Consider the following 57,671-nt stretch of genomic DNA (forward strand, 5'->3'; position numbering starts at 1 on the left):
CACCTCACTGACACCCGGATCCGACGGCATCGCCCGGCTCCTGGCCACCTTCCTCACCACACTCACCGACAACCGAACCCCCTACACCCCACCCGACGCCCTCCGCCTGGAGACCGTCGTCGTCGACCTGACCACCGCCGTCCTCGCCCACCACCTCGACCACCGCAACCCCCCACTCCGCTCCACCACCCACACCCTCTACCTGCGCATCATCGCCTTCATCGACGACAACCTGCACGACCCCCACCTACGACCCACCACCATCGCCGCCGCCCACCAGATCTCCCTGCGCTACCTCCACCGCATCTTCCAACGACACCACCCCGACACCGTCGCCACTCACATCCGCACCCGCCGCCTCGACAAGGCCCGCCACCACCTCACCGACCCCCACCTCACCCACCTCACCATCGCCACCATCGCCCGCCGCTGCGGCTACACCCGCCCCGCCGACTTCACCCGCGCCTTCCACCACCACACCGGCACCCCACCCCGCGACTACCGCAACAACACCTGACCTCAAGGCAGCCGATCCCTGCGCCCCGCTCCTGGAAGATCCTGAAACAAACTGCGCTGCTGCCCACATCGATCGAGCATGATCGGTGCAGCAGACCCTCACGGTCGGGTTGACGCGGGCGCGAGAGCTGATCGGGTACGCCCGATTCCGGCCGGAGCAACCTCCGGTCCCGGCAAGTTCGCTTCCGAGGCCGGCACTCCTACAACCAGAATAAACGGAGACAATGCCTTCGAAAGCGTTCATCCGCGCGGTGGCCTTCCGGCCGGACTACCAGCTGTTCACGCTACGAGACATCGACAGTGACGCAGGAGTCGGGGCCGGCGAGGCGATCGGGACCGCCATTCGCGACGTTGCCGCGTGTACCGGCTACGAGCTGTACGTCAAGGTCGCCCAAGACCTGCTACCGGTGGCGGTCACCATCGAGATCTGGGACGCGAGACCAGGCCTGCCGGACCGAGACGCCACGTGGTCACCGACGTCGGTGTTTCGGCTGCAGAGCCCCACGGGACAGCTCGTACTCAGCGCTCCCGCCGGCGATGCTTTCGACGGCATCGACCCACCATCAGGGCCCGGCACCTACGCCATCGAAGTTCATCACCACGGCCGGCAGGAAGCCCACAACGCTCGTCAGAAGCTCCTCCAGGACACGAAACGACTCGATGAACCAGGTGAACGCCCTTGCCTCGAGCGCTACCTGCTCCGACTGTGGCCCACTCGATAGCCCGCGAGTCGGCCTACTGGAGCCCCTCCTTCACTGACAGAAGATGCCGGACCAGTCACGATCCTCCAGGGGCGATGAGCGATACAGATCCTTGTCGGCTTCGCCTGAAATTGGTGGGTTAAGGGCGGGCACCGGCGGTGCGGTAGGGATGGCCAGCCGGGGTCAACCCCGCCAGATGGGGACCGGAGACGCTCCTGTGCTGCTGGGCCAGATGCTTTGCGAGAGGCCCGGTATCTACGTCGGTTCTTGTCTAGGCTTCAGGCGCCCGTGCTCGATGTTGCTCTTGCTCGGCGGTGCCGACGGGATGGTCGTCGTTCTCGGGCGTACCAAGGGTTACCTGGATTCGGTACTCTGACCTGCACTGATGCACGACCGGCGGTCCGCTGCAGAATCTGCCCGAATCCGGGTGGAGAAAGCCGCTCCGACCTGCGACTTAAGACTCGGGTCGCTCATCACCCCTGGAGGAATCGCAACACTGCACTCACGGGGCCGACTGCACCACCCACCCCGTCGCTCATCACCCCTGGAGGAATCGCAACTGGCCGTGCTCGCGCCGCTGGCCGTGGCCCTGGCCGGGTCGCTCATCACCCCTGGAGGAATCGCAACGCACTGACCTCACCTGCCCCGGCGAGCCCGGTACCCGTCGCTCATCACCCCTGGAGGAATCGCAACCGGGGGGTGACGTGGGACAACGGCGGGTCGGCGATGACGTCGCTCATCACCCCTGGAGGAATCGCAACGCCGTACCCGACTCATCGTCGAGCGGGGCGACCTGGTGTCGCTCATCACCCCTGGAGGGATCGCAACGCGTACACCAGCCACTCGTACTCCGGCAGCAGCCGTTGTCGCTCATCGCTCCTGGAGGGATCGCAACGGATCGGTCAGTTCAAGAGCCAAGGTCGCCATGCTCAGGTCGCTCATCACTCCCGGAGGGATCGCAACACGACCCGGCGAATCGCCGCGGGTCGCTCATCACCCTGGAGGGGACGGCTGACCTCACCAGCAGACCGCCGAGTGGATCATCCGGCGGTCCGGATCTCGTCGTTGTTCGTGGCCAGCAAGGGGTGCTGTTCGCCGGTCAGGGCGCTGAGGGCCCGGGCGACCTCGTACACGTCGGCCCGGACGTACGTGCTGGTGGTGCCGGCGTCCGCTCTGCCGCCGTGGCCGGCGTACTCCCGGGCCACGGCGTAGCCGAAGTGGCGCTCCACCCAGGTCAGGGTCGTGTGTCGGAGCCAGTGGGTGCTGATCTGCTGGGCGGCGACCCAGGGTAGGTGTTTGCCCAAGCGTTGCCACAGGTGGTCGTAGCGTCGGCTGGTGATCGGCTCGCCGGTCCGGTAGCTCAGGAGCGGCTCCTGCGGGTCACCTCGGCCCCGCTGGCTGGCATGCTGCGCCAGCCACCGTGCCAGGGTGACGGACACGGGTTGCCACCGGACGGTACCGCCTTTCTCGCTCAGTTTGACCAGGGCATGGTCGGCGTCGAGATCGACCGGGCGCAGGTGCAGCGCTCCCCCACGTCGGCACGCGGTCTCGATGTGCAGTCTCAACAGGAGGGTGTCGAGGTCCGGATCGTTGCCGGTGGTGCCGGCCACCTCCATGATCAGTTCCAGCTGACGCTCGGTGAGGGCGCGTCGGGTGGTGGCCAGTCGGCGGGGCTTGGCGACGCGTCGCGCGGGGTTCCTGTCCTCGGCTATGAGGCCGTCGGCTGCGGCGTGACTGTAGAGGCAGCGCAGGGCCGAGATGAGATGCTCGGTGGCGGTGCGGCCTCCGCGGGCGTTGCGGCGCGTCACCACCTGGCCTTTCATGGTCTCGACCAGTTGTTTGATCTCCAGCGGGGTCGGCTCGTCGAGGCGGCGGTCTCCCCAGGCGTGGCACACCCGGTTCCAGTACGTGCCGTAGGCGCGTCGGGTCGGGGCGGACACGGCCATGGACACGCGTGGCACGTACTCGTTGAAGGTCGGCATGTCGCCCGGCGGCGGGTTCGGGTCGAGGAGCTGTTCGGGGGTCACCCCCAGGCGGGCGATCAGTGACCGGACGGCGGCCAGCTCGGCGCTGTTGGGGCCCTGACTGCTCGATCCGCTCACGGTGCACCACCCAGTTTCCCTACGTGGGCGGTGAGGAGCGCGTCGAGCAGGTCGAGCGGGTGTACCAGGAGAATGCCGTCGGTTCGGTGTGCTGCCACGAGTACGCGGCCACCGGGGCGGAGACGCAGGTGGTGGCGCAGCCCTTGGGGTAGGCGTAGGTGCCCCTGCGAGGTGACTGTCCATCGGCCGGAGGGGCGCGCGACGGCGGCGACGATGCCTTGTCTTGCGGTGAGGTCGAGTCGTTGTCCGGGTGGCCAGTCCATCTGCCGCACCGGGGATCGGCCGGCGAGGCGTCCTCGGTTGTCGACGGTGGTGATGGTGAAGAACGTCTCGGTGTCACCGGTGAACGGCATCGGCGGGGGCAACGGTAGTCGGCGTGGCGCGGTGGGGGTGCTCCCCGGTGCGTGGTGCAACAGCCACTGGGCCGTGAGCCGTCCGGTGTCGTACGTCTGTTCTGGGGTTTCGGTCATGCCGTTCACCTGGATCCGATGGTCTCGGATGGTCGGTGGTGGTTTCCGGTTCGGGACGGATGGCGGCAGGTGGGGTGTCACGACTCGGGGCCGTTCGGTGGGCCCGCGTCGGGGCAGCGGCGGAATACCGGGTGGTGGCGGGTGTCGGCGAGGTAGGGGGTGCCGTGGGTGTGCCCGGTGCCGGGTTGGTCGGTGCCGAGCATCCGTACGGCGAGTCGGTAGTGGGTGTGGCGCCATTGGCGGAGGGCGGTGGCGAAGGTGGCCATAGCGGGTGCCAGGGTGCGGGCGTCGTCGGCGGTTGTGGTGTGGGTGAGGTGGTCGAGGATGTCGTCCAGGCCGGGTTGTCCGTCGAGGATGCGGGTGCGGACGTGGGGTACGGATCGGTAGGCGGCGGAGTCGCGTCGGTCGGGGTGTGGTCGGCGGCAGAGTGATTCGACGAGTTTGTAGTGGTGTGACTGGATGGCGCTGGCGCCGTCGGTGTGGGGTCGGAACTGGTGGAAGGCCTGTGGTTGCAGGGTTGCCATCACCGACCACAGTGGGGTGCTTTCACGGAGCAGGTTCGCGGCCGTGGTCAGCCGGAGGGCTGCGGTGCGGGTTCGGCCGGTCCGGGTGGCGGTGATGATGTCGCGCAGGTCGACGGCCAGCAGCGCGAAGGTGGTCTCGAAGGTCTGCAGGATGCGGATGAACATCCATTCGTCGTGGACGGTGGAGACGGGGAGCATGCTGGCCCCCAGTAGCAGGTGTTCCTCGGGGGTGCGGTCGATGGTGACGGCGGCGGCGATCTGCGTCGCCACGGTGTGGGGGTCGTCGGCGGTGCGGGGGTCGATGAGTCGCAGCCGGTGCAGGGCGGGTAGGGCGGCTCGGGTGGCGTGTCGGAGTCGTTTGGTGGTGAGGGTGCGGTCGGGTCGCAGGTCGGGCAGGGGTGTGGACGGGTCGTGGGTGGCGGCGAGTTCGAAGGCGATCAGGTCGGCCAGGAGGTGGGCGTGTAGGCGGTCGCGGCGGGCGAGGAGTCGGGCGGCGGGTGCGGGTGGGTCGTCGGGGTCGGGCATGGGTAGGAGGTTCAGTGCGAGGTACGTCGGGTAGGCGTAGCGGCCGTCGGTCTTGTCGAGGGTGTTGGCCAGGAACGCGCGTAGGTGCCGGCCTTGCGTGCCGGGCACGTTCGGGTACTGGTCGCGGGCGGTGCGCAGGAGTCGGGTCCACCGGTCGGGTACGTGGTGTTTGCCGTGGTGGTGGTAGGCGGCGATGACTGCGGTGTAGGGGAAGTGTCGGGCGGTGAGGGGGCGGCGGGTCAGCCAGCGTCGTAGTGGTTCGGTGTCGGTCATCGGTGTGCTCCGGTGGGCTGCCGGCTGTTGGTGCCGGTGCGGCTGGTGGCGAGGGCGTCGCAGAGGGCGGTGATGTCGTCGTGGGTGGTGTAGGCGTGGACGGCCACGCGTACGACGCCGCCTCGGGGTGCCACGGTGATGTGCTGACGGGCCAGGTGCGTGGCGGTCGCTTCGGCGTTCGGGACCACCAGGGCCAGGTGGGCGCCCTGCCGGTCGGGGTCGTGGTGGAGGCGTACCGTCTCGCCTTGTGCGGTGAGCCGGTGGGCCGCGTCGGTGATCAGCTGCTGGGTGTGGCGGCGTACCTGGGTGAGGTCGAGGGTTTCGATCAGGGTGAGGCCGGCGGCGGCGGTGTAGGCCGCGGCGGCCGAGGGGGTGCCGGCGGTGAACCGGAATGCCGGGGTCGGCACGTCGGTGTCGAAGGCGGCGTGCCGGTCGTGGTCGGTGGCGGGTTCGAAGCCGATGCGGTGGGGGTCGCGGGCGTAGAGGAACGCCAGGCCGGGTAGGCCGAGCAGGTACTTGCCGGTGCCGGCGACGAGGTAGTCGCAGCGCAGGGTGTCGACGGACAGGGGCATGACGCCGGCGGCCTGGTAGGCGTCGACGAAGACCGCGGCGCCGGCGGCGTGCGCGGCGTTGGCGATGCGGGCGACGTCCAGACCGATCGCGTCGCGGTAGGTGACCGCCGGTACGGACACCAGCGCGGTACGGGTGGTGATGGCGGACAGGTAGGCGTCCTCGGTGGTGTCGCACCAGCGGACCTGTGCTCCGCCGGACTGTTGGGCCAGCCAGGCGTGGGCGATGCCGGGGAACTCGGCGTAGCTGCCGAGCAGGTCGGGACGGCTGCGCCACCGGCGGCCGGCCACGGCTTGGAGTGCGGCGATCCGGGCGTTGGGCACGATCATGACCTGGTCTGTGTGGGCGTCGATCAGGTGGGCGAAACGTTGCCGGGCGTGGCGCAGCTGCTCCTCGCAGGCCGCCCAGAAACCGCAGCCGGCGAGGTCGTCGGCCATGGCGGTCAGGGCGTGGTCCAGGTCGGTGCTGCGGGCGGTGATGCTGCAGGTGGCCAGGTGCACGGTGTGGGCCAGGCTGGGGAACCGGGCCCGGATCGCGGTCACCGGCGTGCTCGTCGGCGTGGTCATCGGCGGTCCTGGTGGCCGTGGCGTCCCCGGGGGCTGTGGTCGGTCAGTTCCGTGCGGGCCTGCCACAGGCTGGGGAACCGGCGGTGGCTGATCAGCGTGGCCAGGGCGTTCACCGGCATGTCGCGGGTGCCCAGGACGTCGGCGCCGATGATGCGGGTGGCCAACTGGTAGTGCTCGGTGCGCCACGACGCGATGCGTTCGTCGAGGTCCACCAGTGCCTCGGCGAGCCGGTACAGCGGATCGGACGGCTGCTCCCGGTAGATCCCGGCGGGCGTGACATCCAACGAGGTCAGCAGGCTGGTGAACGCGATGTCGAGGTCAATGGTGGCGGATCTGAGCTGCTGCCAGCCCGGCGACTCGAATCCTGAGCCGTTGCCGAGGACGGTGCGGATGAGCGCGAACTGTGCCGGTTGCAGCTGGCGCAGCATCTGCAACTGGTCGGTGATCAGGCGCAGGCCCAGGCAGGCGCGTCGTAGCAACAGTTCGGCCTCCCCCACCCGTCCGGTGGTGAGGTGGGTGAGGGTCCCGGCCAGGTGGGTGCGGGCGAGCTTCAGCCACAGCTCGGCGCTCTGGTGCACGATCTGGAACATCAACTCGTCCGGATGCACCCACTCGGCGGGGCCCCGTTGCAGAGCGAGCAGGTCGTCGGTGCGCAGGTAACGGGCGTAGTCGGTGGTGCCGCCTCCGGGCAGGACGGCGGGCAGGGTCTTCGAGGGCACAGTCGGGGCTCCACTTCGAGGGATCCGGACAGGAACAGCCCGCGGGTCGGCGTGGACCCGGCACGTCAGCTGCGCAGACGGTCCAGCGCGCCGGCGGCGGTGCGGGCAAGCCGGTCGACCACACCGTCGGGCAGGGCGGTCTCCAGGCGCAGCGGGGCCGCGACGATGCTCAGGTACAGGTTGTTGTCGTAGGTCACGACATGGGTGCCGGTCAGCTCGTCGGTGTACGTGTAGGCGGCGGCACCGACCCCGGTGACGTCGGTGACCGGGCCGGTTTCCTGCTGCACGGCCCGCAGGCCCTCGTACATCCGCTGCCCGGACCGCGGGCCGTCGACGGTCACCAGCACGTTGACCACGGCCCCGTCGGGCAGTCGCCCGAGGGTCACCGCGCACATCATGGTCGTACCGGTGCCGGCCCGCCGGAACTGACTCCGCCGGTCGCTGACGGTCCCGTACTCCTGCCGGAGCGCGGTGAGGTCCAGGACGTCGCACAGCTTACCGACCCGGCGGTAGGTGACAGACGGCAGCGGTACGGCCGACGCGGTGGGTGAGCTGGCAGCCGACGTGCCGGCGGCGGCCGGCGGTGTCGTCGGTGCCGTCGGCGCGCACGCGGTGAGACCGGCGGCGAGCAGCACCGCGCCGACTCCCCCGCCGGGACGCGGCAGCCGGAGGCGCCGGCCATGGGTCTTGCGGATCGAGGTCACGTATTTCTCCATCGTGGTGAGGCCGCCTCAACGACTGCGTGAGAATCAGCTGGGCGGGGTGAGCCATTACCCGTCGCCGCCTCCGGTTCGAGGGTGTGTCGGGTTCCCGGAGAATTCATCACAGGCGGGTTGGGTGCGTCCATCGATACGGCTATCCGTAGTCGCTTTCGATCGCCACTTGAGCGGCACCGAGCAGCGGAAATGCGTCATAGCGTCACATGCGCCCTTTGATGATCATGCGGTCGGTGGCTAATGTGGAATCGACCGACCGGATTCCGCTCGACAGGCCCGGCATAGGCACCGTCCCGCAATTCCACCGCGAACCCAAGGTAGGCACGTGACCCTCCACCTGCTCCTCGACGCCGAACGCGGCCTGCACACCGACGCCGACCCGGACGGGCTGGCCGCACAGACGGCACTGCTCGTCGCGTACTCGTCGGCCATGTCAGCCGCCGCCCTCGACAACGACACCGCGGACAACTGGACATTCGCCGCCCTGAGCATCCGGGAAGGCCTCGGCCGGCTCACCGAGCAACTGCACGACGTCCCGACACCTATCGCCGACCCACCACAGCTCGACCCGCAGAACATCACCGAGGCCCGCCCGAGGATCCGCGCTCTGGTCGCCGCACTGGCCGCGTTCTACACCGCCGCGGCACAGCGCGAATCCGGACTGCCCTGGCGCAGACTCGCGTGGGCATCCGTCGCCCAGCACCTGGACCGGGCCGCCCGCGAAACCCCATGACCTACGGGGAACACCTCGACCACGCCGCAGCCGCCCTCGCCGACGTCCAGACGCGCCTGCGGCACCCACGACCCGCCGGCATCACCGACCACGCCGCCGCCGCGATCGCCCGCACCCAGCTCTACCGAGGGCTCGAACGGCAGGTGGCCCGCATCATGGTCACCGGGCAGGAAAGCACCTTCGCCTGGGAACTCCACAAGGCCACCCGCGCCACCGCGTCGATGGTGCCGCTGCCACCCCACTCCGAGCATCCGGCGGCGACGTCCCTGCGCCGGGCAGCCGACCACATCCGTACCGCCGCCGAGATCCTCGGCCTGCAGTTCGACGCCACCACCGGCCGGCCGCGCACCACCGACGGCCTGGCCATCGCCCGAGGCATCAACCGGAGCGCCAACCTCACCGCCCTGGCCCGCCTGGCCCGCGCCGCCAGCGAAATCGACAGTCCCCTCGCCACCTGGCTCCGCGACGGTCACCTCGCCGGCAGCGGCCAACCCATCGTCGCCACCGCCGCCACCGACGCCGCACGCACCAGCATCTCACTGCACCACGCCGCGAACAGCGTCATCACCGGCCCAGCCGACCGCCACCCGCTCCACGCACTCGCACCACCACCCCTGACCGACGTCGCGGAACGCTGGACCTCCCTGCAGGAACCCCGCGACACCATCACCGCCGTCGACGCCGCCCGAACCTGGCTGATGCAACACCACCGCGACCTGACCGCCGTCGACATCACCACCCTCACCCGCACCGGCCTGGCCCTGACCTACGAAGCCGACTACCTCATCCGCCTCGGCGCCCCACGCGGCACCCCGCTGCACTCCACCCCGACCGCCGCCGCGGCCTGGCGACAGGCGGCGCAGGCCGCAGAACACCTACGCAGCCTCGACACACCCCAACCAGGAGTCGGCCCCACCGTCCTCGCCGCCACCGAACAATGGCTCCGCCAGCACCTGCGCCCCCACGGCACCTGGGCCGAACCCGCCGAACTCCACCGCCAACACACCACCGACTGGCGCACCATCGGCATCGCCCTCGCCGCCCGCCTGCCCGACCTCGCCGCCCTCGTCCACACCGGCAGCCGCGAAGCCATCGACCGGGGACGCCTCCTCGAAGCCGCCCCACGCGCGCTGGGCCGCCCCTCACCGACTCCCCGCTGGACCACAGCGACCATCGGCACCAGGCGAGGCGTCGATCTACTCCTCACCACCTCGCACCTGCGGGCCGAAACCCTCACCATGACCCGGGAGGCCGGAACCACACCCACCCCCGGCCTCACCGAAGCCGACCCCCGCCATCCGACCCACCGCGACCCGCCCCGCACCCGAGCCGCCGAACTGACCCCGGCCCACCACCCCGACGGGCAACAGCCCCACCACCAGAGCACCGACCCGGCCGGACCCGACCTTCAGGGCTGAGCGAGACCCTTCAGGAACACCCGCGGCCACAGCCGGTCCGGCTCGGCCGCCCGGACCCCGCCTGACGCCACAACCCCCGACGTCGGTGAGCACGGTCCAGGAGCCCGCACCGGGTACCGTCTACGTGCCCGTCCAGGTGGTGCCGTCCGTGTGCCGGGCGGTCACCTGCACCCCCTTTACCCGGCACCCCGCCGGTCATCGACGCTCCGGCCCGGTCGCCCGGTAAGCGCTCGCCGGACCGGAGAGGAGCGCCACCGTCCGGCTCTCCCCGTCGTAGCTGCGCGCCGCCACGAACTCACCGCCCGGCCGATCCACCCCGGCGACGGCTCGGGCCAGCCGCCGGTCAGCGTCGCGGAAGCGCAGCGCCAGGCTCAGGTGCGGCACCCAACGCCCCGGCCGGTGCCACGGATTGCCCCGCTCGTGGCCACCGAGCACGTCCCAGACCGCGGCGTGCAGCGCCACCAGCTCGGGGCCGGGACGGACCAGCCAGACCAGCGGCGCGCTGCCGTCGAGCACCTCGATCCGGTCCAGCCGGACCGGCAGCGGCAGCACGGCGGCGCAGAGGGCGGCGATCCGCTCCTCAGCGCCGGGCGGGAAGGCCTCCACGGCCGCCAGGGTCAGGTGCGGCCGGTTGGTGGGGTGGACGTTGCGGGCCAGACTGGGCAGCCCGGCGGCGGCCAGCCGGTCCCACGCCGCCCGCACCGCCTCCTCCAGCCCCGGCGAACAGAGCAGCTCGACCGTACGCACGCCCACAGGCTAACTAACAGCGATGATCTGACGCCCGCAGTTCGGGACGCAGGAAGAAGTGCGTCACCCTCCGCGCCGTGCAGCGCGGCGGCCCCGGGTACGCCACGGACGGCCCGGCTGCCGCCTTCCGGGGGACCCGCAGCTTGCTCAGTCGAACGCGCTGACCTCGACCGCGACGGACGAACCGGTTGCTGTCTTACGCACGTGAAGACGCGCCGGAATACGTCTGCGCAGTTCGGCGACGTGACTGACCAGACCGACGGTACGCCCGCCGGCTCGCAGGCCGTCGAGGGTGTCGAGCACCTCATCCAGGGCCTCAGGGTCGAGGGTGCCGAATCCCTCGTCGACGAAGAGGCTGCCGAGTTGGGTACCGCCGGCCTCGGCCAGGACGACGTCACTGAGGCCGAGGGCCAGGCACAACGAAACCAGGAAGGTCTCTCCCCCGGAAAGGGTAGCCGGACGGCGATCCTGACCGGTCCAGGCGTCGACAACGGACAAGCCGAGCCCGTTGCGCCCGGCACGCCGACCGGTGTCCGACTCGGTGACATGGCGCAGCAGGTAACGGTTCGCGGTGACCTGCGCGAGACGGGTGTTCGCGGCGGTCACGACATGCCGGAACCGGTGGGTCAGCACGTAGGTGGACAGGGTCATCCGGGTACCGCTGTCAGTGCTCTTGCCCTCGACGAGTTGAGCGAGACGGTTGGCGGTCTCGTAGTCGGCGCGCAGGGGTGACCAGCGGGTAAGGGCATCGGCCAGGGCCGGTTCCAGCTGCGTCAGCCGATCGCGTTGACCGAGGGCGAGTTCGTGCTGGGCATGCAGGTCGCTGGCGTGTCGCCGGGCACTCTGGTACGCCGTTTCGCTGCCGTCGACGTCTGGTGCGGGCTGCTGGGCGGCGGCGAGCAGTTCGGGATCCTGGAGTCGCCCGGTGGTCTTGTGGTACTCGCTGTCGAAGGTGTCGATCCGCTCCTGCAGCTCGACGATCTCGGCCTCGGCCAGGGCGGCTTTCCGGGCTGCCGCCGCGTCGGTGAACTCCGACATGGTCAGGTGGTGGTGTGCCTGCAGGCGGGCGTCGGTGAGTTCCTTCGCCGCCTGCTGCCACTGGCCCAGGTGATTAGCGGCGGCCTTGACCTCGGCGATCTCCTGGGTCAGCCGGGTCACCCGTACCCGCAGGCTCTTGTCCTCGCCGCGCACGGCATCGATGGTGGCGGTGAGTTCGGTGATCTGTCCGGTCAGGGCGTCCTGGTGGGCGGTCGCTGCCGACTCCTCGCGGCCGATGGTGGCTGATTCGTCGTGTTGTTCGTCGAGCAGCACGGTGATGGTCTTCAGTTGGGCACCGAGTTCGTCGGCCAGTTTCGCTGCCTCGGTCGCCGTTCGGACCGCCTTACGGGCCTCGGCGACGGCCGCCTTCGCCTGGACGGCGGTCAGCTCACCGATCTCCTCGCTGACCTCCTGGAGTTGGGTGGCGATCCGTTCGGCGGTCACCTCGGCGGCGCGGCGTTCGTCGAGCCGCATGCCCGCCTGCGCCTTGGCGTGGTCCTCGTCGGTGGCGGAGACGGCGTCGGCTGCGGCTCGAGCGGGATCAGGGTGCTCCGGAGAGCCGCAGACCCCGCAGGGCTGTCCGGGCTGCAGCTCGCCGGCGAGCTCTGCTGCCATGCCGGCCAGCCGACGACGGCGTACGTCGAGATGTCGGGCCTCCGCGGCCTGGTGGCGGTCGGTGGCGGCACGCCGTTCCTCCTCGGCGGCGGTGAGCTGTCCGACGAGGTCGTCCCGCCGTTTGCACGCCTTGGCGCGCTTCTGGGCGTCGGCCAGGAGCAGTTCGGCGGCGTTCTTGCCGGCGGCCACCGCGAGGGTCTGTTCGTGCCGGGCGGTGATCTCGGCGTGCTCGACGGGCAACTCGGCGAGCGACGTGTTGACCTTCTCGCTTCGGCGGGCCAGGTCTTCGAGTTTCTTGCGCAGCGTGGTCTGCTGACGCAGGAGTGCGGTCCGCCGGGTCTCACTGTCGATCGCGCCCTGGGTGGTGTGCAGCTGCGCGGCCCGGCTCTGCTCTGCGTGGGTCAGCGCGTCGAGGTCGAGATCGGCCACGTTGACCGTGCCGGCCGGCCCCGTGCGGTCCGGCAGCACCGCGATGTCGGCGGGCAGGGCGACGAGGTGGTCGATCGTCCTACGGCGGAACAACTCCAGGTTCTTCTGTCGGTGGTCGACCTGGTCGAGGTACGGCCTGAGCACCGCCGCGGCGTGGGCGAGGTCGAGCTGGCGTCTCCAACGGTCGCGCTCCGGCTTGCGGTCGTGCAGCTCGTCGCGCTGCTGCAACGCCGTACGATGCTCACGTTGCTGCCCGGCCAGCGTGGCGGCTGCCTGCCGGACCTGGTCAAGGCGCTTCTCCTCCGCCGCACCTGCAGTCGCGCTCCCGCTGAGCCTCTCGACCAGTTCACCGACCCGCTTGCGGTGGGCGGAAGCCCAGCCCGCCACCTCACCGAGGCTGTCGGGCTTGTCGAGATCGGTGGGCACCTCGGCCTTCACCACTTCGGCGAAACGCTGCGTGAGGTCACGGATCTCACCGACGGCGGCCCGTTCCCGCTGGCCGAGTCGCGTGCGGTGATCGGCCAGCCAGCCCTCCGCGCGGGTGAAGATCTCGATGTCGAACAGACGCCGCAGCACTCCCTGCCGGTCGTCGGGAGAAGCCTGCAGGAACGTGGCAAAGCCGCCCTGCGGCAGCAGCACCACCTGGCAGAACTGGTCCACGTCGAGCCCGATCTCCGACCTGATCAGATCCGCGGCTTCCCGATGGTCACGGGTGACGAACGACTGGGTACCGTCCGGCATCAGCTCGATGACCTCGACGTGCGCCGTCTCCCGGGTGGTGCCGGTGCCCCGTTTGCGGGGACGAACCCATTCCGGGGTACGGGTGATCAACAGTCTTTTGTTGGTAAGGGTGACATCGAGTTCGACCCGGGGACCATCGCCAGCGGCGGCGTGGTGGGAGTGCAACGACTTCGCGTCGTCCCGAAAGCCGGGCACGGCTCCGTACAGGGCGAAGCAGATCCCGTCCAGGATCGTGGTCTTTCCCGCACCGGTGTCACCGTGGATCAGGAACAAGCCGTCAGCCGTGAGTGCCTCGAAGTCGACGCCGACCGTATGCGGGAACGGTCCGAACGCGGTCATGGTCAGCCGGTGAAGTCGCATCAGCGGGTCACCTCCGCACGACGCAACTCGTCGAAGGCACGATGCAGCAGCGCGACTTCGTCACCGTCGGCGGACCGACCCCGGACCTCGGTGACGAAGTCGAGCGCCACCTCGACCGGCGCCAACCGGTCGAGCTCGGCGAGAGTACGGCTGCCCACCTCGACCGCCACGCTCGGCACGACGAGCTTCAGCAGATGCGGAAACCGGCGCTTGAGCCGCTCGTACGGCGACACCGGTCGCACCCGGTCGGTGAGCGTCGCCTCGACCCAACACTGCTCGTAGGCGCCGTAGATCGGGCTGTTCAGCAACTCCTCGACGGTGCCGGTGAGCCGGGCCATCCGCCTCGGCACCGGCGCGGGAACCTCCTCGACCCCACACAACCCGCCGCCGTCCAGATCGACAAGGTACGACGACTTGATGTGGGCGGCCTCGGAGAAACTGAAAGCCAACGGCGATCCGCTGTACCGAAGCCCCTCGGCCAACCGCTGACGTCCGTGCAGGTGCCCGAGCGCGACGTAGTCGACACCCTCGAACACGGCACCGGGCACATGCTGCACACCACCCACGCTGATGTCCCGCTCGGTGTCACACTGCTGCCCACCGGAAACGAACGCGTGCGCCATCACCACAGACCGGTAACCCGGGCGGACAGCCAGATCCGACCGAACCTTCCCCATCGCGACACGCAGCGCCGCCGCATGGCTGCGCTCCTCCACCGCCCAGTCCGTCACCGCCGAAGCGGGCTCAAGGAACGGCACCGGGTAACACGCGACCCTGGTCTCGTCGTCCTCCAACAGCACCGGCGTACCCACCGCCGCCGTGCCCACCCGCACGTGAACCCCGGCGCGTTCCAACAACCGGGAGCCGACCCCCAACCGCGCCGGCGAATCATGGTTCCCCGCGATGACCACCACCGAGGTCCCCGCTTCCACCACCAGCCGGGTCTGCGCCTGGTCCCACAGACCGACAGCGTCAGGCGGTGGCACCGCCCGGTCGTAGAGGTCACCGGCGATAAGCACCGCATCGACCCGTTCACTGCGGGCGACGTCCACCAGGTGATCGACGAACGCCTGATGGGCATCGTGCAGGCTGAGACCGTGCAGCTGACGACCCAGATGCCAGTCCGAGGTGTGAAGGAAACGCACGAGCGGTGACGCTAGGACACCCATCGACCGCCGCACATCAACCCAGCCGACCACAGTCCCGTCCGAAAATCGAGCGTGTCCGGGCAGTCCGAACACGACGGTTCTGGTATCCCGCGCCAGGAAAACGCAGCAAGCCCACCGATTCACCTCGCCAGCAGCGCGACGGGTTGTCGGTTAGTCGACAGAGGCTGCCACGGTGTTGATCCAGCCGGCATGATCCAGCTTCGTGAGGGGGCGATGCAGGTCGCCACCTACCGGCCGGCAGTTCACGAGCGCACGACGAGAGCCAACCCGAGCGCCCACGTTTCGACGCTCACCGAGAAGAGAAGATTGGGTACGGTCACTTCACCGGTGATCACCAATGTCGCATCGTCATCAGGAAGATCCGGGCCCCTGTGCAACCGTCCGGCCGGCGCCTGCAGGGTGGGATGCGTCGGCTCCGTCGCTGTTCTGCCACCCTCGGCGTCGGCAGTGAAGGTCCAATTGGGCGGAGGTTGGCCGGCGGCGCCCGGACGGCTTGGGGTTCCACCTGACCGGACCCACCTTGGTCAGCGCTCTGACCAGCACAGATGCACAACCGCCGGTCCGCTGCAAAAATGGCGTCAGCAGGCGCATCGGCACCTACCCTGACCTGCAACTTAAGGTTCGAGTCGCTCATCGTCCCTGGAGGGATCGCAACATCGGCACGACGATCGAGCTGTCGACGAGGGTGGTGTCGCTCATCGTCCCTGGAGGGATCGCAACCCCCACCGGTCAACCCCAACCGTGACCGTGACCAGCCGTCGCTCATCGTCCCTGGAGGGATCGCAACGACCGGGTCATGGTGAACTGGCGGACCACGTGGCGCATGTCGCTCATCGTCCCTGGAGGGACCGCAACGTTGGCGGGGTGGCCCCGTGATGACCACGACCGGAACCCGTCGCTCATCGTCCCTGGAGGGATCGCAACAACGGGGAGCGGGCCGCCATCAGCGCCACCGTGCCGTGTCGCTCATCGTCCCTGGAGGGATCGCAACACCGGATGCGCGCCCGGATGCGGATCGAGACCGACGTCGCTCATCGTCCCTGGAGGGATCGCAACGATCATCTCGCGCCGGTCGCGGGTAGTTCGTCGTAGGACAGACAGGGCGCGATGCCGGTTGTGCCGTCCCGCACGGCTTCCGTGAGTCTGCTGGTCGTGCCTCCGTCTTCTGGTTTGTGCGCGGCCAGTGAAAGATCCCCATAGGCGGCCATTTACCGCCCCGCTGATGGCCAGGGTTCTCCCCGTGGACGGCCAGATACCTCCCCGCTGATCATGACGAGACGCTGGTCGGCGAGGGTCGGCGGCGTGAAACGCGGCAGGGAGATCGTGGAAATCTTGGAGGCGTACGACCTCACGGGTAGTTACCGTGCGGCGGCTGAGTTGGCCGGGTGTGATCACCACACGGTGGCCCGGTATGTGAAGTTGCGGGCCGAGGGGCGCAGTCCCGAGGAGCGGACCCAGCGGGCTCGGCCGATCGACGAGTTCATGGACAAGATCGAGGAGTTGGTGGCCCGCTCGGGTGGCCGGGTCCGCGCCGATGTGGTGCACCGGCGGATCACCACGATGGGCTTCGCCGGCGGGGAACGCACCACCCGCCGGGCGGTCGCGGCGGTGAAGAAGTCCTGGCAGGTAGGGCAGCGACGGGTGTTCCGCCCGTGGATCCCCGAGCCCGGTTTGTGGCTGCAGTTCGACTGGGGCGAAGGCCCACGCATCGGCGGCCGGCGGACCACGTTGTGGTGCGCGTGGCTGCCCTGGTCGAGGTTCCGGGTCGTGATCCCGGTGCTGGACAAGACCCTGCCGACGGTTGTGGCCTGCCTGGACGCCACCCTGCGGCGCCTGGGTGGGGTGCCGGCTTATGTGTTGACCGACAACGAGAAGACGATCACGGTGGAGCACGTCGCGGACATCGCGGTCAGGAATCCGGAGATCGTGCAGGTGGCCCGGCATTACGGGATGACGATCCGCACCTGCGTGCCGGCGGACCCGCAGTCCAAGGGCGGCGCCGAGAACACGGTGAAGATCGCCAAGGCGGACCTGGTCCCGACCAACGCGAACCTGCTCGGCCAGTACCGCACATTCGCAGAGCTCGAAGCGGCCTGCCGCGACTTCACCGACGAGGTCAACGCCCGTCTACACCGCGACACCCGCCGCCGCCCGGCCGAAGCCCTGCTGGAGGAACGGACACGGCTGCACCCGTTGCCGGCAAGGGCGTTCACCGTCGCGTTCGGCACCACCCGCCGAGTGAACTGGGACTGCACCATCTCCGTCGACGGAGTCCGCTACTCGGTCCCACACCACCTGGTCGACACCCGGGTCTGGGCCCGGTTCCACGGCGACGAACTGATCGTCACCGCCGTCAGCGAGGACGGTCCGGCCGAGGTCGCCCGCCACCAGCGGGCCCAGCCCGGCCGCCCGTCGATCCGAGATGAGCACTACCCGCCCCGATCACGCCAGTCCGACACCGCGCAGCGGGTGCCGCGGGCCCGCACCGCCGACGAAGCCGCGTTCCTCGCCCTCGGCCCCGGCGCCGCCGCGTGGCTGGTCGAAGCCGCAGCCGCCGGCATCCGCGGAGTCCGACGCAAGATGGCCGAAGCCGTCGCCCTGGCCAAGCTGCACGGCGTCGACCACGTCGACCGGGCCCTCGGCACCGCCGCTTTGGCGGGCCGGTTCACCGACAACGACCTGATCCGCATCCTCGCCCACCAACGCGACGACGACACCCCACCCACCCGGGCCAGCGAAACCCACAGCCTGCAACCAGGCACCTCCGCCTGGTCAACCTTCGGCACGACTGGAGAACAGTGACCATCACCCCGTTGCGGGTCACCGGCACGGCCGGTGACCCGCTGACCGAAGCGATCGAGCTCACCCGCCGCCTGAAACTGCCGCACCTGCGCCGAGCCATGGCCGACCTCATCCCCACCGCGAAAGCCCAACGCTGGGACCCCGCCGAGGTCGTGCGAGTACTCCTCGCCGAGGAAGCCGCCGGCCGGGACCAGGCCAACCTGCGCACCCGCCGCAAACGCGCCGCGTTCCCCGCCGGCAAGACCTTCGGCGACTGGGACGAGACAGCCTCGTCGATCCCACGGCCGACCCAGGACGCGCTACGCAGCCTGGAATGGGTGCACCGCAAGGAGAACCTGTCCATCTGTGGCCCGTCGGGCACCGGCAAGAGCCACTTCTGCGAAGCCCTCGGCCAAGCCGCCGTCGAAGCCGGCATGACCGTCGCCTGGTTCACCATCGAAGACCTCGGCGTCATGGTCCGCCGGCACCGCCCCGACGACTCCGTCACCCGAGCCATGACCCGACTGATCCGCACCGACCTGATCATCATCGACGACATCGGCCTGCTACCAGTCTCCCCGGACGCCGCCGAAGGGTTCTACCGCCTCGTCGACGCCGCCTACGAACGCCGCAGCCTCGCGGTCAGCTCGAACCTGCACCCCTCCGGCTTCGACGAGATCATGCCCAAAACCCTCGCCACCGCCACCGTCGACCGACTCCTGCACCACGCCCACGTCGTCGTCACCCAGGGTGACAGCTACCGATTCAACCAAGCCACCGCCGGACAAGGCGTCAAAACCTTGCACTGACCCCAACACCACCCCACGGCGGGAAACTATCTGGCCGCCGCTGGGGAGAAACCAAGGCCGCCAGCGGGGAAAACTACTGGCCACCTACGGGGAAATCCGATTGGCCGTTGACACAGGTCAGAGTACCGAACTCGGGTAACTTGGGTACGCCCCTCCGCCGCTGGTAGTTCGAGTCTGCGGCGGCGTGGACGACGGTTGTCGGGTGGTGCCGTCGACGCCCGACGCCTCGTCTCCGCCCGCGGCGACGCCACGCTGAGCAACGCCAGCCAGTAGGTGCATGCCTCTATCAACGACGATGCCATGGCGTTTTATAAGGGGCCTGTCAGGTGATGGTGATGGTGGGGGCGTAGTTGGTGACGAGGTGCTCGTGCACAACGGTGGGTGGCATGAGGTTCCAGTGGTGGCCGAGCATCAGGACCGCGCCGGCGGGAGCGGCGAAGAACATATGGAGTCGCGGAGCTCGGGTCTGGGCAACCGCACTTCGGATGACCGCGCGGGCAGCATGGGACCAGCCGACGGCATAGGCGGCGTCGGGTACCGAGGTTTGCCCAGGGACGATGGCTGTGCTGAGCACGATCAGTTCATGGATGGGAGCGGCAACGTCGCGGAGATAGTTCGTAACGTCGTCGGTCGGGTCGTGGGTGAGCGCAAGAGCGACGGCGAGGTCCGGTCCTTGGCCGAGAACGACGCGGCTGCGCACGGACGCCTCGACATCTGCGGGGGGTGCGTCGCTGCGCCACTCGACGTTTCGCTGGTCGAGCGAAACGACCCATCCTCGAGTATCGGGCAGACGTGCCCCGATGGCGAACCACAAGGGCAGCCGCATGGCGCCGATGATGTGTACGCGCCGGACGCCGAACGCTTCCAGGTCGTGTACAGCCCGCGCGAGGGACGGGGTGACGACTTCTTGCCAGTCAGCGGGGTCTCGAAGCTGGCGCCGTTCACGGTCTGTCTCGCCGTCATAGAGGTCGACGAAGTCGACGGTGACTGCGGGTTGCAGATTGTGGGCAGGGCGGTCGATGGCGTGGACGGCGAAGATAAGGGTTCCCTGGCGTGCGAGCAGGTTAGCGTCAGCGACCTGACGGCGGATGGCCTCAGGGGTCTGGGGTCCAGCACCGGTCTTGACCCAGTCACGGACGATGTCCCGACCTCGGATGACGGCGTCATCGTCGGTGCGCAGCCCGGCCCCCCGCATGGCGTCGCGGGCCTGCCGAGCCCAGGATGTTTCGCCGCCTTCATGGTGGAGTTGAAAATCGACAAGGAAGTCCAGCAGTTCGTCGTTGCTGATACCGAGGTGCTTGGCCCAAGCGCGGCGGGCCTTGCCGGCTTCGGTGCGACGCCCCTTGGTTCCGAGGAGCCGGGAGACGGTGTGGGTCAATTTATCGCGCAGCTTGAGGATTGGGTCGTCGGGGTCGAAGCTACGGTTGGTCACTAGGCGGAACTCCGGCTTCGGAGCCTCGTGGCGGTGGGCAACCCAGGTTGTGTGGAAATGCTGCAGCGGGCTTTTGCCGGCGGCTGTCGCTGGGGTGGTCAGCCAGTCGTTGTCGACCACCGTCTCGTCGCTGTTGGAACTCTTGATTTGCTCGTAGCTGTTGCGGCCGGTGTGTCGCAGCACGACAATGTCGTCGAAAGCCCCTCCGGCGGTGTCTTCGATGCTGACCGAGATGATGTCGGGGTCAACGAGGGCTTGGCACGCCCAGTACCAGCCGATGATGTGCTGGTAGTCGTCGCCTCGAAGCGCCGCAGCGCGGGCGGGCAGAGTCATGGTCTGGTCCTCGGGCTGGTTGATGTGGCATGAGTGAGCCGGATCTGTCCAGCATGGTCGGGGTGTGGGTGTCGAGGCTGCCGTCGGGCAGAACGACGATGAGTCTGATGGGCTGGCAGTACGGGCGGGTCCAGGACTACGAGATCCCGACCGCGTTGCGATCCCTCCAGGGGCGATGAGCGACCTACACCCGCAGCAACGGCACGCCGGAAGAGTTGACGTTGCGATCCCTCCAGGGGTGATGAGCGACGTGCGGGTCCTGCGGCGGCACGAGCGTCGGCAACAGTTGCGATCCCTCCAGGGGTGATGAGCGACAGCCCGGCCCGCCCCAGAACCACTTGTGGGAGAAGCGTTGCGATCCCTCCAGGGGTGATGAGCGACGTGGGTCTCCAGCGCGGTGGCGGCCGCGTAGAGGTTGCGATCCCTCCAGGGGTGATGAGCGACTCAGCCATGGCGCACCGTCCCGTGCCGGACGTCGTCGTTGCGATCCCTCCAGGGGTGATGAGCGACCCGAACCTTAAGTCGCAGGTCAGAGCGCCTTTCTCCACCCCGGTTCGGGCAGATTCTGCAGCGGTCCGCCGGTTGTGCATCTGTGCAGGTCAGAGTACCGAATCCAGGTCACCCTTGGTGCTCCGAGAGCGACCATCCGTCGGCACCAACGGGCTTGCCCGACGTCGATGACGAGCACCTGAATCGGCGGCAGGAAGCCGAAGCACATACCGGGCCACTCGCGAAGGATCTGGTCCAGCGGAGGAGCGTCTCCGGTCCCCGTCTGTGTACGCGCTCTGGCGCGGTTTCCCTACCGCACCGCCCGTGCCCGCCCCCGATCCACGGCAGGTGATCTGCTGTGATGTACCCGTGGGCCTGGACGACCGTGACGAGCTGACCGTGCTGGTGGACCGCCTGCGGTGGGACCGCCGCCGTGACCCCTACTCGGGCGGGCGTGCCTACTCGCGCGCCGCCCAGGACCTCGCCGGCCACTGCGAACAGCTGATCCACGTGGGGCAGTCCGCCGTCGCAGTGCCGGTGCTCCGTAAGGCGGTCGACCGGATGACCACCGCCCTGATGTACCTCGACAGTTCCTCCGGGGTGCTGGGCAACGACCTCGCGTACCTCATGGATCTTTACGCCCGGGCCTGCCGGGACGCGCCGCCACGACCGAAGAGCCTGGCGGCGTGGCTGGTGAAGCTGGCCTTCGACGGCCCCGGCTGGCCGGACGTACGGCTACCCGACTGGACACCGGCACTCGGGCCGGCCGGAATCGCCGAAGTCAGCCGGCTGGTCGACCAACGCGCCGCCGCCGGAGGCTCCGACGGCCAGCAGTGGGCGGTACGGTACCTGCGCGAGCAGTTGGCCGAGGTGTCCGGCGACGTCGACCGGTACGTCAACGTCCTGGCCGAACACCTCGTCAGCGCCGCCCGGTACACCCTGATCGCACGCGTCCTGGCCGACGCCGACCGGCCGGCCGAGGCCATCGACTGGGCACGCCGCGGCCTCACCCACCACCCATCCGGCTTCCAGACGGCAGACCTACGCGACCAGCTGGTACGGCTCCTCATCGACACCGGCGACCCGGACACCGCAATGGCCGAACTGTGGACGGCGTTCCACACCCAACCAACGGTCGACAACCTCCGGAAACTGCTCGTCACCGCGACCGACACCCACCAGGACACCCCCCACACCACCGGCCGCGCCCTGACGGCACTACGCGAACGCGCCCGACAGGACCCCCGGTACCTGCCCCACCTGATCGACGCCCTCACCCTCACCGGCCACCACGACGAGGCCTGGCACACCGGCCTACCCCACCTCCAAGACCTATCGGCCCGACAACGCACCGAACTCCTCCAGAGCCGGCAACGCACCCACCCCGCCGACGTCCAGGCACCCTACCGGGAAGCCATCGACACCCAACTACTCGACTCGTACGACAAACGCCGCTACGACAGGGCGATCACCCTGCTGGGCAACCTCCGCGACGCCCACATCGCAACCGGCGACACCGCCCCATTCACCGCCTACCTCGACCAACTGCGCGTCGAGCACCGACGCCGGCCGACCTTCCTGGCCAAACTCGACACCGCCCGCCTGCACTCCCGAACACCAGGCTCCTCCGGCCACACGTGAATCCGACGCTCTGACCAGCACAGATGCACAACCGCCGGACCGCTGCAAAAATAGGCCCAACACGAGCACCAGAAAGCGCCCTGAGCTGCAACTTAAGACTCGGGTCGCTCATCACCCCTAGAGGGATCGCAACGAAAGAACCCGGCCATGTTGTGGGTGCTGAACACGCGGTCGCTCATCACCCCTGGAGGGATCGCAACATCCGGCTCGCCGGATTCGAGATCCGCGACAGCATGTCGCTCATCACCCCTGGAGGGATCGCAACTTCAAGGGCGGGGCAGGGTGGGGCCGGCGGCATTCCGGTCGCTCATCACCCCTGGAGGGATCGCAACACCGGCTTGTGTCCGGCGGCGACGGCCCACGTCCAGGTCGCTCATCACCCCTGGAGGGATCGCAACGGGTGTCCGCGTCGACCCCCACGGCCAGGTACGAAGTCGCTCATCACCCCTGGAGGGATCGCAACCCATCTGCCCGTTGTGCATGCGAGGGGCGGTCGGCTGTCGCTCATCACCCCTGGAGGGATCGCAACACCGTCGGACCCCAGGTGTGACCGTGGTCCATCGCCCGGTCGCTCATGACCCCTGGAGGGATCGCAACGCGTACAGGTAGCCGGGCCGCGCGTTCTTCCACTCCCAGTCGCTCATCACCCCCTGGAGGGACTGCCACGCCCTCCCAGCCCGTACCCCTTGATGGTCGTTAAGGCCCCAGGAAGACCGCAACGGAATGAGTTCACCCAGCAGGCCGACTTCGCCGCACCACGACCCGCCCGCACCTCCGCCGCAATCACCAAGATCCGGTAACGCTGCCGGCCCGTAGCCGGCCGGGCAAGGGAGTGGGACCACAAGCACCCGCGCAGGCCCCACTCCCTTACCGAACGTCAGGCCAGCGGATGCGGTTCACTGGTCAAGGCCGCCAATGCCGCCGCCACCTCATGAACCGTCGCCCGAACGTACGTCGACGTCGTACCGGCGTCGCCACCGGTGCCCGAATGCCCGGCGTAAGCCCGCGCGATCGCGTACCCGAAGTTGCGTTCCACCCAGGTCAGCGTGGTGTGCCGCAACCAGTGTGTACTGATCTGCTGCGCCCGCACCCACGGCAGATGCTCACCGATCCGCACCCACAGATGGTCGTACCGCCGATACGTGATCGGCTGACCGCTGCGATACCGCAGCAACGGCCCCTCCTCCGTGGCGTGCCGCTGCTCCGCGTGCCGCAACAGGTACCGCATCAGCGTCGGTGACACCGGCTGCCACCGCACCGTCTCACCCTTCTCCCGCAACAGCACCAGACACTGCTCCCGGTCCAGGTCGACGGGGCGCAGCGCGAGGGCCCCGCCTCGACGGCAGGCCGTCTCGACGTGCAACCGCAGCAGCAGACTGTCCAACGCGGGATCGTCCCCCGACGACGCCGCCACCTGGCTGATCTCCGCCAACCGGGCATCAGCCAACGCCCGACGCGTACTGGGCAACCGACGCGGCTTTGCCACCCGCAACGCCGGATTCGCCTCCTGCGCGATCAACCCGTCCGCGACCGCCCGCCGGTACAGACACCGTAGCGCCGCGATCAGATGCTCCGCCGCGCTGCGCCCACCACGACCGTTACGCCGCACCACCACCCGCGCCTTGACCTCCTCGGCCAACCGCTCGATATCCGACGGCGACGGCTCATCGAGCCGCCGATCACCCCACTGCTCCACCACCCGATTCCAGTACGACCCGTACGCCCGGCGGGTGCCCGTCGACACCGCAGCAGCCACCACCGGCACGTACTCCGCGAACGTCGGCACCGGCGGCCCCTCCGACGCCGGCTGCACCAGCTCCGCCGCCGAGATCCCCAGCCGCGCCAACAACAACCGCGCAGCGTCCCGCTCAGCCTTCCCCGCACCACTCACCGCCGGTCACCACCGAGCACGGCAGCATGTACCTCGGCGAGCACCGTGTCCAACACGACCGGAGGGTGGACCACCAGCAGCCCGTCGACCGGATCAGCCGCCAACAGCACCCGGTCACCCGAGCGCAGACCGCACCAGTGCCGCAGGGCAGCGGGCAGATGCAGATGCCCACCGGCGGTCACCGCGAAGGAACCGCACCGGGCGGCTCGTACCACGATCATCCCGCCACCCTCGGCGGCCTGCAGACGTGTACCCGCCGACCAGCCGAGAACGCCGTTCATCATCCGGTCGCCGATCCGGCCGCTGGCGTCGACGGCGGCCATCCCGTACACGAGACGACCCACCCGCTCCGGCGGGACGACCGACAGCGGCAACGGCGGTCGCTGCAACGCACGACCACCGGAAGATCGGGTACCGGCCCGCTGGCCGGGCAGGGCCACCGGCGGGATCACGGAGGCGAGTTGGCCGTCAGCCACGACGACACCCCCTGCCCATCAGACAGAGGGTGTTCGAGAGTGTTCCAGCACCAGTACGTCGGATACAGCACAGGTGCTTCAAATCGGTGTCCGAGGGGCAACAGCAACCAGACATCCATGATCGCCATTCGAGATGAACTGCAACTGGTGCCCAAGTGACCCGTCGACGCCGACGCTACGCCGCCGGGGCGGTGGCGGCGGGCATGGCTCGGCTGCGGGAGGCGATCGGGGTAGCCGCCTTTGGGGATCATCAACCGGCCGCCGACAGTCGCGGCCGTCGGCTCGGTGCCGGACTCCTGCCGGAGTGCAGGTCAGGCGCAGGGGTTCTGGTACGGGTGGTCGCCGACGAGACGGTTCCACTCGTCTTGGCTCACCAGGTCACCGGTCGTGTTGCAGATTCGCTGTGCGGCGGCGTCGGGATCGGTGTTGTAGATCCAGGTCTGTTGGGTGATTCCTCCGGCTGCGAGAGTTTGGCCGTCCGGGTGGAAGTCCACCGAGTAGACCGCGCCGGTGGGGGTGGTGATCGTGGCGATGCGTTCGGGTCTGCTTAGGTCGGTGAGATCCCACAGCCATACGCTGGAGTCGGTGCCGGCGGCGGCGAGGGTTTTCCCGTCCGGGGAGAACGAGAGCAGGTAGACGTAGTTGGTCGGTCCGGTGATCGGCTCTCCCGTGGGACGTGCTGGCCCGTCGCCTGCCACCCGCCACAGGCGGACGGTGCTGTCGGCGCTGCTGGTGGCCAGGATTTGTCCGTTAGGGCTGAAGGCCACGCTGTACACGTAGTGGTTCGATACCTGGACGGTTTCCCCGCGGGGCCGCGGGGTTCTCGGCACGCTGACATCCCAGATCCGGATGGTGTGGTCGGCGCTGCTGGCGGCGAGCGTGCGACCGTCGGGGCTGAAAGTGACCCAGGTGACGTATCCGGCGAAACCTTTCAATGTCGCGATGGGGACGGGGTTGGCGGGCTGTGAGGTGTCCCAGAGCCGGATCGTCCCGTCGTCGCTTCCGCTGGCGAGTAGCGTGCTGTCCGGGTGGAAGGCGACGGACTCGATCTGAGCGTCGTGGGCGTCGACCGGGTCGCCGTATGGGGTCGGCCGGGCGGGATCTGAGACGTTCCAGAGCTGGTAGGTGCCGCTCCCGCCGTGGCTGACGGCCATCGTGCGGCTGTCTGAGCTGAAGGCGAAGGTGCCGGCGAAGGCGTCCGGGCTGGGGAGGGGGGGTCCGTAGGGAACGGGAGCGGCGCGGTCGGTGACATTCCATAGCTGGGTCTCGGTGCTGCCCACCGCGAGGATGCGCCCGTTGGGACTGAAGGTGGCGGAGCTGACGACGCCGGGCGCGGTCATGGTCGGGCCGTTGACGGGCCAGATCCGGGCGGCACCGTCGTTGGTGGCCGTGGCGACGGTCCGACCATCGGGTGCGAAGGCGACGCCGGTGACGGGAGCCGGGTGGGGATGGCTGCCCACCATTTTCCGGCTGGTCACGTCCCACAGTCTGAGGCCCACGGCGGTGTCGGAGCTTCCGGCGGCGAGAAGCGTTCCGTCGGGGCTGAACTGGACGGCGTTCACCCAACTGTCTGCTCCGGACAGGGGCGGTCCCAGCTTTTTGGGGCGCGTCGGGTCGGACAGGTTCCACAGGTGCACCTGGTAGTCACGGCTCGCCACGGCCATTCTCGTGCCGTCGGGGCTGACGGCGAGGTGGTGCACCTGGCCCTTCGCACCGGTGGCCAGTGCAGGGATGGGTGTTCGGCGTGGCGCGCCAAGGTGCCACACCTCGACGGCGCCTGTCTCCCCTCCGGCTATCACTGTCTGAGCATCGGGGGTGAGGGCCAATGCGGAGACAGGCGTGACGCCGGATCGAAGTGTGGTCCCGATCTTTCTGGGTCGTTGGGGATCGCGGAGGTCCCATCGGGAGAGGAGGCCGTCACCGCTGGCGGTGGCCAGCACGGATCCGTCGGCGTTGACGGCCAGCATGGTTGATGCCCGGTCAAATGTCCCCTCGGGCACCGCGATCGGCACCGGGCGACGGGGGTCGGTGCTGTCCCAGAGGCGGACCACTCCATCCTCGGTGGCTGCAGCGAGGTAGCGGCCGTTGGGGCTGTAGGTGACAGATCGCCAGGGGGCGGCCTGGTCGTCGAATGGGGCGAGCCGCTCGGGGCGTGGCTGTCGACTCAGGTTCCAGCTGCGCAGGCCGGGACCGGAGGCTGCGGTCAGGACCGTCCCGTCTGGGTGCCAGCTCACCGCCTGCATCTGCCGATCGCCCGTACTGCTCAGACGTACGGGAAGGGTGTTGCCGGTGGCGCCGATCATGCTGGCTCTGGCCTCGGGTGTCGGCCAGATCCGGAACGCGGCGACCGCCAGTTGCGCGGCCAGCGACAGGTCCTTGTCGCGTAGCTGGTCGGCACGGCTGGCGACCAGACGGGATAGCGCCTGGTCCCGCTGCACCACCGCCGCGCCGCGAAGATGCTCGGACCGGTTGCGTTCGACGAGGGCCAGGGCACCCCCGGAGACGGCTGCCATCAGAAGGACCGTGAGGACTGTGACCGCGAGGTACAGGCGACGCGCCCGGCGACGCTCGTGGCGCAGGCTCGCGGCGACGAAGGCGGTGGTCGTCGGAGCAGCCTGCCGCTGATGCTCACGCAACCACTCCACCGCCGAGGCGAGCTGGCCACCCCGGTAGAGGTGGTCCTCATCCTGGCCGGCAGCACGCCACTGCGCGACGGCGGTGTCGAGACGCCGTCCGACGATAAGGGCGGCGCGGTCCGCGTCCACCCATTCCCTGAGCTTCGGCCACGACGTCAGCAGGGCCTCGTGACTGATCTGCACGGTGGTCGCGTCGACGCTGACCAGGCGCTGGGCGACGAACCGGTCGACGACCTCCCGGACGGCCTGGGCCTCAACCGGGTCCAGGTGGTCGACCAGTTCGGCGGGCGCGACCCGGCGACGGACATCCACGACACCCGGCGCGACATGGACGAGCTGCAGGAAAACGCGCCTCGCCGCCACGCGCTGGACCGGATCCAAGCCGTCGTAGATGGTGTCCGCGCTGCTCGCAATGGCACCGGAGATCTCGCCGGCCGCACGGTAGTCGGCAGTACGCAGCCGACGTCGCCGTCCCTGCTGCCAGGTCGCGTACAGTGCGTGAGACAGCAAGGGCAGGACACTGGGATCGGTCTCGGACCTGTCCGGGCCATGGGCAGGGGCAACGTCGCGCAGGATCAGGTCGACAAGGCCGTCGTCGACGGCGAGCCCGGCCCGCTCCGCCGGTCGAACGATGGTCTCCCGCAGTTCCTCATCGGTCATCGCGCCGACCATGAACTGATTGTCACGCAGAGCATCCAACAGGTACGGGTGGCGGAGTGCCGCAGCGTAGAAGTCGGCGCGCAGCCCGATCACCACGGTGTGGCCATGCCGCTGGGTGAGCTCAGCCAGGTTCAGGAGGAACTCGACACGTTCCCGCTCCTCGGCGCAAGCGGTAAAGATCTCCTCGAACTGGTCCACGATCAGCAGGAGGCCCGGCGGTCCAGGGGATGGGGAACCGCCGCCAGCCGTCAGGTGTCGTGACAACTCCTGCACCGGTCGGCTCCCCGGGGTCATCACCACCGCTGGCCGCTCCTCGTTCCCTTTCCGCACCTCAGCCAGCAGACCAGCCCGCAGCAGGGACGACTTCCCCGCACCCGAGGCACCCACGACGACCAGGGCGCCGCCACCGCACGCATCGACCTCACGTACCCGTTGCAGCAGGTCGCGCGTCAAGCGTCCACGGCCGAAGAACCAGTCAGCCTCCTCGACGTCGAAGGCCGCCAGACCACGGTAGGGAACGACGAGGCTGGAGCGTCGGCCGGGCGCCTGCCGAATGCGCTCCCAGGTCCGTAGCCACGCCTGCAGCTGTTCCGGGTCCACGACTCCACAGGCCCGCAGCACGTCGACCAGCACATCCCGAAGGGCCAACGAGGGCAGGCCCTGACCGGAGAACCACCCCCCGATGGTGGTCCAGGGAACCCCTACCCGAGCGGCGACCTGACGCACGGTCTGCCCTGACCGCTCCCGCAACACGGTCAGCTCACGGGCGAAGTCCTCCCGGTCGCGTATGCCGGACAACCCGGCACGCTCGTCGTCTTCACGGCTCACACCCACCCCCGGCCAGCCAACCGACCCACGCCTCGACGCTAGTCGATGCCGAAGTGGCTGTCACGGGGCTGTACGGCCTCGTACGGACAATCGCCCATCCCTGTCCCTCAGCCCTGAGCTGCTGCGACGGTCAACGGGCCGAAAGGCATCCGAGCAACCCCACGAACGGAGGACACACATGAACATCCCCACGATCACGGCCCCGCCCCCGTCGCCCGATGACACCAACAGCCGCGCTGCGCGCCGGACGGTGCTGGCGGCGCTCACCGCGCTGATGGCCGTCGTGACCGCGGTCGTCGTCGCACCCACCTCGGCGCAGGCCATGTCGGTGTGGAGCGGGCGTAACCCATACGCCAACTACTCGGGAACGGTCTGCAATACCTCAGGCTGGCAGTGGAGATCGGGCGAGACGGCGGTGTACGACGGCTCCCGCCTGGTCGGATACGGCTCCCTCCGTTACTCCGGGGGATGCGCGGCGAACTGGACCGAGTTCCGGTACGCCGACGGAGCCACCCACAGCACCTACACCGTGGAACCCACGGCCTGGGAGCAGGGCAAGTCCGGTACCGACCAGGGATCGCCGGACCTCTGGGCCTGGAACGTCTACACCAACATGGTCGACGGCACCGGACCTGCATGCGGAGGGGCACAGCTCTACCGCTACAGCCCTCGGCAGTGGATCAGCTGGAACTTCTTCACCTGCGCCTGACCCCCACCAGGGGCAACGACGTGGAATGACCACGACAGGGTGGGGCCGGACTCTCCGGCCCCACCCTCCCCTCATCTCCCTGCCGAGTGCACGACAGTCGAGCCTCAACCGAGGAGCACAACTCCAATCCGTCGGGGCGGTGCAGAGCAGGCCAGCGCTGCCGCCCACCCCAGGTCGCCCCGGACACCCAGGCGCCCGCGTCAGCCCAACCGTCCGAGTGCCTTCGGCAGCCGGCCACCACCGCGCAGACCACCGCCGCGACCACCGTGCACAGTAGGTGGCTACTCGTCCCCGAATCGGCCATGCCGCGTCCGTCCCGCACGCTCGGTCGAAGGCAGGTGGTGATCGGCGGGCAGGCGACCGATGAACCGCCCCGGATCTTGTAGAGACTCCGCTTGGGAAGGATCGAGTGATGGCAGGGACGAAGCCGTATCTGCAGGAGTTGCGGGAGCGGGCGGTGCGGATGGTCGCGGAGGTGCGGCCGAACTACGAGTCGGACTGGGCGGCGATCACGGCGGTGGCGGCCCGGCTCGGGAGGCATGGCCGAGACATTGCGCAAGTGGGTCCGGCAGGCGCAGGTCGACGACGGCCGGCGGTCGGGGGTGACGTGGGAGGAGTCGGTGGAGCTGCGGCGGCTGCGGCGGGAGAACGCCGAGTTGCGGCGGGCGAATGAGATCTTGAAGGCCGCGTCGGCTTTCTTCGCGGCCGAGCTCGACCGGCCTACGACACGCTCGTGAGTTTCGTCGACGAGTATCGGGACCGTTTCGGTGGAGTCGAGCCGATCTGCCGTGTGCTGCGTCAGCACGGGCTGCAGATCACCCCGAGCGGATACTGGGCGGCCAAGAAACGTCCGCCGTCGAAGCGGCAGGTGCGTGATGCCCGGTTGACGGACGTCATCGGCCAGATTCACTCGGCAAACTACGGCGTCTACGGACCCCGCAAGATCTGGCATGAGCTGCGCCGCCGAGGGCATCCGACGGCCCGGTGCACGGTCGAGCGGTTGATGCGTGATGCCGGCCTGACCGGTGTCGTGCGAGATAGGAAGATCCGCACCACGGTCGCCGACCCGGGCATGAACGCGCCGCCGATCTGCTCAAACGGGACTTCACCGCCGCCCGGCCGAACCGGTGCTGGGTTGCTGACTTCACCCACGTCGCCGCCTGGTCCGGCGTTGTCTACGTCGCGTTCGTCGTGGACGTCTACTCCAAGGCGATCGTGGGGTGGTCCGCGGCGACGAACAAGCGGACCCCGCTGGTCCTGGCCGCGGTGGACATGAGGTTGTGGCGCCGTGACCGCGCCGGCCAGCCGGTCGGGTCGGGTCTGGTGCACCACAGCGATGCGGGCAGCCAGTACACGTCGTTCCGGTTCACCACCCACCTGCTCGACGTCGGTATCGACGCCTCGATCGGCAACGTCGGCGACGCCCTGGACAACGCCCTGATGGAGTCCACCATCGGCCACTACAAGACCGAACTGATCACACCCCGAGGCCCGTGGCGCAGCCTCTCCCAGGTCGAACTGGCCACCGCCGAGTGGGTCGACTGGTACAACAACCAGCGCCTGCACTCCGCAAGCGACCACGTCCCACCAACCGAATACGAATCGATGTTCTACGCACAACCCCAGCCCCGCGAGGCGGTTGGAGCCAACAGCTGAGGTCTCCACAAAACCCGGGGCGGTTCATTCCAAGCCGGTGAGGTTCTGTGCGTCCGCTCGCCGTCGTTCTGCTTGCTCGTTCAGCGCTTAACGCGCATCACTCAACGCCTCGGCCAGCGCACGGTTCAAGCCAGAGGCACAATGCTGAGCAACCCAACGGCCATCGATGGCGCAGGAGCTGAGACCGCCCGCGCCGCCGAGCAGGTCACCACGGCCTGGTGACTCGTCGGCCCACCGCCGCCGGGTGCACCGAGTAGTCGTTGCTGTCCAACCGGACGTAATGATCCCGAGGCAGGCGGGTGGTCTGCCGCCAGCCAACCACCGGCGCGACCGGCGGCAGCGACAGCATCGCGGCCCGGTCGGCGTCCCACCGGTCCAGCGGGCGGCAGCCCCGCATCCAGTGTTGGCGGTGGTTCGCCCGCACCAGCCAGTCGGTGAGCTGGGCGTTGAAGTCCTGAGGTGAGGCGAAACGGCGTCCGGGCAGGAACGACGTCTCCAGATAGCCGTTGGCCCGCTCCACCAGACCCTTCGATTCCGGGTCCGCGGGCCGGCACTGGATCACCTTGATGCCGAGAGTGCCGCGGAAGGCGTTCATCGCCTCCGTCAGCTGCGGCCTGCCGGCCCGCCACTGCCCGACCGCGGACTCGTTGTCCCACACCAACGCCTTCGGCACCCGCCCCCAGCCGGAGATCAACGTCCAGTGCCCGACCAGCAGGTCCGCCGACTGCCTGGTCGGGATCATCACCGCCGACAGCCACCGCGAATACCCGGCCACCATCACCAGCACCGGCGGCCGGCCGACCTGCCCGAACCCCAACGGCACGTCCACCGCCGGGAACCACAGATCACACTGCACCAGCTCACCGGGCAGATACTCCGTCCGCTGGGCCGGATCCGGACGCCGGAACAACGGCCGCAACTGCTGCACCCGATCACAAAACACCGTCTTGCCCCGGGTCCACCCGACCCGCTCCATGATCACCGTCGAGGGCATCTCCGGGAACTCCGCCAACAACGCCCGAATCTGCGGCTCGACCACATCCACGATCGACCCCTTCACCGCCCGCCGATACCGCGGCGGCTCATCACTGGCCAAGGCCTTCTTCACCGTGTTGCGAGACATCCTCAACCGCCGTGCGATGGCCAGGATCGCCATGCCCTCCGACCGCCGCAGCCGCCGGATCTCCGCCCAGTCCTCCACGCTCAGCACCTCCCGATGCTTCGGGAGGTGGTCCCGATTCAGCCGGAACCACGTGGGCAGTTTCAGGCGGAGCCGACAGCCGTATGGCATAGACGCCCCGCAACCCCTGAGGATCAAGAGTCTTTGTCTTCCCCTGTTGGGGCGGGCAGCAGAGCGGCAAGGTGAGGGCTTCCGAACGTAAGCAAAATAACGTCATCGCGGCTGGTGTCGGCGACGGCTCTGCTGAACGTGACCTCGATGGCTCCCGAGACATCCAGGCGTTCATATGCGGCCGGGCCGGAAGGGCTCGAGCCATAGTCCAACGACAGGCTGATCCTGTCGTCGAGACCCGCGCGGGCGGGGGGTGCAGGCAAGGCAAGTTCGTAGACGCCAGGTCGCCCTTCGACGGAGGTCAGGCAGGCCCGCGTGAGTAGGTTGCCGGTCAAGGTGCGTTCAAGATCGGCGAGCGTGACGGAGCCGACGAGAACAGGCGGCGCCTCGATGTGCCCAATGATCTCGGGAGTGTCGCCGAGGTCGCTGGTCTGAACAGGACGCGCTGCCAGTTCCGCGATGTCGCTCTTGATACCTCCGACCGCCGCGTCGGCCTCGCGATCGCGGTCGGCGATGTCGGTGAGAGCAAGCTGCTGGATCGTCTTTTCGATAGTGCCGAGGACAGGCTGCGCGTTGCCGATGATGTCGGTGAAATCACTGAAGTCGGCAGCAATTCCTTCGTAGACGCGCTGTTCGATTGTGTCAGCGTAGAAGTAGTTAGTGACGCGGATATCGCGGTAGCTGGTTCCAATGCGGTCGACCCGTCCGATGCGCTGCTCGACTCGCATAAGGTTCCACGGCATGTCGTAGTTAATAAGCCTTCCCGCCGTCTGCAGGTTCAGACCTTCACTCATCGAGTCCGTGCCGAGAAGCACGGTGACCTCGCCGCTTCGGAACAGCTCCTTCAACTCGGTACGGGTGACCGGCCCCCAGGCGCGTGTCTCTGGGTTGTAAATCTCACCGCCGCGCCCTGAGTAACAGCCGATGGAGCGATAGTCGGCCATGACGAGGCGCTCACGAACGTAGTCAAGAGTGTCAGTGTACTGAGTAAAGACCACGACGCTGGCGTAGGTATTTAGGGCGTCGCGGATGTCGTTTACTAACTGAGTCGCCTTGGTGTCCTCACCGGTGATCTTCTCAAGGTCCGCGATAAAGTCGCGAAGCTCGGTGATCTCGCCTCGGAGGAGGTCTGCAGTGGCGTCGAACTCCTCGGGATCAAACAACGCATCCTCAAGGTCGACCTGGTCGTCGGCCGCCAACAACTCGTTGAGGTTCTTGCCCTGTTCCAGCACCTCTAGCCGACGACGGAGAGAGCAGCGGATCGCCTCGAACGATGACGTGAGGCGACGGCGATAAACCGTCATGATGAAGCCGAGCGCCTGATTTGCCTTACTCTTGCTCGCTTTGTAAGTGTTGTAGTGCCGCCGAATATACTCCTCGATACGGTTATACAACTTCCGTTCGTGGGGCGCGAGCGGGATGAACTCGTCGTCCACGTGTCGATAAGGGATGATCACGTCGGGCGAGATGACGCCTGCTTGCTGGTACGCTCGCAGGGTTTGGCGGGTATTTCTGAAGACCCGATCGCGCATCGGCGTATGGCGCCGCAGCCACTTGTCTGCCCACTCGGCGGCTGCTGGGGGCAGGTGCCTGGCGGTTTCCGGGGCGAGCGGTGTCTTGTCCAGGCCGAGGATCTTGTAGGACTCCACCCATCCCAGGTCATCTTGAATCTGACGCTCTAACACGGTGTCGCGCTCAGCCTTCGGATCGCTGAAGTAGTCGCCCAACATCCGCGTAAGGGTGGCCCAGTCCCGCTCGCTAGGCGCCGTCCGCAGCCGTTCGTAATAGCCCGTGAAGTCTTGGGCAGACCTCCCCCATCGGCCTGGCAACCCCAGCAACGCGATGAGATCCCACGCCTCGTGCGGGTGCATCTGCATCGGCGTGGCCGATGCAAGGTAGAGCGCCTGCCACGACTCTCGGGCACGCATCTCCAACAGCAACGCGAGCAGCGAGTTCGGCGTATCGGCCGGCTTGGAACCGCGGCGGCGCGCATGGTGCGCCTCATCCACGAGGACGACGTCCCACGGTCCTGCATCGAGAATCTGCCGACGTCGTGACCGTCGCCGTGCGAGGTGGCTGGAGCCGAGGACGATCGGGAAGGCTGACCACGGGTTTCCGCCCTGAGAGTCGATCACATTACCGTGTCGGTCCTCAAGTGAAGTACCGGTATACCGGGGCACGTCAAGGCTGATCTTGTCGTGCAGCTCGTCCTGCCACTGCTTTATCACCGACGCAGGAACTAGCAGCAGAACCTTCTGGGCCTTGCCGGACAGCAGTAGCTCCCTGATCACCAGACCGGCCTCGATCGTCTTACCCAGACCGACCTCATCTGCGAACACATAGCCCCGCGGGAATGACGACACCACCCGGTGGATGAGACGGGCTTGGTGTGGCAGCGGTTCAGCCTGTGCGGTGCCGACAGCCGTGAACTGACTCTCGCGCGGAGCCTGCGATAGGGCGAGAAGCTGAGCCCACGCTCTCTCAATCTCCTCCCTGGTAGGGCCTTGCCGAGGCTGGGGTGGGATCGGGCGTGCCAGGGAAGGCGGCGCGTATGTCACGAGATGCTTGCGCACTGCGGTTGGCAGCGGGACGATGACCCATCCGTCGTCCGGCTGGCCCTCCCAGTGACGTTGAAAATCCTCGACTGAAGCCTGCCCGTTCCACTCCCAGACCTGCCGCTTCCACGAGGGGTACACGTCGAACGTCTCGTGGTTGGCGATCCAGCCGCTAACGGTCGCGTTGTTGGAACCGTCGAAGGCCACCCTGTTGCTGTACACGTCGGTGAAGATCCCGTACTTGGTGTGGAAGTACCGACCCGATTCCGCGTACGTCAGCAGCCGTCGGCCGTCCGTCGGCACGCCAACGCGGATGTGCAACCGCTCGTGCTTGGCCATCCATGCGAGTACCGCCAGGTGCTCGCTCTCCACAATTTTCGCGCCTTCGAGGTCTGGATCAGCCAGTAGGCGCTCTGCTAGCACCTCCTCCAACGGCTTGCCCGCTAGCACAGCATTGACATCTGCCTGATGCAGTTGCGCACCCACGATAAGGCGCATCGTACCCCCGCGGGCGATGAAGTGCGCCAGCCCTTGAGCGGCAAACTTCAACTCGGTTGCGGACCAATAACCAACGGCACGGTCATAGAATTTCGCCCTCTTAAGCAGAGGGATATAGAATGTATCGAGAGGTTGTTTTGCAGGCGAATACCGCGGCAATAGCGGTACGGCTCGAAACGAATCATCACCCTCGTTCGGGACTTCAAACATTGCTGGCGTCTGGGATCGTCGAGGGTGCGGCATCCCCGGAAGCAGCTGCTGTTCTTCTTCCCGAAAGGTTGACATGACTCAGAACAACCTTTCCTGCTCGCTGACTACGGGTCCAAACTCCTCGGCAGGACACACAATAGACGGCAGATACAGAGTCGCAAGAGTGTCGAGGAGTCCCGCTTGAGGAATAACCCAGCCCCCCTTTATCTTTGTTCGCGGAATTGCGTTCACTAGACCTTGAACAGCAGTGAGGAAGGCGGCGTTTCCGGTAAGGCCCAGTCGATCCATGAACTGCTTGGCCGCGGGCATACCGTCCTCGGCAGCAATATAAAGGGTCGTGTCTACAGCATCGATAACGTAGTCGAACTTCGGCGCCACTGGCTTGACGCCCGAAGAAGCGCTGTCCCCGCCTCGCCGAAGCCGATCCTTCGGCTCCAACAAAGCAACGGTCCCGTTTCCGATCTTGACGATCTTCGCCTTCGCGAGATCGTCGATGCGCAGGCCGCCAACGGCCAGCGCGAGCAGTCGCGCGGTGTCAAAAGTAAACTCGCGGGCCCGGAAGATGTCCCAGGCGAGCAGGACGAAGTCCGTGTAATCATCGACTTGGGCGGCCTTGCCAACGAGCCGACTACGGCGTAGACGGACAACCTCCTGCCGAGCAATGTCCAGCGCCTCCTCCGGGCGAAGAAGCCGCTCCCGGCCCGACTCGTCTGGGGTCGAGGAGTAGACCGGCCAGTGGCTGGAGATAACGGAAAGAGCGGGCCCGTATGTGGAGAGCATAAGGTCCACACCATCAATGCCGTCTTCGGCGAAGCGGGTGGAGGCGTTGCGTGCTGCAGCCCTAATGTCCGCAGCTAGATCGTCTAGGAACGACTTAACGGTGCTGGCTGATTCGCGCTTGCGACAGACTAGCATAATCGTAGATTCGGCGGCGTTCTTGTTCGCCTGATGGCTGCTTGATTCAGATTCGGTGGCAACCGGCCATGAGGTTTGAACAACGAAGCCAGCGGTGATGAGGGCAGAGCCAAGGGCGTCCCAGGCTCGGGCATCTTTATTGGTGAACATGACGGTCAACACGCCGTTATCTGACATAACTCGACGGCATTCTGCGAAGATCGCTTCCATCTTCGCCTCGTAATCCAGGTCCGCGAGCTCTTTTTTCCGCCGACCTAACGCACCGAATCGCGCCTGGTTCGTCACTGCCTCGTTGTCGGCGTCCGTGCTTTCCTCACGAAACAGATCTGGTCGCACAAGACCGAGAGTTAGACGCTCCCATGCGTAGAAGAAGTTTGACAGCTCCGAGTACATCACGTTTGCGTAGTAAGGAGGGTCCATGCAGAGATGGTCTACAGAGCGGGCCGGAAGTGTGGCCAGGTCAGCAGCATTCCCGCGTGTGATGTGCACAGATCGCGGAATATTCCTACTACTCGGATCTCGCCGCCCTGTCGCATCGACGAGACGCGCAATTTCATGGTAGGCGCCTGGACGGCCTGTTTCTTCAAGGAGACGCGCGATCTCGTCGTAGGCGTCGACGAGCTGACTTAGGCACCAAGGGAGCAGCTCCTCCGGCCCGGGAAATTCAACAAAGGTCCACTTGAACGCGAAATTGTGCTTCTCGAAGACGCTTCGGGTTGACTGGCGATTGACGTTCCAAGACGTTTGCCGAGCGTTGTAGTTCAGCGCCTTCGCCTGCATCAGCGCCAGCTCGGTCAAGACGTGGTCGGCGACACGTGGGTCCAAGGCACCTCGGACTTCAGGCACCAAACGTTGAAACTCCTCGACAAAGACCGCGTGGGTTAACAGCTGCCGGGGAGAAAAGAAATCGGCCCACTTGCTGATCCCGTACATTCGGTGGCCGCGGTCATAGTTGGAGGTGGTAGGGATTTCTGCAGCGGGCACCACCCCATCGGCATGCCATCTAGGCATGCATGCCTCTACCTCCTCTTGGGCGGCGGCAAGCGCTGTGAGGTCCGCGTCGGTTGGTGCCCGGAAAGAGCGCCCGTTTGTCGTCTTCGTCACGACGGCGTAAAGCACCGACACCATCCGCCCAGCTTTGGCCTCACCCTTGATATAGCCACCGTCAATGGCAAGGTTGTCGTAGGGGCTGACAGCCCGGCCGCCGGCGATGGTGCCCTTGTTGGGATCGAAGTCGATGTCAATGCCGTTGGCTACTTCGAACCTCGGGGTCGTCAGCTGGGCGCCGTCAACCTCGGTGACCATTCGTGCGGCAACCGGCTTGTCGCCCTTCCGTAGCCACCAGTCGGGCGTAAGAGGGACGAGGCCGCCTGTTCTTGGGCATGTTATTGCATGGGCAAAGAGGTAGTTGGTGACCTTCTCGTGTGCAGCCTTCGGAAAGAAAGACTCAAGACGCTTGCTGGCTCGTTCGACGAGCACGCCACCCCACTTGCGTAGGAGCGGCGTCAGCACGGTCCCATGAGTGGCCGGGATTTCCAGGCCAGCTATGAGGACGCTGGTGGCGACGCTGTTCAGGTCGTTGGCATGGGTCGGAAGACCAAGTCGCAGGGCGGTCCACGGTATTGACCCACCTCCAGCGGTGACGTCAGCGACAACAGGCAGACGTCCCCAAGTCTCTTCAAGCACCCGATGGAGCGCCCTCACCGATATTTCGTCCAAGCTGTTTTTGAAGGCGGGGCGGTATGTGTAGGGGTTGGACTTCAGCTTCGTGCCAGTAGCCTTCGCCTCTTGGCTCAGCCGCTTCGCCTCAACTGGATCTCCCCAAATTCCCACCAGATGCAACAGCCACTTCCGGTATGCCTTTTCCGACCGAAGCTCTGGAATATCGGGAATCCGGGCGGCCAGATTTGGTGACCATGCAGGGAGTAGGCCGCCTAGCACAGTGGCCGCCGAAGCGACGATCGGCCGACGCGCCCACCACTGATGCAGCGTCTTCAACTTGGGAAACTGGCCAGGAATCGGCGCAGCCTCTCGTCTTGACTCGATGCTGAGTTCGGCAACGGGGAGCCAGTCCTCGCTAAGTACGCGCGGCTCGATGTGGTTCATGCTGATTCGTTCCTACTAGTCTAGGCGTCGGCGAGAAGCACCCGAAGAGCTTTGCGAGCGCGGTGGGCGTCGGGACCAAGGCACTTGGCGTACCAGTAGTAGGTTTCTTCGACGCTCATCGCATTAAGGCCGGCGACGAGGGCACGGACACGGTCGTGCTTGCTGACTGGCTGCGTGGTAAGCAAGATCAGGGCGAGTCGGACCCCTGCTGCTTCATCGATCCGGATAGCGGCCCTGCGGCTGAAGGCCAGTACGCTTGCGGCGTGTCCCGAAGAGCGGAGGGCCGCGAGCAGAGCGTCGATTACGCGCCCCGCTTGATTCGGCGTTGTAGTGATGACAGGGGCAGCGAGGATACTGCCGTTGTCACCGTAGGTCTCGTCGAGCGAGACGCCATAGGTATCGCCCTTACTGGCCGGGTGAACGGTAAGCCGGAACGCCCGTGACGTTTCCACCACAGAGAGAGTCGGGCGCGGATGCAGCCGGCGACTGGTGCGCAGGGTCACTTGGTCACCTCGGCGGCGAGGTCGGCGTGCTGGATCTGCAGGTCCTTGACAACCTTGTGAACTTGCTTGAACTCAGGTGAGTCGACGGTAACCGGTGGCGTGAAGGCGAGGTTGAGCGTGAGGGTTCCGGCCACCTTGCTCGCACCCTTGACGGCTTTGATGATGTGGCCGTAGGCAGTCTGAAAGTCAGCACGAGCAGCGGAGCCCCGGAAGGCGATGCCCCCCGTGACATTCCGGTACTCGGCAACCAGGTCGGTGGCAACCGTGATGGCGTGCTTTGGAAGCATGCCAAGTGCCATCACGAGCAGATCGAGGTCGCCGGTGCCCTTGATGTCGTCGGCGATGACCTTGATTGTCAGACGGCTGATGGTTTTGATGCTGAAGTCACTGACCTGGTCAGTGACGCTCTGGATCGCTGCGCCGCCCGGGCCGCTACCGGCGAAAGTCTTCCCCGTCACGCTACGGGTGGGGACTTCGATACCCTTGGTGTCGGCGTAGTCGCGGGTTACCACGTTAAGCGCGTCGAGGCCCTTGTCCCGGATCTGGCTGGGCGTGAGAGCGCGAACGCCGGAGGCAGGCTCGCTATCGAGGACGATGATCCACTTGTACTCGGCGGCGTGAACCGCCGTGGCGAGCAAGTCAAGGACTTCCGTCTTACTTGGTTCACCACCGCATTCGGGCTCTAGGCGGGCGCGGATCTCGGCACCGGTTAGGCTCGGTCCAACGTAGACGTTCTTGAGGTCGCTCTGCGTAGGCTTTCGGACCAGTAGACCGCGGCCGGTTGCCTCAGCAACGGTCATGACCTCGGCGTCGGAGCGGAACTCTACTGACAGGCCGGCCATGGTGTTGGCGGTGTACGCCTTGCCAGTAGTCGCGTCGTAGTACACCCAGCTGTCGTTCTTGATCCCGCCGACGATCGCCTCGCGCAGGAGTGAGGGGTTGCGGATAATCGGTGAGGTGTGGTCGATCCAGAACCAATCGGCGATCTCGGTCGTGGTGACGGATCGCTTTGGTTCAGGCCATGTCTTGGACCGCAGGTAGGAGTACGTGAACGGCTCATTCCGAATCTTGCCTTCGTCGATGAGCAGGTTCAGCACCGCAGACGTTGCAGTCTTCGTATCGCCTTGCTTCTCCGGCGGCAGATCGCGGTGGCGCAGGTATCCGCTGGCCTTCTCGTTCGCTGGGTAGTAGACGTGCTTGTAGCAACGTGTGACGGCAACGCGAGCTTCGAGCGCAGCGTTCTTCTGATACGCCTCGATTTTTTTGCGAATTTCGGTGCTGAATTGTCCCAGTCTGGCGCGATCCACTGCAAGTGTGTCAGCGGCAATCAGCGCCCGCGCCCGGTCCTTCAAGGCCTCGACCTGCGTCTCGTCGGCAACAACGAACGCCACGGCGTTACGGTACTTGCGTGGAGCACCGGACGACCCGACCTGGTCAAGCATCTCGACGAGTATCGGGGCCGGCTGGTCTGCCTTTTGATTGCTTGCAGTTAGCACGTTATGGTGCACGACCACCACGCGAAGATTCGGCTGGTCAGGAACCTCAGACGGGCCTGCGGGGAAGTGAATAGCACCGACGCCGCCGTCGTTTGAGTAAGCGCGGACAATCAGGTCATCAACGACAGCAGACACACGCGTGTTAGCAATATTTCGTTTTTCGGTCTCAAGGATAGCGTTGACGTTCGGTTCGACGTTGAACCGCCACCTGGCGCCGTCGAACGCCAAGTGCCAGAACACCTTCTCGGACTCGGTGAGCGCCTTCTCTAGGATGGCGGGGTCCTCACCGGGGCGGAGCGTTCCGAGCAACCAGTCGTTCCGAGCCGCCCCCACGTTGACCTTCATCTCTAGTGAGTGCGTGAAAACGGTTCGGGCAACCCGCGTCGCATACGGGGGTCTTCCGGGAAAGACCTCATCATCGACTGCCTCAGCATGCGAGGTCGCGCCGGCGAAGTCACCCCGAGCGACTCCGGCGAACTCGCCTCGACCCAGGCCGTCGGTAAGGTGGTTCAGGACGGGGCCACTGCCATAGTCGATATCTGCAACGTTTATAACCGCGCAGTCATCGCCTTCGCGGTAAATTCCTGCGACAACCTCGGCGAGCAGCTTGAGGGCACCGCGGGCCCGCTGGAACTGCGGGATGTCGCCAAGCCGCTTGTCCAGGACTCGGACGAGTTCCGGGTGGAAGGGGTAGGACCGAGCAACAGCGTCACCGTAGGTGACGGGCCGCTCGGCACCACCTGCCAGCGATTCGTTCCTCGCGAGCGATTCGTAAAGGTCACGGTAAGCGTCGCCAGCCGCGCGGGCGGCATCGGGGTCTATGTGCTCGAAGAGCCGGGTCTTGAGAATCTCACCGATCTCTGTGTCGTCCGCGGGCTTGATCACTGCACTCGGTTGCACGGCACGAGCGAGCAGATCGGCGGTCTCCGAAACCGCAGCGTTGGCAGCACTGGTGGCATCTTCGAGCAGTTCGTCGATCTCATCTGTCTCGGCGCCGAAGGCGTTCGTGCTCGCAGCGAGCGTGATGATCACGACGACGCGGTTCGTCGGGTCCGAAGCGACCTCAAAGAGGTTGCCAAGGAAGACGGGGATGGCTCGCGCCATTCGGCGGACATCTTCACTGCCGGAGGAGGTGACCTGTCGCAGGTATTTTGCGATCTCGTCGACGATAACAATCGCCGGTTTGCGCCCGAATGCCTCCTTGATCGTCGCCGTACCAGGAGCAGTTCGCTCAGCATCGTTCGCGGCAACGACGGTGTAGGCGTCAGGGCCGGCTTGCGCGGCCATCTCGCCCCAGAGGGTGTAGGTGCGGATGCCGTTCGTCTCAACCCCAGCGACCGGATCAAGCGCGTCGCCGACTAGCGCCGCGACCTGAACCGGGCCGTCGGGAAGCAGCGTCGGATCGACGAAGTTCTCGATATTGCCGGGCCGTGCCCCCTTCCCCACGTGGTAGATCGCGGTGAGGCCATGGGTCTTGCCGCCACCAAACGACGTAGTCGGTCTCAGTACCCCGTTCTCACCCGCAGGTCCGTTCGCCCGGGTAAGCCGCCCGAAGGTTTTAGTAAGCAGCGTCCTCAGCCCCGACGTCGGGTAGGTCTGAGCGAAAAACCGGTCGGGGTCCCCGTAGATCGGGTAGTGGTCGGGGTCTCGAACGACCTTGTCGAGTTGCGCGGCGAAGTGGTTGTCGGCGAGACCGCTTGTCAGGACATCTTCGCGCGCCCGACACACAGTGCGGAGGGAGACAAGACCCGATACCGCCTCGGTGGGGCGTTGGTCCTTGATCGTACTCACCTTGCCGGTCCGCCTCTCGCCACGCCCACCCGTGTCCTCCACATCGGATGCAGGCCCACCTCAATGGAGGAGTGATTCTCCTCCACAATGCACCATGTGACCATCGGCCGAACCGGTGGGTGAGCATCGCTCAAGTTCAGGCCAGGACCACTGGGTTCGGTGGCACCCGCATACAGCAGAGGGGTCGATTGCTGTCTCACCGGGAGCCTCGTCCTCTATGGACACCGGCCTCCCCCAACGTCCGTGACCAGCACCGTCACGATGAAAATGGCTCAGTGTTCATCCCGGTGAGCTGACTTGCGGCCCTGTGTCTGGGCCTTGCCAGGGTTTCGTGTCAGAGAAGGGGCGCTGGCTGGTCGGGTGGCGCCAGTGAACCGCCCCGGATCTTGTAGAGACTTCCCCGCTTGGGAAGGATCGAGAGATGGCAGGAACGAAGCCGTATCCGCAGGAGCTGCGGGAGCGGGCGGTGCGGATGGTCGCGGAGGTGCGGCCGAACTACGAGTCGGACTGGGCGGCGATCACGTCGGTGGCGGCCCGGCTGGGGATCGGCACGGCCGAGACGGTGCGTAAGTGGGTCCGTCAGGCGCAGGTCGATGACGGCCGGCGGTCGGGGGTGACGTGGGAGGAGTCGGTGGAGCTGAGGCGGCTGCGGCGGGAGAACGCCGAGTTGCGGCGGGCGAATGAGATCTTGAAGGCCGCGTCGGCTTTCTTCGCGGCCGAGCTCGACCGGCCTACGACACGCTCGTGAGTTTCGTCGACGAGTATCGGGACCGTTTCGGTGGAGTCGAGCCGATCTGTCGCGTGCTGCGTCAGCACGGGCTGCAGATCACCCCGAGCGGCTTCTGGGCGGCGAAGAAGCGTCCGCCGTCGAAGCGGCAGGTGCATGATGCGCGGCTGACAGAACTCATCCGGGATATCCACGCGGTGAACTACAGGGTCTACGGAGCCCGCAAGATCTGGCACGAGCTGCGCCGCCAAGGGCATCCGGCGGCCCGGTGCACGGTCGAGCGGTTGATGCGTGACGCCGGCCTGACCGGTGTCGTACGCGGCAGGAAGATCCGCACCACCACCGCCGATCCGGGGCATGAACGGGCCGCCGACCTGCTCAAACGGGACTTCACCGCCGCCCGACCGAATCGGTGCTGGGTTGCTGACTTCACCCACGTCGCCGCCTGGTCCGGCGTTGTCTACGTCGCGTTCGTCGTGGACGTCTACTCCAGGACGATCGTGGGGTGGTCCGCGGCGACGAACAAGCGGACCCCGCTGGTCCTGGCCGCCCTGGACATGGGACTGTGGCGCCGTGACCGCGCCGGCCAGCCGGTCGGGTCGGGTCTGGTGCACCACAGCGACGCGGGCAGCCAGTACACGTCGTTCCGGTTCACCACCCACCTGCTCGACGTCGGTATCGACGCCTCGATCGGCAGCGTCGGCGACGCCCTGGACAACGCGCTGATGGAATCCACCATCGGCCTCTACAAGACCGAACTGATCAAGCCCCGAGGTCCGTGGCGAAGCCTCGCCCAGGTCGAACTGGCCACCGCCGAGTGGGTCGACTGGTACAACCACCAGCGCCTGCACTCCGCCATCGGGCACGTCCCACCGGCCGAACACGAATCGATGTTCTACGCTCAACCCCAGCCCCGCGAGGTGGTTGGAGCCAACATCTGAGGTCTCCACAGAACCCGGGGCGGTTCACCAGTGCGGCGGGGGGATGTCTGCGGTGCGGTGTTGGGTGAGGGCGTTGGTGGCGGTTGCTTCGAGGTGTTTGACGTTGTCGATGGTGGTGTGCAGAGCCATGGCGGTCTGGGGGACGGTCAGGCCTCGCCAGTGGCGGAGGTAGAGGCAGGTGCGGTGCCGGATGTCGAGTTGGTGGTAGGCGGTGAGGGCTTGTTGGAGTTCGTACTTGGCGATGACGGCTGATTCGGCGCTGGTGGTGTCCCGGGGTTCTGCGGCGTGGTAGTCGTCGGTGAGGCCGGCGGGGTATTCGGGGCGGGCGCGGGTTGCTCGGGCGTGGTCCAGGACGAGGCGGTAGGCGATGGTCTGCAGCCAGGCGATGATCGGTCGGCGAGGGTGGGTGTACTGGTGCAGGTTCTTCCAGGCTCGTAGAAACGTCTCGGCGGTGATGTCCTCGGCCAGGTGTCGTTGGTGGTTGCCGACCCGGGTGGTGACGTAGCCGAGGACGTGACCGTGGTGATGCTGGTAGAGCTGGCCGAAGGCGTCGCGGTCACCGTGTTGGGCCCGGCACACGAGGTCCCATTCCGGCGCGCCGTCGGAGGGGGCGGCGAGACCGTGGTGGCGGGATGAGGTGGTGGAGTCGGGGCGGGGCATGAGGGTCACCTGGCCTGGTCGTTGATCGGGTGGGGCCGGCGTCATCGGGTGGCGCGGTGGCCTGGCCAGGGCTCGGGGGCGGAGCACGGCCGGCTCGACCCGGGTGTGGTCAGAAGGTGGTGGTGAGCAGGGTGTGGGGGCGGGTGATGTCGCCGGGTCGGGCGGTTCGGGTGCCGGTCCGGTGGGCGGTGATGGTGGGCCGGTTCGGGCGGTCGGCGTCGTCCCACTGGTGGAGGAGACTGGTGAGGTCGGCGGCGAGGGTGTCGGCTTCTGGTCCATGCGCCGATGACGCCGAAGGGCCGGGCCTGACGAGATGAGGCGGTCCTGCGGTCACGGGGTCTCTCTGGCGACGTAGCCAGAGGCGCAGACGACGATGACGAGCAGGGCGAACAAGGCGGCCAGTCGTGTCAGGCGTAGGCGGAGCAGGATCCAGCGGGTGGTCGACAGGCTGGCCTTGGCCAGCGCGGCGGCCAAGAGGAGAACACCGATCAGGGTGATCAGTTCATGCATCGTGCACTCCCGTGGGTGGTTCAGCGGCTGATATCGGCGTTCGGGCGGTTTCCGGTTGACGTGCTGGTCGAGTCAGTGCTGTCTCGGTTGCTGTCTGGGCGGTAGAGGGCTGCGGACTGGTACTGGGAAGGGCGAACGCAGCCATCGACCTCTGTAGGGCGCGTGTCGATGCGCCGGATGGAGCCGACCGAGGCCGAGAGCCCTGCGATCGTCTTACCCGGTGGGTGATGGCGAGGGCGGGTGTCAGCCCTCGCCATCGTGGTGGTGTCTTCTGCCTTGGGGGGTCGAGCCACGACCGGAGACGGGATGGTCAGTGCTGTTGCGGTCCGTGGGCCGTGATCTCGGTGGGGAAGAGTGCGTTGTCGTCGGGGTTGCCGATGCGGCGGCGGTCGAGGATCAGGGTGTGGGAGAACAGTTCGGGTTGTGGTGCGGTGGTTTGTTCGTGGGCGGTGAGGAGTTCTCCGGTGTGTGCGTCGATGGTGAGGGTGGTGGTGGTCTGGTCGGCGGTGATGGTGAAGGTGAGGCCGGGTCGGGCGGCGATGTCGCGGGTGGTGCCCTGGTAGGTGATGTCGGGGATGCCGGCGAGGACGCGGAGGCAGGCGGCCCGTTGGTCGCGGTTCAGGTATTGGTGGGTGGCGAGGCCGATGATGCCGTGGGCCAGGATGCGGGGGTAGGCGGGTTCGGTGGCCAGTTCTCGTGGTGCGAGGAGGGCGGCGAGCGCAGCGGGGTCGGTTGGTGGGGGTTCGGGCCGGTAGGCCTGGAGGGTGCCGGCGGGGTGTCGGGTGGTGGTCGGGTTGGCGTCGGTGAACAGGTTCCGTTCGACGGCCCGGGGTTGGTGGTGGAGGCCGGGTAGGTCCGGTGGTCGGCGGGTGGTGTCTCTGCCGGAGCCGTCGGTGTGGCGCCAGCGACGCAGGTCGGTGCGGGTGATCCTGTCGGTGGCGCGGGCCCAGGTCTGGGTGTGCAGGTAGGTGTAGGGGCCGGTGGTGGTGTCGGCGGGGACCGTGTCGATGGTGTCGGCCAGGCGGACGAGGCGTTGCGGTGCGGTGAGTCCCGGTGCCGTCACGGCCACCGACGGCCGTGCGGTGGTGGTGGGTGGTGTAGGGGTGGGGTTGGTGGTGCAGCCGGCCAGGAGCAGACCGCCGGCGAGCAGCAGCGTCCGACGGGGCAGGAGGCGGGACATGGGCTTGTCGTTCCTCTGGGTTGGCGGGGTCATCCGCGGCAGATGTGTGGGATGCGGTCAGCGGTGGCGTCGATGGACACCCCGGCTGGTGGGAGGCGCTGCACAGCCGGGGGTGTGAGGGATGGTCAGCTGGCCTGGGGTGCGCCGGCCGACGCGGGGGCACGCACCGGCTGCTGCGTGGTGGTTGCCGGAGTGCGAGGGGTAAGGCCGCGCAGCAAGGGGGTCCTGGTCGCGAGGAGACCCACGATCGTGGCGTAGACGGCGACGGTGAGTCCTTGGATGGTGGCGTTCTGCCAGTCGGCGCCGGCGGCGTTCGCGGTCGGGTCCGCCAGACGCTGGAACGCGGCGGTGATCAGTAGGAGGGGGCCGCTGACGGCGAGGTGGAAGGCGATACCGGCTTCGATACCGCCGGTGGTGGTGGTCAGCCAGCCGAGGGCGACACCCATGGCCAGGACCAGCAGGACACCCCAGACGGTGCCCGGCCCGTGTAGGGCGGCGAACACGACGGCCTGTCCGGCGATGGCCGGCCACGGGGACCGGGAGAACCGGCCGATGGCCTGGAGGATGATCCCACGGCTGATGTACTCCTCGGCGGTGACCTGCCCGACCAGGAACACGCCCACGATCGCCACGGTGGCCAGGTACGGGCCGACACCGGGCCACCCCGACGGCTGCGCCGCAACCGGCGCGGCCTCGACGGTGCGGGTCAACGCGCTGATGACGAAGCCGAAGATCATGCCAGCCAGGACCGTCGGCACCGCGATGGCGAGGCAGATCGCCAGCCACAGGCGGCGGATGCGACCGGCGGTGCTGAAGACGCTACCGGCCGGCCGCCGCTCGACCAGCCTGACGGTGAGCATGGCGATCGGCAGCGCGGCAGCGATCCCGGCGATGCTGTAGGCCATCAGCGTGTAGTCACCCAGCAGCGGCAGCCGTGGCACAAAACGCATCGCGAAGGCCGCGGCCAGCAGGCAGACCATGACCCCGAGGAACACCAACGGAACGGTGACCGCGGAGCGCCACCAGCGGGGCGTCAACTCCCGGGACATCCGGTGGTACGGCGGGACACCTCGATCTCCCGGCGTTCCGGTGGGTGGGGTGGTCGGGTGGAACTGGTCGAGAGATGGGGTCGGTAGGGGTGGGTTGTGCACGGTGAACTGGCCGTTTCTGTGGAAGGTGGAGAGGGGTTCCGGGAGGCAGACCGGGGAAGGACTTGGTGGGTCAGCTGGCGGGGGTGGTGCTTTGGTGGTGTGCCGTCGGGGGGCGGCCGTTGCGGCGTAGGGGCCAGAGTCGGGGGCCGCCGGGGAGGTGCAGGGGTGTGTCGGGGTGGTATCCGCAGGCGGTGAGGGCGTCGCGGGCGCCGGTGGTGGTGACGACTGTGTCGATCGGATGGGTGTGTTGGTCGACGGTGTGGTGGCGGTGGTCGAGCAGGTGCCGGCCGAGGCCTCTGCCTCGGTGGGTGGGGCGGACCCACAGCCAGGACAGCCAGTCGTGCGCGGCGGCGGACCGGTAGCTGTCCACCGTCTGCAGCAGTTGTTGGAAGCGGACGGCGGCCCGGCCGGCGGCGGGGCCCAGGTCGTGCTGGTGTGGTGTGGTCCAGGGTGTGGTGTGGGGGTACGGGTGCCAGACGGCGATGGCGGTCATGTGCCCGAGGATGGTGACGTCGCCGCGTGCGACGGCGTGGTCGACCTGGACGCCGATCAGCCGGTGCAGCACGGTACGGCGTTGCTGCCGGTCGGGCACCAGCCACTCGGCGACCGGATCGAACAAGGCCACCGCGGTAAGGAGCATGGTGATGGTCGGGACGTCGTCGGGGCGTGCCGTCCACGCCTTCTGGTCCAGCTGCCCGGTCATGCCGTGTCGCTTCCGGTCGCGGTGTCGTCCATCGACGTGCTCTGGCTGGGGAATCCGGGTGGGAGGGTGCCGACGCCGGGTCGCCACATCCGCCAGAACGTGGGTCCGTCCGGAATCCAGATCGGCGTACCCACCCGGTAACCGGCCCGCTCGTACAGGGCCCGGTTCCGCGGGCTGGTGGCCTCCAGGTAGGCGGGCAGGCCGTCGGCATCCAGGCGACGATGGTGGGCGGCCAACAGGGCGGCCCCGATTCCCTGGCCTTGCCGGTCGGGTGTGACGGCGAGGTAGGCCAGGTGGTGGTGCGGTAGTGCGGGGTGGTGGGTTTCGAAGAGGGTGTCCAGCAGGGAGAACACCGGCGCGTACCGGCCCGTGGCCACCTCCAACTCCCTGACGTGGGCGAGGCTCGGTGGGGGCGGTGGTTGGAGGCGGGGGTACCAGATCGCCACCCCGGCCCGGTCGCCGGTGGTGTGCACCTGCCCGTGGTCCAGGCCGTGGCGCAGGACGGTGGTGAAGTAGGCGTGGTAGATCAGGCGTCGTTCGGTGGGGTCGGGGACCAGCCAGTCGGCCACCGGCCCGTGGAAGAACGCGTCGACCAGCACCGGGACCAGGGCGTCGGTGTCGGCGGGCGTGGCCGGGCGTACCGCGACAGCGGGGATCGTCATCTCAGGGTCGTCCTTACACATGGATGGTCGTGGGGATGCGCCAGGACACGGTCGCGGTGTGCGCGCCCAGCCCGATCGCCTCGTACACCTCTGGGCGGGTCCGGCGCAGGATGAGCGCCCAGCCGGCGCCGAGCATCGCGGCGGCGGCGTAGGCGGCGGGGAACGCCCACCGCAGCGGGGAACTTGTCTCGACGCCGAGGAGAGTGTCGAACTCGACCAGGGTCGCGGCGAGGATCGCAGTGAGCGCAAGGGTGGCGGCAGTGGGTGCGACAGTGCTGCGCCAGCGGCCTTCTCGGTGGGAGGTGCGGTGGAAGAACCCGGCCACGGCGGTGGAGGTGACGGTCATGAGGATCAGCACGCCGAGGCCACCGGTGACGGTGACCCAGAAGAACAGGTGCACGATCGGATCCGCCCCTGCGACCGCATAGCCGATCAGCACGGTCAACGCGACGATGCTCTGAAGCAGCGAGCCGACCTTCGGCGCACCCGTGCGGCGGCTGGTCCGCCCCAGCACCGCCGGGAGGACGTGTTCGCGGCCGAGGGCGAACAGGTAACGGGCCACCGTGTGGTGGAAGCTGAGGAGGGCGGCGAAGAGACTGGTGACGAACAGGACCCGTGCCGCCGACACCACCACGCCGGGCAGGTACGGGCCTGCCAGAGAGAAGATCAACTCCGTACCCTCGGTGCGGGCCGCTTCCACGATGCGGTCCGGACCGGTGGCCACCGACATCGCCCACGCCGACACCGCATACAACACCCCGGTCAACGCGACCGCGATGAACGTCGCACGCGCGATCGTCCGCCTGGGATCCCGGGTCTCCTCCGCGAACACCGTCGTGGCCTCGAAGCCGACGAACCCGGTGATCGCGGTGACCAACGCCGCCCCGATCCCCGCACTCACCACCAGCCCGGGATGCAACGTGCCCAGGCTGAGTCCGCCGGGGGCGGGCTGGTGGAGCATGACCGCGTCGAAGACCACCACCACCGCACACTCGCCCACCAACATGACCGCGAGGATCCGGCCGTTCAGATCGATCCGCAGCACCCCGAGGGCTGCCACGACCGCCCACGCGGCCAGGGCACACAGCCACCAGGCGACATCCCAGCCGTAGCGGGAGCCGAGAAGATCGGCGAGGATGGCGCCGAAGCCCCCGTACAAGCCGATCTGCATGGCGTTGTAGGCCAGCAGGGCGACGGCGGCCGCGGCGACGCCGGCGGGACGGCCGAGACCATGACGCACATAGGTGTAGAACGCGCCGGCGTTCACCACGTGCCGGGACATCGCCACGTAACCCACCGCGAACAGGCCGAGGACCGCGGCGACGAGCAGGTACGCGATGGGGATACCGGTGACACCGGTGACCGCATAGCCGGTGGTCGCACCACCAGCCACCACCGTCAGCGGCGCGGCGGCGGCCATCACGAAGAACACCACGTGCGCGACACCGAGGCGGCCACGGGCCAACGTCACCGACACCGCACCAGGCGCAGAACGAGACATCAACAATCGCCTTTCGGGGAGAGGAATGAGGGGCTGTGAGGGTTCAGGTGCGGTGGGACAGGACGGCGTTGCCGACGGCGGCGGCGAGGTCGCCGAACAGAGCCCGCACCGGCGGCTGCACCTCATCGACCACCTCCTGCAGGTAGCCGCGGGCGTACGACGGCGCGCCGTCGAGCAGGCTGGCATCGAGTTGGGTGTGCAGGACCAGGCCGGCCAGGACCCGGTCGGTGTCGCCGAGGGGTCGTCCGTGGCGGAGACCCTGCGAGAGACGAGCTCCAGGCCACGCGGCGGTGTTGATGTCAGCCGGCAGGTACACGGTGCGCTGCCGCCACAGACGCCCCACCTGCTCCGGCAGCAGAAGCCCGGCATGCCACATCCGCTGCGCCACCTGCACATACGCCGTGTCAGCGACATACGCCAGCCACGTCCGAATCGGATGACCGGGCTCCGCGATCAACCTGCTCAGGATCAGATGCTGAAGGGGATCCGCCGGCGGGTGGGTGTCACGAACACGCACGTGGCCGTCTGCGAACGTGACCCGACCGGCAAGATGCAACTCCGCCAGCAACGCGGCGGCCAGGCCGTAACCGAGGGCGGAGGCAAACAGCCGCTGCTGCCCGTAATCGTCATGGGCGACGAAGAAAAACTCGTCCCCCAGCAGCAACGGCACACCACCAGGCGAGACGGGAGCCCGCCGGGACAGACGGCGGGGATCGTGCCGCCCGACAGAGGGTTGACGTGTCACCACAACTGACCTTCCTCACTCAGGAATCCGAACCGGGTAAAGGGATGGGCGCCTGGGCCAGCAGCGGCAGGCCGCCCGGATGCTCGGACAGCTCTTCGACCGCCCACCGCAGTTGCTCGCAGCCCTCTGGTTGGCAGTGGGGGCAGCCGCCGGTATCCCGGTGGGCCCTCAGCGTCAGGCGGGCGGCGTCGAACCGGTCTATCGGGCTGGCCGCCTCTCGAGGCGGGTCACCGGCCGACGGCAGCGACCCCGGCGGACGACGACAGAGCTGTGAGGTCGATATCGACCACCACCGGCAGATGGTCGGACGCCCTACGGGTCACCTCGTCATCCACCACCCGGAAGCCCTTCACCGCCGGCAACAGTGAGGCGGTGGCATGGATCGTGTCGATCCGCCGACGCACACCCCGCACCGCGAACGGCGACGACGGCCAATGCCCCGTCGTCGCCCGCCACGGACTACCCGTAGCCGCCGCCACGTCGCGCAGGCCACCGGCCTCCCACACCTCAGACGGCCGCCGATCCGCACGATGATTCATCCCGGGATGCGTGACCTCCCGACACTGATGCACCAACTCCGGAAACCACTGCCCGGTATACGGATCCCGGTCGTAGTAGTCCCCACCCACCCTGGCCGCACCGACCGAGTTGAAATCCGACCCCACCACCGCGGCGAGATTCGGCCCGGTGACAGCAGCCAGAGCCATCTCCGCCTGATCGATCCGCCGATGCCGACCGAACGCCGGCGCGTGATACGACGCAAACAAGATCGGACGACCCTGCACCTGGAAAGCCAACCGGAACAGGGACCCATAACCCGCACCCCGCCAGCCACCGTCGTCGTGTACGGCCGGGCCGAAGGTCCTGAAGGTGTCGGGTAGCGGCACGAGACCCTCCCGCCAGAGCAGGGCCACGTGCACCGTGTTGTCGCCCACCGCAACCGCCGGCACCTCCCGACCATCCACGGTGCCGACCGTGGCGGTCAGACCGGTACGCTTCGCCAACTCCGCCAGCACCACACCGACGTGCCCCGGCGCCCCCTTCAACTCCTGCACGGCGATCACATCCGGATCGATCGTCCTGATGGTCTGGACAACTCGACGCTGCCGCTCAGCCTCCCGCCCACCCGCCGGGTACGACGTCCAGTCCAGCAAGTTGTAACTGGCAAAACGCAAACGCATGTGCACCTTCCAGTGGATACAAGTGGGCGGTCAATGGCTTACGGCGTCCGGCGCAGCGTCACCGGTCAGCAGCGCGCGTCTCCTACCGGTGGGATTAGGGCAGACAGCGAGGAAGTTCGACGCCTAGCTCGCCTGCGCCCGCCCGACTGTCGACGCGTGCACCGCTGAACCAAGTCTTCTCTGCATAACCGGAAAGATCGACCCCTGTCGGCGGGGTGCGTGATCAATGGGTACTCCCCGGATTCCGGGGAGTACCCGCATGATTGACTTCCGTTGCGGCGGACACGGTCACTAATGTGTAAGAACAGTGAGCTAGCAGCCGTGGAGGCGAAAGTGGCGAGGAGCGCGCAAAGCTACGAACGGGAGGCTGACGACCTCCGGGCCAGCGGCTGGACCTACCGGCAAATCGCCGTACACTGGCAACAGCGATACGGCTTTAACCCGCGGGTCGCCTTTCGCCTTGCTCACGGGTTGACGCAGGCGGATGTAGCACAGCGCTGGAACGAACAATGGCCTGACACCGACACCCCGAAGACCGCGAAGCAGGTCTCGTACTGGGAAATCTGGCCAGGTCCAGCCGGCCGGGCCCCGTCCTTGGACACCTTGAACAAGCTCGCGTTCCTATACCGATGCTCAGCCGGCGATCTGCTGGGCGGCGAGGACCATAGCCATCTGGACACAGCGGCCACACACTCAACCGAACCGCATACCGATAGGAGCAGCCTCACCAACGTGACTCCACTCGCGGTGGCCGCCATCCCGGGGTCAGTGCTTCCGCAGCGTGGGGTCGGCACATCCATGATCATAGGCGCGATCCCGCACCGGGTGACCGAGCAGATCGTCGAGAACCTTGAAGCCCTGACGGACACCTATCGGCTCATAGACTATCGCGAAGGTGCGGGTCGGGTAACCACAGACGTGGCTGCTCACCTACGACGGATGCTGGAGGCCAGCAACCGCACCACCACCAGCACCACACATCGCCGATTGCTTCACGCCGCCGGAGACGCCGCACAATTGGCCGGCTGGCTCGCAATCGACGCCCAGCGCTACCAGCAAGCCGAAGGCTACTGCCGACTCGCCGTCTCACTGGCGGAAAGAGCCAACAACCGAGGACTCCACGCCTACAGCCTCGGCGTCATCGGTCACATCCACCTTCATGCCGGAGACGGCAAGGCCGCGCTCGGCGTCCTCAACACCGCCCAGGAGTTGGCTGCCCGTGGTAGCCCGGCAGCCGTACGATCCTGGCTGCACGAGGCCGCAGGAGAGGCGTACGGCGTCCTCCGTCAGCCCCGGCCCGGACTCGCCGCACTGGCACAGTCCGAACGGGTCTTCGATGCTGTCAACACGAACACCTCTCCGGTGTGGCTCGGTTTCTACAACGCCGATTGCCACGCGGCACGCCTGAAGGGCAGATGCCTGACGCGACTACGTCAACCTCAAGTCGCTTCGCGGGCACTGTACGAGGCGCTCACGCTGCTGCCCCCGAACTTCGTCCGCGAGCGATCCGGGACTCTGATCGACCTCGCTGTCGCATACGTGCAGATGGGCCAGTTCGAACAGGCCTGCGATGTGGCCAGCCAGGCCGACATCCTCGCCCGACGCACCGGATCGGAACGCAACCGGAAACGCCTCCGGAAGCTGCTGCTCGAGCTGATGCCATGGACCGATGTCGACTGCGTCCAGAGCCTCTACCGCCAGGTACTGCTTAACTAGAGGCGTGCCGACGGCCATCTACACGAGTCCCTGATGAGCAAACGAGCCTGGGCCGAGCTCGTCGTACTCGCCGCCCTCTGGGGAGCGGTCTACCCGCTGATCGACGTCGCGTTGCGCGACCTGGCACCCACCGTCGTTGTCCTCGGTCGGGTCCTGCTCGCGTGTCTCCTCCTGGTGCCACTGGCCATCCGCCGCCACGCACTGCCCGACCTCTGGAAACACCCCCGGGCGATCATCGAGACCGTCCTGGTCCAGTCGACCATCCCCCTCGTACTGCTCACCTACGGACAGCGCTACGTCCCTGCGGGCATCGCCGGCATCCTGATCGGGGCGCAACCACTGTTCGTCGCGCTCCTGGCCTACCGATACGCACCAGACGAACGCCCCCAGGGCTGGAAGGGCGTCACCGGCATCGCCACCGGACTCCTCGGCCTCATCCTGCTCTTCGGCGTCGACCTCCGCGGCGGCACGCAAGCCCTCCTCGGCGGCGCACTCGTCCTCGTCGCCGCACTCTGCTACGCCGCCGGCGCCATCATGATCCACCGACGCCACGCCGCCGCCCCACCTCTCGGGGTAGCCACCAGTGCCATGCTCGTCACCAGCAGCGCGATGATCGGACCGGCAACCCTGGCCCTACCCGACCACCTCCCCGACGCCCGCGTGCTCGCGGCCGTGCTCATCCTCGGCATCGCCTGCACCGGCATGACCCTCGTGCTGTTCTACACCGTGATCGCCCGAACCGGACCCGCCCGAGCAGCACTCGCCTTCTACCTGTCGCCCGCCTTCGCCGTCGCGTTCGGCACCGTGTTCCTCCACGAGCGACTCACTCCCACCGCCATCATCGGCCTGGGCACGATCGTGGCAGGCTGTCTCCTCGCCGCTCAACGCGCTGAACCGGCACCTGCGTAACCGCACGGGCCTACTGCCGTCAAGGATTGGTGCCGCCGATCGAGGCCGTGGCGATCGTCGTCCACCGGTAGGTGTGGTCCTCGCGGCGCAGGGCGATCAGGGAGGCCTCACGGATCCGTACGGTGACGCCCGGGATGTGCCGTAGCTCGGTGAGGCGATCCCTGATGGGAGCGGCGGCGGTCGACGAGCCGCTGTAGGCGATGGTGACGTGAGGCCGGAAACCTTGGGCAGCTTCGGGGACGGTGTCCCAGACCGTTCCGATGGCCTCGCGGATCGCAGTGCGAAGCCTCTCGACCTGGTCCCATGGTTGGACCAGGAGGCCGATGCCCTCGGCGTCGGGGTCGACAGGTCCGAGCGTCAGTTCCGGGGCTGGAAGGTCGGCGCATCGGGTTCGTGCGTGTTCGACGATGCGGTCCAGATCGCTGTCCGTGACGTGATCGGTGAAGCCGACTCCCTGCATGGTCAGGTGGAGGGCATCGAGGGGCACCGGGTCGAGGCCGGGCATCACCAGTTGGCTCTGCAGGTGGGTGACAAGTTCGTGGAGCAGTGGCTGATACTCGAAGGTCAGATGCCAGGTGTAGAACTGTCGGCCCTCCTGCCAACCCGGTCGCCAGTACCAGTGTTCGGTGAGCGTCGACAGACGCTGGTAGTCGCTCCAGCGCTGCTGGAGGCTGGCGTGTTCGCGGCTGGTCATGTCGGCGATCGTAGGGCCGGCGGGGTCGAGGTGCCCTGGTGTCTGCGGCTTGCCAGGATATCCGCGACTTGACGCAGTTCGGGCCGTTTGAAGGCGCGGGCGGTGGCCAAGAACTGCCGGGCCCGTTGACTCACGGATTCGTAGCGTTGGTCGTCGGTGATGGCGAGTGCGTCGATCGCCAGTGCGGCGGCGCGTTCATAGTCGGGGTCGGTGCCTTTCAGGTGTGCGGTGGCCAGGTCGAGGCGGCTCAGTGCCTGTGGTCCCCGTAAGCCAGCTGCGTCGAACGCGTCGATGGCTGTGGTGAGGTGGGGTGTGACATCCGCTTCGCGGCCGAGGATGAGGTACGCGGTGGCGGCGTTCGCCGCGGTGCGGGCTTGGCAGTATGGGCCGACGGCCAGACTGGTGCTCACCACACCGTCCGAAGGCTGGTTCGACAGCGTCGAGAAGGCATGGTCAACCGCTCGGTCGACGCCTCGGTGGTCACCGAGCCGGGCTAGTGCCCGTGCTTCCCCGTTGATGGCCAGCCGGGTCCGGTGGGGGCCGGTGCCGGCATGACGCAGCCCGTCCTGCGCGTAGGCCAGTGAATCGTGGTAGTCACCGGAGTAGAAGGCGACCAGGCTCTGCGTGGCGCGTGCCCACGCGCGCGCGTCGGGTATTTGCGCGGCGTCGGCGAGGTCGTACGCCTCGGCGGCATAGGAATGGGCGATGCGGAACGCGCCGAGATCCAGCGCGAGAGCGGCTACAAGCCCGGACAGGTGGACGGCGGTGAGATAGAGCCGGGTTCGTTGTGGTGGGTGTTGCCGGCCAGCCATGAGCTGATCGACGTAACCGCGCAGAGGGCGCACCCGCGCCAGGAGCACGGTGGGGGTGAGGCGCTCATTGTCGGCAATCGCCCGTTCGACCTCGTGTTCGAGGTAGGTCAGTCGGGCGTCATCACCGCTGCAGAACCTCAGCGCCGCCCGACGGGCATCGATGGTGTCCTCGGGTTCCCACAGCCCCAGACTCTTTGGTGTGACGATGGGACGGGGACGCACGGCCGATACCTGCCGTTGCTGACGGGCGAGCGCGGCGATCTGGTCATAGTCCCGGGCGAGAGCCCCGTCGGTGTGCAGGACCTCGTCGCAGCGCGTCCAAAACGTTCGGTCGGGCCACTGGTGCCCGGTCTCGGTGTTGGCGATGGAACTGCGGCCGTACTGAATGAGCCGAGCCAGGGCATGCTGGGTGTGTCCGGCGCTCCGGCGCAGTCCCGCGAGTTGCCGGCCGAGCGCGTAGCGGGCGGCGGTGATCTCGTCGCTGTCGGCCATCGTCGGCTCCATCATCCTGTGCTCGCGAACAGGCAACGGTGGGTCCCGATTCTAGTCGTTTCATCATGTATCCGAGCACGTGTCGGTTCGCCCGCCCGCCGTGCACGACAGCATCCAACCCTCGTCACCGCCGAGGACGACCAGATCAAGCGGCATCACGCCGTTCCTCCCGGCGTCGTGACGACCCTGCGGATCGAAGTGTCGGAATCTTGTCGGCTTCTGCCGACATTGCCGGTTGCCGTCGGTAGATATCTCGGGGCCCTGCCACATCCGCTGGGATCTCGACCGGCCCGAGAAGGAATCCTTCTGACCTTGGCTCCCGGTCCGTCAGGAACGGGGCTCCAGTCTCACGGTTGTCGTGCCCGGTGGGCCGCCCATCGGCTACTCCAGGTCGCAAGATCGTGTATCCATGGCTCGGTGCTTCGCTTCGACCTGATGGACCACTTCGA

General features: G+C 67.4%; 41 protein-coding genes, 2 pseudogenes and 4 CRISPR repeat arrays (2 of these 47 cut by a window edge). Of the genes and pseudogenes, 12 read left to right on the plus strand and 31 right to left on the minus strand.

All coding sequences use genetic code 11. The features are described from left to right. On the plus strand, positions 1-517 hold the 3' portion of the coding sequence (locus ACN28G_RS14655) for a helix-turn-helix domain-containing protein (RefSeq protein WP_421479390.1). It extends 443 nt beyond the left edge of the window; 517 of the gene's 960 nt are visible here — the last part of the coding sequence; its start codon lies off the left edge, out of view; its stop codon occupies positions 515-517. A gap of 223 nt (positions 518-740) precedes the next feature. Beyond that, complete coding sequence (locus ACN28G_RS14660) at positions 741-1,238, plus strand: hypothetical protein (RefSeq protein ID WP_421479391.1); 498 nt, start codon at positions 741-743, stop codon at positions 1,236-1,238. Positions 1,239-1,682: 444 nt separating this feature from the next. Next, positions 1,683-2,180: direct repeats of the CRISPR family, unit length 30 nt; unit sequence GTCGCTCATCACCCCTGGAGGAATCGCAAC. A 77-nt stretch (positions 2,181-2,257) separates the two neighbouring features. Here the strand turns inward: ACN28G_RS14660 and ACN28G_RS14665 are convergent. The 6 genes from ACN28G_RS14665 to ACN28G_RS14690 all read right to left on the minus strand — a co-directional run bounded on the left by ACN28G_RS14665 (position 2,258) and on the right by ACN28G_RS14690 (position 7,682). Beyond that, positions 2,258-3,319: a tyrosine-type recombinase/integrase gene (locus tag ACN28G_RS14665; protein ID WP_421479392.1), complete on the minus strand. Its 1,062-nt coding sequence runs from the start codon at positions 3,317-3,319 to the stop codon at positions 2,258-2,260. Continuing rightward, positions 3,316-3,789, minus strand: a complete 474-nt coding sequence (locus ACN28G_RS14670) for a hypothetical protein (RefSeq protein ID WP_421479393.1) — start codon at positions 3,787-3,789, stop codon at positions 3,316-3,318. The genes ACN28G_RS14665 and ACN28G_RS14670 overlap by 4 nt, the downstream gene beginning before the upstream one ends. 77 nt (positions 3,790-3,866) lie before the next feature. After that, positions 3,867-5,111: a tryptophan 2,3-dioxygenase family protein gene (locus ACN28G_RS14675; protein ID WP_421479394.1), complete on the minus strand. Its 1,245-nt coding sequence runs from the start codon at positions 5,109-5,111 to the stop codon at positions 3,867-3,869. After that, positions 5,108-6,247 carry an aminotransferase class V-fold PLP-dependent enzyme gene (locus tag ACN28G_RS14680; RefSeq protein WP_421479395.1) on the minus strand — a complete coding sequence of 380 codons (1,140 nt, stop codon included), beginning with the start codon at positions 6,245-6,247 and terminating at the stop codon, positions 5,108-5,110. The genes ACN28G_RS14675 and ACN28G_RS14680 overlap by 4 nt, the downstream gene beginning before the upstream one ends. Then, the gene (locus ACN28G_RS14685; RefSeq protein WP_421479396.1) at positions 6,244-6,966 is read right to left on the minus strand and encodes a tryptophan 2,3-dioxygenase family protein; all 723 of its coding nucleotides are present in this window, start codon (positions 6,964-6,966) and stop codon (positions 6,244-6,246) included. Before ACN28G_RS14685 ends, ACN28G_RS14680 begins: the two co-directional genes overlap by 4 nt. A 65-nt stretch (positions 6,967-7,031) precedes the next feature. Further along, positions 7,032-7,682, minus strand: coding sequence for a hypothetical protein (locus ACN28G_RS14690; protein ID WP_421479397.1), 651 nt, complete (start codon positions 7,680-7,682; stop codon positions 7,032-7,034). Positions 7,683-8,007: 325 nt separating this feature from the next. On the opposite strand from ACN28G_RS14690, the gene ACN28G_RS14695 reads away from it, so the two are divergent. Further along, positions 8,008-8,415, plus strand: a complete 408-nt coding sequence (locus tag ACN28G_RS14695) for a hypothetical protein (protein ID WP_421479398.1) — start codon at positions 8,008-8,010, stop codon at positions 8,413-8,415. Further along, positions 8,412-9,833, plus strand: a complete 1,422-nt coding sequence (locus ACN28G_RS14700) for a hypothetical protein (protein WP_421479399.1) — start codon at positions 8,412-8,414, stop codon at positions 9,831-9,833. Before ACN28G_RS14695 ends, ACN28G_RS14700 begins: the two co-directional genes overlap by 4 nt. A 195-nt stretch (positions 9,834-10,028) precedes the next feature. On the opposite strand, the gene ACN28G_RS14705 is transcribed toward ACN28G_RS14700, so the two are convergent. The 3 genes from ACN28G_RS14705 to ACN28G_RS14715 form a co-directional block, all read right to left on the minus strand. Continuing rightward, positions 10,029-10,580 carry a 2'-5' RNA ligase family protein gene (locus ACN28G_RS14705; RefSeq protein ID WP_421479400.1) on the minus strand — a complete coding sequence of 184 codons (552 nt, stop codon included), beginning with the start codon at positions 10,578-10,580 and terminating at the stop codon, positions 10,029-10,031. A 147-nt stretch (positions 10,581-10,727) separates the two neighbouring features. Beyond that, the gene (locus ACN28G_RS14710) at positions 10,728-13,763 is read right to left on the minus strand and encodes an AAA family ATPase (RefSeq protein ID WP_421479401.1); all 3,036 of its coding nucleotides are present in this window, start codon (positions 13,761-13,763) and stop codon (positions 10,728-10,730) included. After that, positions 13,763-14,908 (minus strand): exonuclease SbcCD subunit D, encoded by a 1,146-nt coding sequence (locus ACN28G_RS14715; protein WP_421479402.1) that lies wholly within the window; start codon positions 14,906-14,908, stop codon positions 13,763-13,765. The genes ACN28G_RS14710 and ACN28G_RS14715 overlap by 1 nt, the downstream gene beginning before the upstream one ends. 649 nt (positions 14,909-15,557) lie before the next feature. Next, positions 15,558-15,988: a CRISPR direct-repeat array (repeat unit 30 nt; unit sequence GTCGCTCATCGTCCCTGGAGGGATCGCAAC). Positions 15,989-16,234: 246 nt separating this feature from the next. Between ACN28G_RS14715 and istA (ACN28G_RS14720) the strand changes: the two genes are divergently transcribed. Further along, positions 16,235-17,734: an IS21 family transposase gene (istA, locus tag ACN28G_RS14720; protein WP_421478112.1), complete on the plus strand. Its 1,500-nt coding sequence runs from the start codon at positions 16,235-16,237 to the stop codon at positions 17,732-17,734. Beyond that, positions 17,731-18,522 (plus strand): IS21-like element helper ATPase IstB, encoded by a 792-nt coding sequence (gene istB / locus ACN28G_RS14725; RefSeq protein WP_421478111.1) that lies wholly within the window; start codon positions 17,731-17,733, stop codon positions 18,520-18,522. Before istA (ACN28G_RS14720) ends, istB begins: the two co-directional genes overlap by 4 nt. Before the next feature lie 322 nt (positions 18,523-18,844). Here istB and ACN28G_RS14730 read toward each other — a convergent pair whose 3' ends face one another. Continuing rightward, on the minus strand, positions 18,845-20,287 hold the full coding sequence (locus ACN28G_RS14730) for an SAVED domain-containing protein (RefSeq protein WP_421479403.1): 1,443 nt from the start codon (positions 20,285-20,287) through the stop codon (positions 18,845-18,847). Between the two features lie 154 nt (positions 20,288-20,441). Beyond that, a CRISPR array of direct repeats spans positions 20,442-20,797; the repeat unit is 30 nt; unit sequence GTTGCGATCCCTCCAGGGGTGATGAGCGAC. A 348-nt stretch (positions 20,798-21,145) separates the two neighbouring features. Between ACN28G_RS14730 and ACN28G_RS14735 the strand changes: the two genes are divergently transcribed. Continuing rightward, entirely contained in the window at positions 21,146-22,417 is a 1,272-nt protein-coding gene (locus ACN28G_RS14735) for a tetratricopeptide repeat protein (protein WP_421479404.1), read from the plus strand. A gap of 103 nt (positions 22,418-22,520) precedes the next feature. Then, positions 22,521-23,014: direct repeats of the CRISPR family, unit length 30 nt; unit sequence GTCGCTCATCACCCCTGGAGGGATCGCAAC. Positions 23,015-23,294: 280 nt separating this feature from the next. On the opposite strand, the gene ACN28G_RS14740 is transcribed toward ACN28G_RS14735, so the two are convergent. The 3 genes from ACN28G_RS14740 to ACN28G_RS14750 form a co-directional block, all read right to left on the minus strand. Continuing rightward, a complete protein-coding gene (locus ACN28G_RS14740) occupies positions 23,295-24,308 on the minus strand; it encodes a tyrosine-type recombinase/integrase (protein ID WP_421479405.1) in 1,014 nt (337 codons plus the stop codon). After that, the gene (locus tag ACN28G_RS14745) at positions 24,305-24,784 is read right to left on the minus strand and encodes a hypothetical protein (RefSeq protein ID WP_421479406.1); all 480 of its coding nucleotides are present in this window, start codon (positions 24,782-24,784) and stop codon (positions 24,305-24,307) included. The genes ACN28G_RS14740 and ACN28G_RS14745 overlap by 4 nt, the downstream gene beginning before the upstream one ends. Before the next feature lie 311 nt (positions 24,785-25,095). After that, positions 25,096-28,908 carry an eIF2A-related protein gene (locus tag ACN28G_RS14750; protein WP_421479407.1) on the minus strand — a complete coding sequence of 1,271 codons (3,813 nt, stop codon included), beginning with the start codon at positions 28,906-28,908 and terminating at the stop codon, positions 25,096-25,098. A gap of 178 nt (positions 28,909-29,086) precedes the next feature. Between ACN28G_RS14750 and ACN28G_RS14755 the strand changes: the two genes are divergently transcribed. Next, a complete protein-coding gene (locus ACN28G_RS14755) occupies positions 29,087-29,617 on the plus strand; it encodes a DUF2690 domain-containing protein (protein WP_421479408.1) in 531 nt (176 codons plus the stop codon). Between the two features lie 412 nt (positions 29,618-30,029). Next, positions 30,030-31,273, plus strand: a pseudogene (locus ACN28G_RS14760) (IS3 family transposase). 220 nt (positions 31,274-31,493) lie between these two features. On the opposite strand, the pseudogene istA (ACN28G_RS14765) reads toward ACN28G_RS14760, so the two are convergent. From istA (ACN28G_RS14765) to ACN28G_RS14785, 5 genes and pseudogenes are all read right to left on the minus strand, one after another. After that, positions 31,494-32,483 (minus strand): annotated as a pseudogene (gene istA, locus ACN28G_RS14765) (IS21 family transposase); the annotation flags it as partial. A 104-nt stretch (positions 32,484-32,587) separates the two neighbouring features. Continuing rightward, a complete protein-coding gene (locus tag ACN28G_RS14770) occupies positions 32,588-35,902 on the minus strand; it encodes a DEAD/DEAH box helicase (RefSeq protein WP_421479409.1) in 3,315 nt (1,104 codons plus the stop codon). 3 nt (positions 35,903-35,905) lie between these two features. Next, positions 35,906-38,848, minus strand: coding sequence for a DUF1156 domain-containing protein (locus ACN28G_RS14775; RefSeq protein WP_421479410.1), 2,943 nt, complete (start codon positions 38,846-38,848; stop codon positions 35,906-35,908). 20 nt (positions 38,849-38,868) lie between these two features. Beyond that, a complete protein-coding gene (locus ACN28G_RS14780) occupies positions 38,869-39,351 on the minus strand; it encodes a DUF7680 family protein (RefSeq protein ID WP_421479411.1) in 483 nt (160 codons plus the stop codon). After that, positions 39,348-42,638, minus strand: coding sequence for an ATP-binding protein (locus ACN28G_RS14785; protein WP_421479412.1), 3,291 nt, complete (start codon positions 42,636-42,638; stop codon positions 39,348-39,350). Before ACN28G_RS14785 ends, ACN28G_RS14780 begins: the two co-directional genes overlap by 4 nt. Positions 42,639-43,059: 421 nt before the next feature. On the opposite strand from ACN28G_RS14785, the gene ACN28G_RS14790 reads away from it, so the two are divergent. After that, positions 43,060-44,306, plus strand: a protein-coding gene (locus tag ACN28G_RS14790; protein ID WP_421479413.1) for an IS3 family transposase whose coding sequence is annotated in 2 segments (ribosomal slippage) — positions 43,060-43,342 and positions 43,342-44,306 — 1,248 coding nt in all. Because the reading frame shifts where the segments join, the coding sequence is not laid out codon by codon here. A gap of 24 nt (positions 44,307-44,330) precedes the next feature. Here ACN28G_RS14790 and ACN28G_RS14795 read toward each other — a convergent pair. The 10 genes from ACN28G_RS14795 to ACN28G_RS14840 form a co-directional block, all read right to left on the minus strand. Then, positions 44,331-44,966, minus strand: coding sequence for an RNA polymerase sigma factor (locus tag ACN28G_RS14795; RefSeq protein WP_421479414.1), 636 nt, complete (start codon positions 44,964-44,966; stop codon positions 44,331-44,333). Positions 44,967-45,075: 109 nt separating this feature from the next. Next, positions 45,076-45,300 (minus strand): hypothetical protein, encoded by a 225-nt coding sequence (locus tag ACN28G_RS14800; protein WP_421479415.1) that lies wholly within the window; start codon positions 45,298-45,300, stop codon positions 45,076-45,078. After that, positions 45,297-45,476, minus strand: a complete 180-nt coding sequence (locus tag ACN28G_RS14805; RefSeq protein WP_421479416.1) for a hypothetical protein — start codon at positions 45,474-45,476, stop codon at positions 45,297-45,299. The genes ACN28G_RS14800 and ACN28G_RS14805 overlap by 4 nt, the downstream gene beginning before the upstream one ends. Before the next feature lie 310 nt (positions 45,477-45,786). Further along, positions 45,787-46,656, minus strand: coding sequence for a hypothetical protein (locus ACN28G_RS14810; RefSeq protein ID WP_421479417.1), 870 nt, complete (start codon positions 46,654-46,656; stop codon positions 45,787-45,789). A gap of 125 nt (positions 46,657-46,781) precedes the next feature. Beyond that, complete coding sequence (locus ACN28G_RS14815) at positions 46,782-47,705, minus strand: CPBP family intramembrane glutamic endopeptidase (RefSeq protein WP_421479418.1); 924 nt, start codon at positions 47,703-47,705, stop codon at positions 46,782-46,784. Positions 47,706-47,877: 172 nt separating this feature from the next. Then, entirely contained in the window at positions 47,878-48,510 is a 633-nt protein-coding gene (locus tag ACN28G_RS14820; protein ID WP_421479419.1) for a GNAT family N-acetyltransferase, read from the minus strand. Then, entirely contained in the window at positions 48,507-49,172 is a 666-nt protein-coding gene (locus tag ACN28G_RS14825) for a GNAT family N-acetyltransferase (protein ID WP_421479420.1), read from the minus strand. The genes ACN28G_RS14820 and ACN28G_RS14825 overlap by 4 nt, the downstream gene beginning before the upstream one ends. 13 nt (positions 49,173-49,185) lie before the next feature. After that, positions 49,186-50,673 carry an APC family permease gene (locus ACN28G_RS14830; RefSeq protein WP_421479421.1) on the minus strand — a complete coding sequence of 496 codons (1,488 nt, stop codon included), beginning with the start codon at positions 50,671-50,673 and terminating at the stop codon, positions 49,186-49,188. Positions 50,674-50,716: 43 nt separating this feature from the next. Then, the gene (locus ACN28G_RS14835; RefSeq protein WP_421479422.1) at positions 50,717-51,343 is read right to left on the minus strand and encodes a GOLPH3/VPS74 family protein; all 627 of its coding nucleotides are present in this window, start codon (positions 51,341-51,343) and stop codon (positions 50,717-50,719) included. Between the two features lie 302 nt (positions 51,344-51,645). Next, the gene (locus ACN28G_RS14840) at positions 51,646-52,599 is read right to left on the minus strand and encodes a hypothetical protein (protein WP_421479423.1); all 954 of its coding nucleotides are present in this window, start codon (positions 52,597-52,599) and stop codon (positions 51,646-51,648) included. A gap of 321 nt (positions 52,600-52,920) precedes the next feature. Here ACN28G_RS14840 and ACN28G_RS14845 point away from each other — a divergent pair, with 321 nt between their 5' ends. Beyond that, positions 52,921-54,315, plus strand: coding sequence for a hypothetical protein (locus ACN28G_RS14845; RefSeq protein WP_421479424.1), 1,395 nt, complete (start codon positions 52,921-52,923; stop codon positions 54,313-54,315). A 33-nt stretch (positions 54,316-54,348) separates the two neighbouring features. Next, positions 54,349-55,224 carry a DMT family transporter gene (locus ACN28G_RS14850; RefSeq protein ID WP_421479425.1) on the plus strand — a complete coding sequence of 292 codons (876 nt, stop codon included), beginning with the start codon at positions 54,349-54,351 and terminating at the stop codon, positions 55,222-55,224. 19 nt (positions 55,225-55,243) lie between these two features. On the opposite strand, the gene ACN28G_RS14855 is transcribed toward ACN28G_RS14850, so the two are convergent. The 3 genes from ACN28G_RS14855 to ACN28G_RS14865 form a co-directional block, all read right to left on the minus strand. Further along, the gene (locus tag ACN28G_RS14855) at positions 55,244-55,918 is read right to left on the minus strand and encodes a 2'-5' RNA ligase family protein (protein ID WP_421479426.1); all 675 of its coding nucleotides are present in this window, start codon (positions 55,916-55,918) and stop codon (positions 55,244-55,246) included. Next, complete coding sequence (locus ACN28G_RS14860; protein WP_421479427.1) at positions 55,915-57,222, minus strand: helix-turn-helix domain-containing protein; 1,308 nt, start codon at positions 57,220-57,222, stop codon at positions 55,915-55,917. The genes ACN28G_RS14855 and ACN28G_RS14860 overlap by 4 nt, the downstream gene beginning before the upstream one ends. Before the next feature lie 347 nt (positions 57,223-57,569). Beyond that, positions 57,570-57,671: the end of a phosphotransferase gene (locus ACN28G_RS14865; RefSeq protein ID WP_421479428.1), read on the minus strand. It continues 612 nt past the right edge of the window; only the last 102 of its 714 coding nucleotides appear in the window; its start codon lies off the right edge, out of view — the gene reads right to left on this strand; its stop codon occupies positions 57,570-57,572.

This window comes from Micromonospora sp. WMMA1923, assembly GCF_049179195.1.
Classification (GTDB): domain Bacteria; phylum Actinomycetota; class Actinomycetes; order Mycobacteriales; family Micromonosporaceae; genus Micromonospora; species Micromonospora yangpuensis.

What these genes read in the sequence shown, in the direction of transcription:
- ACN28G_RS14825 (WP_421479420.1), bottom strand. Translation starts at nt 49,172, where the DNA reads ATGACGATCCCCGCTGTCGCGGTACGCCCGGCCACGCCCGCCGACACC.
- ACN28G_RS14675 (WP_421479394.1), bottom strand. Translation starts at nt 5,111, where the DNA reads ATGACCGACACCGAACCACTACGACGCTGGCTGACCCGCCGCCCCCTC.
- ACN28G_RS14795 (WP_421479414.1), bottom strand. Translation starts at nt 44,966, where the DNA reads ATGCCCCGCCCCGACTCCACCACCTCATCCCGCCACCACGGTCTCGCC.
- ACN28G_RS14830 (WP_421479421.1), bottom strand. Translation starts at nt 50,673, where the DNA reads ATGTCTCGTTCTGCGCCTGGTGCGGTGTCGGTGACGTTGGCCCGTGGC.
- ACN28G_RS14805 (WP_421479416.1), bottom strand. Translation starts at nt 45,476, where the DNA reads ATGCATGAACTGATCACCCTGATCGGTGTTCTCCTCTTGGCCGCCGCG.
- ACN28G_RS14755 (WP_421479408.1), top strand. Translation starts at nt 29,087, where the DNA reads ATGAACATCCCCACGATCACGGCCCCGCCCCCGTCGCCCGATGACACC.
- ACN28G_RS14680 (WP_421479395.1), bottom strand. Translation starts at nt 6,247, where the DNA reads ATGACCACGCCGACGAGCACGCCGGTGACCGCGATCCGGGCCCGGTTC.
- ACN28G_RS14855 (WP_421479426.1), bottom strand. Translation starts at nt 55,918, where the DNA reads ATGACCAGCCGCGAACACGCCAGCCTCCAGCAGCGCTGGAGCGACTAC.
- ACN28G_RS14770 (WP_421479409.1), bottom strand. Translation starts at nt 35,902, where the DNA reads ATGTCAACCTTTCGGGAAGAAGAACAGCAGCTGCTTCCGGGGATGCCG.
- ACN28G_RS14820 (WP_421479419.1), bottom strand. Translation starts at nt 48,510, where the DNA reads ATGACCGGGCAGCTGGACCAGAAGGCGTGGACGGCACGCCCCGACGAC.
- ACN28G_RS14815 (WP_421479418.1), bottom strand. Translation starts at nt 47,705, where the DNA reads ATGTCCCGGGAGTTGACGCCCCGCTGGTGGCGCTCCGCGGTCACCGTT.
- ACN28G_RS14710 (WP_421479401.1), bottom strand. Translation starts at nt 13,763, where the DNA reads ATGCGACTTCACCGGCTGACCATGACCGCGTTCGGACCGTTCCCGCAT.
- ACN28G_RS14840 (WP_421479423.1), bottom strand. Translation starts at nt 52,599, where the DNA reads ATGCGTTTGCGTTTTGCCAGTTACAACTTGCTGGACTGGACGTCGTAC.
- ACN28G_RS14690 (WP_421479397.1), bottom strand. Translation starts at nt 7,682, where the DNA reads ATGGAGAAATACGTGACCTCGATCCGCAAGACCCATGGCCGGCGCCTC.
- ACN28G_RS14670 (WP_421479393.1), bottom strand. Translation starts at nt 3,789, where the DNA reads ATGACCGAAACCCCAGAACAGACGTACGACACCGGACGGCTCACGGCC.
- ACN28G_RS14775 (WP_421479410.1), bottom strand. Translation starts at nt 38,848, where the DNA reads ATGAACCACATCGAGCCGCGCGTACTTAGCGAGGACTGGCTCCCCGTT.
- ACN28G_RS14850 (WP_421479425.1), top strand. Translation starts at nt 54,349, where the DNA reads ATGAGCAAACGAGCCTGGGCCGAGCTCGTCGTACTCGCCGCCCTCTGG.
- ACN28G_RS14730 (WP_421479403.1), bottom strand. Translation starts at nt 20,287, where the DNA reads ATGACTCTGCCCGCCCGCGCTGCGGCGCTTCGAGGCGACGACTACCAG.
- ACN28G_RS14660 (WP_421479391.1), top strand. Translation starts at nt 741, where the DNA reads ATGCCTTCGAAAGCGTTCATCCGCGCGGTGGCCTTCCGGCCGGACTAC.
- ACN28G_RS14860 (WP_421479427.1), bottom strand. Translation starts at nt 57,222, where the DNA reads ATGGCCGACAGCGACGAGATCACCGCCGCCCGCTACGCGCTCGGCCGG.
- ACN28G_RS14810 (WP_421479417.1), bottom strand. Translation starts at nt 46,656, where the DNA reads ATGTCCCGCCTCCTGCCCCGTCGGACGCTGCTGCTCGCCGGCGGTCTG.
- ACN28G_RS14700 (WP_421479399.1), top strand. Translation starts at nt 8,412, where the DNA reads ATGACCTACGGGGAACACCTCGACCACGCCGCAGCCGCCCTCGCCGAC.